This window comes from Streptomyces physcomitrii, from assembly GCF_012273655.1.
Lineage (GTDB): Bacteria > Actinomycetota > Actinomycetes > Streptomycetales > Streptomycetaceae > Streptomyces > Streptomyces physcomitrii.
Map to the genome: position 1 here is coordinate 168,223 of NZ_JAAWWP010000004.1, position 57,671 is coordinate 225,893.

Here is a 57,671-nt window from a genome sequence, read left to right on the forward strand (position 1 = left end):
ACGTCGTTCCTCCACGAAGTCGCGTCACACGATGTCCCGTACGTCCGGCCGTGTCCCAACTCGGGGCGCCCGGGACGCTGTTGCGAGCAGTGTGCCACGGGCTCCACCAACAGCCCACACCACTCTGCAATTTTCAAAGTGCCACTTGCCAAGTGTCCGTGGCGCCGCGATAGTGGCAAGCGTGACTTTGTCCGCGCCGTTAGGAACAGACGCCACCGCCGCCCCCCACGGCGCCGCCGCTCCGGCGGACCGGACGGGGCCCGGCGCGCGCCGTTTCCGCTTCGAGCTGACCCCGCACCCGGGGTCGGCCGCGCATGCCCGGCAGGTGACCCGCGACCGCCTCGGCGGCTGGTCCGTCTGCCAGGACACCCGCGAGGCCGCGGAACTGGTCGTCTCCGAACTCGTCACCAACGCCGTGGTGCACACCGTCTCGCGCCGCATCGTCTGCGAACTGCACGACGACGCGGCGGGAGTGGTACGGATCGCGGTGCGCGACGAGGGCTGTCCCGACGGCGCTCCGCGCCCCTCCGCACAGCAGCCGGAAGAGGAGCACGGGAGGGGATTGCTCCTCGTCTCCGCGATGTGCAGTGCCTGGGGTACGCAGGACACCGGCCCGGGACTGCTCGTCTGGGCGGAACTGCCCCGGCAGTCGGGCGACCGGGACCGCGGCGCGCGGGCCGACGGTGCCGGGCAGGGTCGCGCCGGTACGCGCGATGCCGAGCCGGACCGGACGGGCGGAGGGGAGCGGGTATGGGTGTGAGCGCGGCCCCGATGCCGACGATGGACAGCCTGGTCCGCCTCTCCCGGGCGCGGCGCACCACCGCCCCGCCGCGGGTGCGGCTCGCCGTGCCGGGCTCGATGTCCACCCCGCTGGGCTGCGACGCCGTCGCCGTGCCCGCGGTCTACGGGCGGCTGCTGCTGGCCCGGCTGCCGCGCGCGGGCTGCGTCTACGAGGACGGCAGCCGCTGGTGGTGGATCGTCCCCTCGGACTCCGATGTGGCCCTGAAGTGGCCCGAGCCCGCGCACTACGCGGCCGGTGCCCTGGTGCCCGACGCGCCCGCCCGCCCGGGGCTGATCCATCTCCCGGAGGCGGAGGTTCCGTACACGCCGCCGATCCCGCTGTATCTGGCCCTGTGCCGCCTGACCGGTACGCCGCCCGCCTGGTCCCGGCCGGTGAGCGCCTGACCGGCCCGCAGTCCTTTTCTCGGTTCAGGTGCAGCTGAGCCCCGGCGCCCGCTCGTGGCACCGGGGCTCAGCTGTGTCCCGGGCACCGCCGGGCGGGAGGCTACTCGACGGGTTCGCGGGCGCGCACGATCACCAGGAAGGCGTCGCTCGCCAGGTCCATCACGACCTCGGCGCGCTCACCCTCCAGGCGGCGGGCCCGCGCGAACTCCTCCGCGGGCCACGACCCCCGCGGCCCCCCGGCGGGGAAACGCTCCAGAACCGTCCGCCCGGCCATCCGGCACCTCCGCTCGCGCGCCACGGCGGCGCCCCGCGGCCGGGGTCCCGGCCGGTGCACCTGCAACGACGCTCCACGCCGTCTTGTCACCCGACGGCTCGCAGATCATGACCGCGGATCGTCCCCTCCGGCTGTGCCCGCGCTCACAACGTGACCGGAAAGACATCGCGAAACCCCAGGCAGACGGCCCCCACCCCCGCGCACTGCCAGGCCTTGGCACGCGCCCCGCCCACCTCGATGCGCCCCTCCGCGCCCCACTGCACCGGGTCGACCGCGGCCCCTTCCGCCCCCTCGGCCCTCGTACGCGTCAGCCCTCGCGCTCGCCGCGGTGGCGCTCGCCCCCGCCCCGATGGTCCTCGCCCTCACCGCCCGCGGAGCCGCCGAAGCGCACCGTCCCGAGGATCCGCGCGCACCGCTCCCCCATGCTCGCGGCGCTCTCCTCGGGATGGCGGGCCCACCAGACGACGCTCTGGCCGACGAGGGTGTTCCACAGGCACTTGAGCAGGTCGGCGTCGAGCGGGTCCTCGATGTTTCCGGCGCGCAGGACGTCCTGGGCGCCGCCCGCGGCCAGTGCGTCGATCGCGTCCCGGTGGCGCCGCGCGGTCCCGTAGGGCGCGCTGCCGACGGGCAGGGACTGGTCGTACAGCAGGAACCAGGCGCCCGGGCGGCCCTCCAGGGTGGTGAACACCGCCCGCAGTACGGCGATCGGGGTGGCGGGCTCGGCCGCGGGGCGGTCCATCGCGGCCCGTACGGCGGCGGCGAGGGGTTCGCCGACCCGGTCCAGGCAGGTGGTGTAGAGGCCGTCCTTGGACCCGAAGTACTGGTAGAGCAGCGGCTTGGTGACGCCGATCCGCCGGGCGAGGGCGGCCATCGACACCCCGGTGTAGCCGTGCCTGCCGAACTCCTCGGTCGCCACGGCGAGGATCTGCTCCTCGCGGTCGCGGCGCGGGACGCCCTTGGTGCCCGCGCGGGCCGCCGCCGCTCTTGCCTTCTCCATGAACGGCATCTTACCTTACGGTAATATACCTCTGGGTAAGTTCGCTCCCGGAGCGCCCGCCACCGAGCCGCACGCCGCTCGGCATCCCGATCCGCATCCCGGCACCCCGATCCACGTGCCGAGCGGAACGCCGACCCGAACAAGCCGACCCGCACAAGGAGTTCGCCATGGACGAGGGGCACCCGAAGGAGCAGCCGGCCGAGCACCGCACCCGGTCGTGGTGGGGCTGGGGCTGGTGTGAGGAGGCGCTGCCGGACGCGGAGTGCGCGGCCCTCGGCGCCCTGCTGCCGGGGCTGCCCGCGGACCCGCTGCCGGTCCCCCGGGTCGCCGACCTCGACCTGCCCGTACCCGCCGTGACCGTGCCCGCCCCGCTCGCCCCGCTGGTGACCGCGGACCCGGCCGACCGTGCCGCGCACGCCCTCGGCAAGGCGTACCGCGATGTGGTCCGCGCCCTGCACCGCACCCCGGCCCGGGTGCCCGACCTGGTGGCACGGCCCCGTAGCGAACAGGACGTGGCCGACCTCCTGGACTGGGCGGGCCGCACCGGCACCGCCGTGATCCCCTACGGCGGCGGCTCCTCGGTCGTCGGCGGTGTCGAGTACCGGGGCGAGGCGCATCCGGCGGTGCTGAGCCTGGACCTGACGCGGATGGACCAGGTCCTGGAGGTGGACCGGGTCAGCCGCGCCGCCCGTGTCCAGGGCGGGGTGCTCGGCCCGCACCTGGAGCGGCAGTTGCGTCCGCACGGGCTGACCCTGCGCCACTTCCCGCAGAGCTTCGAGTTCTCCACCCTGGGCGGCTGGCTCGCCACCCGGGCCGGCGGCCACTACGCCACCCTGCACACCCATGTCGACGACTTCACCGAGTCCCTGCGCGTGGTCACCCCGATCGGCGTCAACTCCTCCTGGCGGCTGCCCGGTTCGGGCGCGGGCCCCTCCCCCGACCGGCTGTTCCTCGGTTCCGAGGGCACCCTGGGGGTGATCACCGAGGCCTGGATGCGGCTCCAGGACCGGCCCGTCCACAAGGCCTCCGCGGCCGTCCTCTTCCCCTCCTTCGAGGCCGCCGCCGAGGCCGTACGGGTACTGGCCCAGTCGGGGCTGCACCCCGCCAACTGCCGCCTGCTGGACCGGGGCGAGGCCGCGTTCTCCGGCGCCGCCGCGGACGGCTCGACGGTCCTCGTGCTCGGCTTCGAGTCCGCGCACACCCCGGTCGGCGGGAGCCTCGCGGCCGCCGTCTCGCTCGCCCGCGACCACGGCGGGCGGCCCGCGCCCGAGCCCGCCGGGGCGCGGGGCGCGGTCGACTCCTGGCGGGCGGCCTTCCTGCGGATGCCCTACCAGCGCGATGCCCTGGCCCGGATGAGCGGCATCGTGGAGACCTTCGAGACGGCCTGCACCTGGGACCGGCTGCCCGCCCTCTACGAGGCGGTACGCGCCGAGACCGCCGCCGCGGTCAAGGAGGTCACCGGCGCCGAGGGCCTGGTCAACTGCCGCCTCACACACGTCTATCCGGACGGCGCCGCCCCGTACTTCACGGTGATCGCGGCGGGGCGGCGCGGTGCGGAGCTGCGGATGTGGGACGAGGTCAAGGCGGCCGCCATGGAGGTGCTCGGGCGCCACCGGGCGACCGTCACCCACCACCACGCCGTCGGCCGAGACCACCGCCCCGGCTATGACCGGCAGCGCCCCGAGCCCTTCGCCCGGGCCCTCGGCGCGGTGAAGTCGGCCCTCGACCCGCAGGGCGTGCTCAACCCGGGGGTACTCCTCGGCTGAGGCACCGGAGGGGCAGACGCGCGGCCGGACGGTCCGGGGCGGGGGCAGGGCACACGGTCACCCAGCCATCCGCTCACCCGGCCGGGCGGGCCCCACCGTCGCCCACCCGCCCGGCCGCGCTCGCTCAACTCCCGTCGCCCCGCGGCAGCACGGAGGACACGACGCCCGGCAGCGGATACCAGTCCGACGAGGCGATGGTGGCCTGGTGGGCGGCGAGCAGCGCCACCCGTTCGCGGGCCTGGGCCTCGGTGGGGCGGGTGCCGTCGATGGCCGGGGGCACGTTGTGGGCGTCGGTCATGATCAGGAGGTAGTTGCCGCGCCCGTACCAGTCGGTGTCGATGGAGCCGCCCAGATAGGTGGCGGCGTCCCCGTCGAAGACCACGAACCAGGGGCGCAGCGAGGCGTCGGTGTAGCGGGTGCGGGGGTCGCCCGCGGCGGCCTTGTGCACGGCCGGGAAGGCGGCGGCCCGGTCGAGTTGGCCCGCTGCGGCCAGGTCGCGCAGGTGGATGGCGTACTCGCGGTCGGTCCACAGGGTGTCCAGCGGGTTGGACTCCTCCACGGTGCCGGGGATCAGCTCGACGAGGAACTTGCCGGCGAGGTCCGCGCGGCGGGGCCAGGCTCCGGCGCGGGAGGCCTCGTCCAGGTCCGCGTGGCCCGCGGCGAGGTCACCGGGGCGGAAGAGCGCGTCGCCGAGCTTCTCGCCGAGGAGGGTGTCGAGTGCGGCGGGTCCGCGGCCGCGGTTGGCGAGGAAGCCGTCCTTGAGTTCGAGCTTGAGGACGACGGGGCGGTGGCCGGGGTGCGCCTCGTGCCAGGCGCGGATGTCGGACAGGCAGCCGCCGAGGTCGTGGCTGGTGGGTCCGGTGCGCAGGTCCTCGGGGCGCTGGGCGTTCTCGCAGTTGTTGTCGTTGCCGAGGGGGTTGCTGTGCGAGACCCGCCAGGAGCTGCCGAGGGCGTTGGCCCACACATCGAGTTCGAGCATGCCCGCGCCCGAGTCGAGCGCGTCCGCGAAGTACGGGTACGTGGACTTCTCGTAGGCGTTGTGCACACCGACACCGGTGGTGGACGCGTACGGCAGCTGTGCCGGATCCGCCGCGCCCGCCGGGCCGCTGCCCAGCACCAACACCCCCGCCGCCACCAGTGTCGCCACGGCACCCGTACGTCTGACCATCTCCCGGCTCCCTTCGAGACCCCGCAGGATTTCCTGCAAATCGCCTGCACGGTAAGGGAGTTGTATGACCGGGCGGAAGACGGCGGCTTGCCGGGGCGGGTCCGCGCACGGACCCCGGGCAGGCTTCGGACCGTTCCCGGACAGACCGTGGACAGGCCTCGGACCGGCCGCGGACCGGCCTTGGGCGGACCTCCGACCGGCCCCGAAAGGGGTGCTTCTTGGCCGTTTCTTTGCCAAAAAGACCTGGGCCAGGGGCCGTTCACCAGCGGTGCGCCCTTGTCCGTCACGTACCGGGCACCCCACAATGCCCTAGCCAAATCCGATAAACCGAAGAACTCCGGCCCAAAGGACCGAAGCGCTCCGGTCGATTCGAAGAGGAACCCCCCACATGAAGAAGCCTCTTGTCGGCGCACTGTTCGCCGCCGTCGCCCTCGTCGGCGCGGGTGCGGTCCCGGCCGCCTCGGCCACGGCCCAGGACGCCGCGCCCGCCAAGCAGTCGAAGGCCAAGGCCGTCGACTTCGCCGGAACGGTGGCGCTCAGCAACTGTTCCGGTTCGCTCATCCGCATGCCGGACTCGCAGCCCGGCGACCCGGCGCTCGTCATGTCCAACGGCCACTGCCTGGAGAGCGGCTTCCCCGGCCCCGGCGAGGTCGTCGTCGACCAGCCCTCCAGCCGCACCTTCACCCTGCTGAACGCCGACGCCTCCGACGCCGCGACGCTGAAGGCCACCAAGGTCGCCTACGGCACGATGACCGACACCGACGTCTCCGTCTACGAACTGGACAGCACCTACCAGGAGATCGAGGACGAGTCCGGCATCAAGGCGCTCGAACTCGCCGACCAGCACCCCGAGCAGGGCAAGGCCATCACCGTGGTCTCGGGCTACTGGAAGAAGACCTACAGCTGCAGCGTGGACGGCTTCGTGCACGAGCTGCGCGAGGGCGACTGGACCTGGAAGGACTCGGTCCGCTACACCCCCGAGTGCCAGACCATCGGCGGCACCTCGGGCTCGCCCGTGGTGGACGACGAGAGCGGCAAGGTCGTCGCCGTGAACAACACGGGCAACGAGGACGGCGAGGAGTGCACGGACAACAACCCGTGCGAGGTGGACGAGAACGGCAACGTCACCGTCCACAAGGGCACCAACTACGCCCAGGAGACCTACAACATCCCCGCCTGCTTCGGTGAGGGCAACAAGCTCGACCTCGCCGCGGAGGGCTGCACCCTGCCCAAGCCCACCCGCCGCTGAGCCCACGTATTCCGGCCGACAGCTCACGACGCACGACTCACAGCCGAGCTGACAGCTGAAACGGCTGAACCAGCCGGAACAGCCAAGACGGCTGAGACGGCTGAGACGGCTGACGGTACGCACGGTGGCCCCGGCCCGCACCACGGGCCGGGGCCGCCTGGCGTCCGCGACCCCGGCGACCTCCCGCGCCCGCGCGGCGGCGACAATCACCCTGACCGGCGGCCCGGAGCGTCCGGCTGCCGCCAGCCAAGGAGCCCAAGACCATGCCTACGGCGATCCGGCCCGCCCGAGGCCGCCCGTGCACGCTCGTGGTGTGCCGCGGCTGCTGCTGCGGCCAGCCGCTCAAGTACCCGGGCTGGGACCACGCGGCACAGCTGCGCCGGTTCAGCGCGGCCGCCACCGCTTCCGAGGGCCGGTTCGCGGTCCGGGTGACCGACTGCCTCGGCCCCTGCGACCAGGCGAACATCGTCGTACTGCGCCCCTCCCCCGAAGGACGGCGGCGCGGCGGCCGCCCGGCCTGGATCGGCTGGTCCATGGGCGCGGACTGCACCGAGGAGATCATCCGCTGGGCCCACTCCGGCGGCCCGGGCCTCGCCCCCGCCCCGCTCACCCTGGAGCTCCAGTTCGTCGAGTCCCCCGCGGAACGCCGCCGCCGACAGGACCAGAACCGCCCGGCCTGAACGGGGCGTACGCCTTCGTCCGTACGAACACCCTCCGGCGGTACGGGTGTTACTGATGTTGCGAGTGATACGCGTATCGGCTGAGGCATCCGGCGGCGCGGGGCTGCGGAGGTGCGGGCGTGCAGGCGTGCAGGCGTGCAGGCGCACGAGCATGCGGGCGTGCGGGCGCCGCGAAATCCAGGAGTCCTGCCGATGCCCAGCGGTTAGGGTCGCCCCATGACGCCGCATCCGTCGCAGAACACCCCGGAGCCCGAGCCGACCGACCCGGCCCCGGTCGAGGCCGAGTCCCGGACGGAAGACCGGGCAGGGGAACGGTCCGAGGGCTGGACCGAGGGCCAAGCCCAAGCTGCGGAGCCCTCAGGCGACGGCCGGGCCCAAGCCACAGAGCCCGCGGACGGCGGCCGGGACCAGGGTTCCGGCGCCGGTGGCAGCGGGGCCGGGGACAGGACCAACAGCGGTGCCGGGCACGGCGGTTCGGTACGCGTGGACAGCTGGATCTGGTCCGTACGCCTGGTCAAGAGCAGGTCGCTGGCCGCGACCGCCTGCCGTGGCGGCCATGTCCGGGTCAACGGCGACCGGGTCAAGCCCTCCCAGGCCGTACGGGTGGGCGACGAGGTCCGGCTGCGCCACGCGGGCCGGGAGCGGATCGTCGTGGTCAGGCAGCTGCTGCGCAAGCGGGTCGGGGCTCCCGAGGCGGTGAAGTGCTATGTCGACAACAGCCCGCCGCCTCCCCCGCGCGAGGCCGTCGCCCCGGCCGGGATCCGGGACCGCGGCACCGGCCGCCCCACCAAGCGGGACCGCCGCGAAATGGAACGCCTGCGCGGAGCAGGCGGCTTCGCCGCACCGCCCTCCCCCGTACCCCCCGGATTCCAGGGCCCGAACCCCCTCGGCGGCGGCGCCGGAACCCGCTCGGCCGACGAGGCCACCGCCGACGAGCAGCAAGCCGCGCCCCACGACAGCCCGGGCAGCGGGGCCGCCCACCCGGACCGCACGGACGCACGCGAGAACCGAGCCGGACGCAAGAGCCGGGACGGGCGCGACACCGGAGGCGGACAGGGCGACAGAAGCGGACGGAACAGCAGACGCGGACGGGACAGCGGAGACGGGCACGGCAGCAGAGGCGACCGCGACAGCGGAGACGGCCGCGGCAACAGAAGCGGACGTGAGAGCAAGCGCGCCGGTGGCCGGAGCGGCGAACCCGAGCGCTCGCACCGCAGGCGCGGAGGCGGGCGTCCGGAGGCCTGACGTACGGCGCCGTCCTGCGTGAACCGGGCGGCCGGAATCCGAACCCCGGGGTCGACGAAACCGACCCCGCGACGGATGGAAACCGAAACCAGGGCGGACGGAACCGACCTCAGGACACCGCCAGGACACCGCCGGGTCAGCGCCCCCGCAACACGACAACCACCCGACCCCGGCGCACGCCCCGCCGACCCCCGCTCCGCTCCTCGGTCCGGTGCTCCGCTCTCCCTCCCCCGCTCCCTCTCCCCCGCTCTCAGTCCGCCGCGACCACCCGTACCCAGATCCGGTCCTCGGTGAGGTACCGGTCGACGGCCAGCCCCTCCTCGGCGAGCGCCGACTCGAACTGCTCCCTGGTCAGCGGCCGGGCGCGGAAGGTCTGGCTCCAGGTGGCGTCCGGGAACTCGTACTCCGCGCGCACCGAGTGCACCCCGTCGCCGACCGGCTCCGAGGAGAGGATCCGTAGGGTGAAGCCGCCCGGGTCGACGCGTTCGCGCGGCAGGCGGGTGTGGTAGTCCTCGCCCTCCCGCTGGATCACCAGGACCCCGCCCTTCGCGAGATGGCGGCGGCAGGTGGCGAGCAGGGCGCGCCGCACCGCGGCGTCCCCGGCGTGCACCAGGAAGGAGGCGAGCAGCACGGCGGCGAAGGTCTCGCCGAGGTCGAGCGACTCGATGGGGCTGCACACCGTCCGCGCGCCGGTGACGCGGTCCAGCATCTGCTGCGACTCGTCGACGGCGGTGACGCGGAAGCCGCGGTCCAGGAGCGGGTGCGTGATCCGGCCCACCCCGCTGCCGAGTTCGAGGAGGTGCGCCCCGGCGGGTATCGCGGCGGCGACGATCTCGGGCTCCTCGCCCACGGGCAGGCGGGCGTACAGCTCGACCGCGCAGCCGTCCGGGGTGATCGCGCCGGGGCCGGTGCCCTGATGTCCCTCTCTCATCCGTACGTCCATGCCTTCTCCAACGCCCGGCCGCCACCGAGCGTTCCCACCCGCACACACTTGGCGACCATCCGGTCTCGCCGGGGCCAGGCCCGGATGTCTCCTCCCGCGCCCGGCGGTCGCACACTGGGAGAAGAGACGGGGGAAGGGACCGAGGAAAGGACGGGGAAAGGGCAGGTCGGCCGCCGGAGCAGAGAGGCAGGCGAGGCGCAGGATGCGTACCGGAAACGAGCCCCTCACCGCGCGCAGCCCGTTGCGGATGCGGTTCTGGCTCAGTCTGTGGGGCCTGCTGTGGGCGGTCGGCGGCACGCTCGCCTTCGCCTTCGCCGGGCGGGTCGGCTGGGCGGTGGCCTGCGGGGTCTTCGGGATCGTCGTGGTGACCGATCTGATCATCGTGATCCGGCATATCCGCCAGGGCCCGCACTTCCAGCCGGGCCGCGACGTCCCCCCGTACGAACCGCCCCGCCACCACTGACCCCGCACCGGCCGCACCCTGGCCGCTCAGGGCCCGCACCCGCTGACCGGGGAGAACTCAGGAGTCGAAGCGCGCGGCCTTCAGATACTGCGGACGCGGGTCGAGCGCCGCCGCCAGCCGGAAGTGCCGCAGGGCCTGCTCGGGCCGCCCGGCGCGCTCATAGGTGCGGGCGAGGGCGAAGTGCGCGAAGGCGTTGTCCGGCTCCCGCTCCAGGACGATGGTGAACTCCAGCTCGGCGGGGCGCAGTTGGGCCGCCGCGAAGAAGGCGCGGGCGCGCAGCAGCCGGGCGGCGGTGTTCTCCGGGTGGGCGGCGATCACCGGGTCGAGGAGTTTCACCGCGCCCCGGGGATCGCGCGCGGCGAGCAACTGCTCGGCGGCGCGGAAGTCGATGACATGCGTCTCCGGCGTACGTCCTGCGGATCCACTGCTCTCGGGCACGGCGGAATTCCTTCCCTCGTCGGGGAGGTTAAACGCACGCGGCCGGGGAGGGTATTCCTGCCCGGGGGACTTGGCCGGACGAGTCCCCCGGGCAGGAGGACTCGACCCGGTCGAGTCCGGGAGACCCGGCCGATCACCGCGACGGCGGGCCGCACCCCTCAGACGTACAGTCCCCGGACCTCAAGCCTCAGAAGTACAGTCCCCGGACCTCAGGCCTCGGACGTACGGCCCTCGAGGACCTCGGGCACCCGGACCCGCGCCCCAGGCGGCGTACGACCCCCGCGCCCAGGTGTCCAGCCCCCGAGCCTCAGGCCTCCGGACCCGCGGTGCTCTGCTCGTGGGCCCGCTTCGCCAGTTCGGCCCAGACCTCCTCGACCCGGGCACGCAGTGCGGGCAGTTCGCCGTCGTTGTCGACGACGAGGTCGGCGATCTCGCGCCGCTGCTCCCGGGTGGCCTGCGCGGCCATCCGCGCGCGGGCGTCCTCCTCGCTCATGCCCCGCAGCGCCACCAGGCGTTCGAGCTGGGTCTCGGGCGAGGCGTCCACCACGACGACCAGGTCGTAGAGGGGGGCGAGGCCGTTCTCGGTGAGGAGCGGGACGTCGTGCACCACCACGGCGTCCGCGCCGGCGGCGCGCTGCAGCTCCGCGGAGCGGGCGCCCACCAGCGGGTGCACGATCGCGTTGAGGGCGGCGAGCTTCTCCGGGTCGGCGAAGACGATGCCGCCGAGTCTGGCGCGGTCCAGGCTGCCGTCGGCGGCGAGCACCTCCGTGCCGAAGGCCTCGGTCACGGCGGCGAGGCCGGGAGTGCCGGGCGCCACGACCTCGCGCGCGATCCGGTCCGAGTCGATCAGCACCGCACCGTGCCCGACGAGCAGCCGGGACACCTCGCTCTTGCCGGCGCCGATACCACCGGTCAGGCCCACTTTCAGCATGGACGCCAGCGTAGTACGGGCGGCCCCGAGCGCTCGGCGGGGCCCGCGCTCAGCGGCTCGCGGTGTGTGCGTCGAGCAGCAACGCGGCCTGGGCGGCGGCGAGTTCGAGCGCGCCGGGGAAGACCTCCAGGCCGTGGGTGGCGAGGGCGCCCTCGTGCAGGAGCATGAGTGAGCGGGCCAGTCGCTCGGCGTCCGGCGCCCCGAGTCCCTCGCCGAGGCGGCGGAAGCAGTCGAGCATCCACTGCTTCTGACCGGCGATGACGGCGTGTGCCGGATGCGCCGGATCGCCGACCTCCACATGGGCGTTGACCATGCTGCACCCCCGGCCGCTGTGTTCTCCGGCCCACCGCGCGGAGGCCGCGAAGACGGCCAGGACGCGCGCCCGGGGGTCGGGGCCCGCGTCCGCCAGCCGCTCGGCGAGGAAGGCGCGCCAGCGTTCGTCGCGGTCGGCGAGGTACTCCACGACGAGCTGGTCCTTGGAGCCGAACCTGTCGTAGATCGTCTTCTTGGTGACCCCGGCCTCGGCGGCGATGAGGTCCACCCCGACCGCGTGGATGCCGCGGGCGTAGAAGAGCCGGGCGGCGGCGTCCCGGACCCGTCTCGCCGCGGGGGTCATGGCGATGCGGTGCGGTGAGCGTCCTTCGCTGTCCATGGCCCCATGGTATACCGATCTGTATAGTGGGCGAGGTATACCGATCTGTTTACTCCACGAACGGCACCGCCCCCGCGAGGTGGCCCCCGCATGAAGCCGCTGATCTCGGCCGCGTTCGTCCTGTGCTGGAGCTCGGGCTTCATCGGCGCGAAGCTCGGCGCGGGCAGCGCGGCGACCCCCACCCTCCTGATGTGGCGCTTCCTGCCGCTGGCCCTGCTGCTGCTCGCCGCCGCGGCACTGCTCCGGGCGGCCCGGCGGCGCACCGCCGCCCGCGCGCTCGCGCGTCCGCCTCGGGCCGCGCGGCCCTGGTCGCCAGGGAGCCTCGCCCGGCAGACGCTGATCGGGCTGCTCTCCCAGAGCGGCTATCTGCTGAGCGTCTACTACGCGATCCAGCTGGGCGTCTCCAGCGGCACCACCGCCCTGATCGACGGCACCCAGCCCCTGGTCGCGGGCGCCCTCGCCGGCCCGCTGCTCGGCCAGTACGTCACCCGGCGCCAGTGGCTCGGCCTCGGGCTCGGGGTGAGCGGGGTCCTGGTCGTCACCCTGGCGGACGCGGCGGGCAGCCAGGGCGTGGACCGGTGGACCTACCTCGTCCCCTTCGCCGGGATGCTGGCCCTGGTGGCGGCGACCTTCCTGCAGGGCAGCCGCGCCGCCCGGGCGCCCTCCCCGGTCGCGGCCCTGACCGTGCACGTCACCACCAGCGCCGTCGTCTTCAGCACCCTCGCCCTCGCCACCGGCACCGCGGTCCCGCCCGCCGAGCCCCGGTTCTGGTGGGCCGTCGCCTGGCTGGTGGTCCTCTCGACCTTCGGCGGCTACGGCCTCTACTGGCTGATCCTGCGGCGCTCGGGCGTCACCCGGGTCAACACCCTGATGTTCCTGATGGCCCCGGTGACCGCGCTGTGGGGAGCCCTGATGTTCGGCGAGCCCTTCGGCCCGGGGACCGTACTGGGCCTCGCGCTCGCCCTCGCCGCGGTCCGCGTGGTGCACCGCGGTGCGGCCGGCCCCCTGAGCGCCCCGGCGGCAGCGGAAACCCCGGCGGGCCGTGGGCGCACCGGGGTTCCGGACGAGACGTACGCGGGGCGGGCCGCCCGGCCGGGGAGCCGGACCCGCTGAGCCCCTAGCTGTCGCCCTCGCGCTCGGCGAGGAAGCGCTCGAAGTCGCGGCCGATCTCGTCGGCGGAGGGGATATCGGCGGGCTCGGCGAGCATATTGCCCCGGGTCTGGGAACCGGCCGCCGCGTCGTACTGGTGCTCAAGTCCCTCGACCAGAGCGACCAGTTCACTGTCGCCCTGCTGGATCTGGCGGTCGATCTCCGTCTGGGTGCGATGGGCCTCGGTACGCAGGCTGTGCGCGACCCCCGGCAGCACCAGACCGGTCGCCGCGGTGATCGATTCGAGCACGGTCAGGGCGGCGTCCGGATACGGGGAGCGGGCGATGTAGTGCGGGACGTGCGCGGCGACCCCGAGGACATCGTGCCCGGCGTTCATCAGGCGGTACTCGACGAGCGCCTCCGCGCTGCCCGGCACCTGCGCCTCCTCGAAGGGGCTGCGGTGGCCGGGGACGAGGTCGGTCCGGCTGCCGTGCGGGGTCAGGCCGACCGGCCGGGTGTGCGGCACCCCCATGGGAATGCCGTGGTAGTTGACGCTCAGGCGGACACCCAGGCGCTCCACGACCTGCTGCACGGCGGCGGCGAACCGCTCCCACTCGACGTCCGGTTCGGGACCGGAGAGCAGCAGGAAGGGGGCGCCGGTGGCGTCCTGGAGCAGGCGGACGTCCAGGGTGGGTTCCTCGTAGGAGCCCCAGCGGTCCCGCTTGAAGGTCAGCAGCGGGCGGCGGGCGCGGTAGTCCACCAGCCGGTCGTGGTCGAAGCGGGCGACGACCTGCTGCGGCAGGGTGTCGAGGAGGTGCCCGTTGAGCTGCTCCCCCGTCTCACCGGCGTCGATGTAGCCGTCGAAGTGATAGAGCATGACCAGGCCCGCCGACTCCTGGGCGAGAGCCACGTCGACGACCGACAGGCCCTTGGGCTCCCATGCGAACAAACCCTGTGGATCAAGCACAGTGACCGCTCCTCCTCGTGTCTTCGTGGAGAACGCGGCCCGTGGGGCGATCATTCCCGGCCCCGCCGAATCCCGGCCCCGGGCGCACCTATTCGGCCACCGCGCACACCCGCCCGGGCCGCACACGCACCGCGGCCCGCACCCCCGGAAGGGTGCGGGCCGCGGTGACGGCTCGGATCAGCCGCCGTGGGCGATCAGCTCTGGCCGCCGGCCAGCTTCTCGCGCAGGGCCGCCAGGGCCTCGTCCGACGCCAGGGCGCCGGAGTTGTCCGCGGGCTCCGAGGAGTACGAACCGCCGCCGCCACCGGAGGCAGCCGGAGCCGCCGCGGTGTCGCCGCCCTCGGCGGCCGCCTGGGCGTCCGCCTCGCGGGACTTGATGACCTGCGCCTGGTGCTGCTCGAAGCGCTGCTGCGCCTCGGCGTACTGGCGCTCCCACTCCTCGCGCTGCTTCTCGTACCCCTCGAGCCAGTCGTTGGTCTCGGGGTCGAAGCCCTCGGGGTAGATGTAGTTGCCCTGGTCGTCGTACGAGGCGGCCATGCCGTACAGGGTCGGGTCGAACTCGACCACGGACGGGTCGGCACCGAAGGACTCGTTGGCCTGCTTCAGCGAGAGGCTGATGCGACGGCGCTCGAGGTCGATGTCGATGACCTTGACGAAGATCTCGTCGTTGACCTGGACGACCTGCTCCGGGATCTCCACGTGGCGCTCGGCCAGCTCGGAGATGTGGACCAGGCCCTCGATGCCCTCGTCGACGCGGACGAACGCACCGAACGGAACCAGCTTGGTGACCTTGCCGGGAACGACCTGGCCGATCTGGTGGGTCCGGGCGAACTGCTGCCACGGGTCTTCCTGCGTCGCCTTGAGCGAGAGGGAGACGCGCTCGCGGTCCATGTCGACGTCGAGGACCTCGACCGTGACCTCCTGGCCGACCTCGACGACCTCGGAGGGGTGGTCGATGTGCTTCCAGGACAGCTCGGAGACGTGGACCAGTCCGTCGACGCCACCGAGGTCCACGAACGCACCGAAGTTGACGATCGAGGAGACGACGCCGGAGCGGACCTGGCCCTTCTGCAGGGTGGTGAGGAAGGTCTGGCGCACCTCGGACTGGGTCTGCTCCAGCCAGGCGCGGCGGGACAGGACCACGTTGTTGCGGTTCTTGTCCAGCTCGATGATCTTCGCCTCGAGCTCCTTGCCCACGTAGGGCTGGAGGTCGCGGACACGGCGCATCTCCACGAGGGAGGCCGGCAGGAAGCCGCGGAGGCCGATGTCGAGGATGAGACCACCCTTGACGACCTCGATGACGGTACCGGTGACGATGCCGTCCTCTTCCTTGATCTTCTCGATGGTGCCCCAGGCACGCTCGTACTGGGCGCGCTTCTTCGAGAGGATCAGGCGGCCTTCCTTGTCCTCCTTCTGGAGAACAAGGGCCTCGATCTCGTCACCGACGGCGACGACCTCGTTGGGGTCGACGTCGTGCTTGATCGAGAGCTCTCGGCTCGGGATGACACCTTCGGTCTTGTAACCGATGTCGAGCAGGACCTCGTCCCGGTCGACCTTCACGATGACGCCGTCGACGATGTCGCCGTCGTTGAAGTACTTGATCGTCTCGTCGATCGCGGCGAGGAAGGCTTCCTCGTTACCGATGTCGTTGACCGCTACCTGCGGGGTGGTGGCGGTGGTCTCGGTGCTGCTCGTCATGTGGGAAAGGGCTCCGGTACGGACATTGAAGTCGTAGGTACTGCTACGCCGGGAGCCCGTATCGCCCTGAAGAAGCCGGACAGCCTGGGAAGCGCGGTTTCCGGACCCTCCGGAACTCCGGAGAGGGGAAAGCGCCTCGACAACCGAGAGACATACAACAGAGGCGAGCGCAGCCTGCTCGGTCCGAGGAGCGCAGGCTCGCAGCGCAACTTGTAGCATACGGGGGCAGCCGGGCAGGGTCAACGCACGAAGACGGACACCCGGGGCGGATCGCCGCATACCCGGCACAATTCCTGTTCGCCGTGGCCACGCACGCCCGGCGCGCGTCTCCGCCACCGGTTCCGGCAGGGGACCCGCGGCGGATCACCGGAGAATACGACGAGGGAGCCGATCATCCAAGAGCCCGGAACACCCCAGGAGCCGGAGGCGACCCGGCGCACGGCGGGGGTCACGGAGAGCAGCCGCGCCAACCGCGGCTGGTGGGACCGCAACGCCGACGAGTACCAGCGCGAGCACGGCACCTTCCTCGGCGACGACCGCTTCGTCTGGGGCCCCGAGGGCCTGGACGAGGTGGAGGCCGAACTCCTCGGCCCCGTCGAGGAGCTCAAGGACGCCCGGGTCCTGGAGATCGGCGCGGGCGCCGCCCAGTGCTCCCGCTGGCTGCGCGCCCAGGGCGCCCGCCCCGTCGCCCTGGACCTCTCGCACCGCCAGCTCCAGCACGCGCTGCGCATCGGCCGCGAGGACATCGGCCTGGTCCAGGCCGACGCGGGCGCGCTGCCCTTCGCCGACGCCTCCTTCGACCTGGCCTGCTCCGCCTACGGGGCGCTGCCCTTCGTCGCCGAACCGGTGCGGGTGCTGCGCGAGGTGCGCCGGGTGCTGCGCCCGGGCGGCCGGTTCGTCTTCTCGGCGACCCACCCGGTGCGCTGGGCCTTCCCCGACGAGCCGGGCCCCGAGGGCCTGACCGTCTCCGCCTCCTACTTCGACCGCACCCCGTACGTGGAACAGGACGAGGAGGGCCGCGCCGTGTACGTCGAGCACCACCGCACCCTCGGCGACCGGGTCCGCGACGTGGTCGGCGCCGGACTGCGCCTGGTGGACGTCGTCGAGCCGGAGTGGCCGCGCTGGAACACCCAGGAGTGGGGCGGCTGGTCCCCGCTGCGCGGCGCCCTGCTCCCGGGCACGGCGATCTTCGTCTGCGTACGGGACCCGGAGCGGGGCTGAGCTGACCGGAGCGGGCCTGAGCTGACCGGAGCGGGGCCGGGCTGAGGGGCGGGGCGGGCCGCGCGGGCCGTATGCCGAGCCGAGGGCGAGGGGCCGCGCGGGAGACCCGCGCCCGTCCCGGAGGGGCGAGCGCGCCGTCCGGGAGACTGGGCGGGTGATCCGCACCGATGACCTCGCCCGACTGCCCGTCGCCTCGGCCGTGCCCGCGCTGCGCGAGGCCCTGGAGGACCACGGCAGCGCGGTGCTCTGCGCACCGCCCGGCACCGGCAAGACCACGCTCGTACCGCTGGAGTTGGCCGGTCTGCTCGGGGCCGGGCCCGCGCGCCGGGTGCTGGTCGCCGAGCCGCGCCGGATCGCCGCCCGGGCCGCCGCCCGCCGGATGGCCTGGCTGCTCGGCGAACCGGTGGGCGGCCGGGTCGGCTACACGGTGCGCGGCGAGCGCAGAGTGGGGCCGGACACCGTGGTCGAGGTGGTGACCACCGGGGTGCTGCTCCAACGCCTGCAGCGGGACCAGGAGTTGGCGGGTGCCGAGGTGGTCGTCCTCGACGAGTGCCACGAACGCCATCTGGACGCCGATACCGTCGCCGCCTTCCTGCTCGACGTCCAGGCGGCGCTGCGGCCCGAGTTGCGGCTGCTCGCGGCCTCCGCGACCACCGACGCGGCGGGCTGGGCGCGGCTGCTCGGCGACGCCCCCGTGGTCGAGGCGGCGGGCACGGCCCACCCGGTGGAGGTGGTGTGGGCTCCCCCGGCCCGCCCGGTCCGGCCGCCGCACGGGATGCGGGTCGATCCGGCGCTGCTCGCCCAGGTGGCCTCGGTCGTCCGGCGGGCGCTGCGCGAACGCCCCGGCGATCTGCTCTGCTTCCTGCCCGGGGTGGGCGAGATCGCCCGGGTGGCCGGGCAGTTGGGGGATCTCGGCGGGGTGGAGGTGCTCCAGGTGCACGGCCGGGCCCCGGCGGCCGTGCAGGACGCGGTGCTCGCGCCGGGTGGGGGCAGGCGGGTGGTGCTCGCCACGGCGGTCGCGGAGTCCAGCCTGACGGTGCCCGGGGTACGGATCGTGGTCGACTCCGGGCTGGCCCGGGAGCCGCGGGTCGACCACGCGCGCGGGCTGAGCGCGCTCACCACGGTGCGTGCCTCGCAGGCGGCGGGGCGCCAGCGGGCGGGCCGCGCCGGGCGGCAGGGGCCGGGCTGGGTCTACCGCTGCTGGTCCAAGGCCGAGGACGCGCGGCTGCCGCGCTTCCCGGCGCCGGAGATCCGGCTCGCCGACCTCACCGCCTTCGCCCTCCAGGCCGCCTGCTGGGGCGACCCCACCGCCGGGGGCCTTGCCCTGCTCGACGCCCCGCCGCCGGGGGCGATGGCGGCGGCCCGCGAGGTGCTCACCGCGATCGGCGCGGTGGACCCGGACACCGGCCGGGCCACCGGGCGCGGGGCGCGGATGGCACGCCTCGGCCTGCACCCCCGGCTCGCCCGCGCCCTCCTGGACGCCGCCGGGCAGACCGGCACCCGGCGCGCGGCGGAGGTGGTGGCCCTGCTCAGTGAGGAGCCGCCGCGGGAGTACGGCGACGACCTCGCGGCGGCCTGGCGCACCGCACGACGCGGCAGGGACGCCTACGCCGGCCGCTGGGAGACCGAGGCCCGGCGGCTCACCTCGGCACTGTCCTCGTCCGGCGGCGCCTCCGGTCCGGGCCCCTCCGCTGACCGCTCCACGGGCACGCGCCGCGAACGGGAGAGCGGTGCGGGTGGTCCGGACGCGCACGGGGGTGGCACGTACGAGGGTGGTCCGCGGGCGGGCGGAGGCGGTGCGGGTGGTCCGGGCGCGCACCGGAGCGGCACGTACGAGGGTGGTCCGCGGGCGGGCGGAGGCGGTGCGGGTGGCGGCAAGTCCCGTACCGGTCAAGGAGGTTCGGGCGGGGCTGTGGCCGGGGGCGAGCGGGTGGCGGACGGCGACGAGCAGGTGGCGGGGCTGGTCGCCGCGCTGGCCTTTCCGGAGCGGCTCGCGCGGGAGCGGGGCGGCGGCACGTACCAGATGGTGTCGGGGACCCGGGCCGAGACCGCCGAGGGTTCGCCGCTGCGCGGTGCCCGGTGGCTGGCGGTCGCGGTGGCCGACCGGCCGGTGGGTGCGGGGCAGGCCCGGGTGCGGCTCGCCGCCGCGGTGGACGAGGAGGTGGCACTGCGGGCGGCGGCCCCGCTGCGTACCGAGTCGGCGGAGGTGGTGTGGGAGGACGGGGAGGTGGCGGCCCGGGAGACGAGCCGGCTCGGCGCGGTGACGCTGAGGCAGCGTCCCTCGGCGCCGGGCCGGGTGGATCCGGAGCGGGTGCGCGCGGCGCTGCTGGAGGGGCTGCGGACCGAGGGGCTCGGCCTGCTGCACTGGACGCGGGAGTCGCGGCAGCTGCGCGAGCGGCTGGCCTTTCTGCACCGCAGGCGGGGCGCGCCCTGGCCCGAGGTCGGCGACGCCGTCCTCCTGGACCGGGCCGGTGACTGGCTGGAGCCGGAGTTGGGCCGGGCGCGCAGGGCCGCCGACCTCGGCCGGATCGACGCCGGTCAGGCCCTGCAGCGGCTGCTCCCGTGGGCGGGCGGTGAGGCCGCCCGGCTCGGCGAACTGGCGCCCGAGCGCTTTCAGGTGCCGAGCGGCTCCCGGATCCGTATCGACTACACGGATCCCGAACGCCCGATGCTCGCGGTGAAGTTGCAGGAGATGTTCGGCCTCGCGGTCACGCCCGCGGTGGACGGGGTGCCGCTGGTGGTGGAGCTGCTCTCCCCGGCGGGCCGCCCGGCCGCGGTCACCGCCGACCTCGCCTCCTTCTGGCGGGAGGGCTATCAGGCGGTACGCGCCGAACTCCGCGGCCGCTACCCCCGCCACCCCTGGCCCGAGGACCCGTCGAGCGCGCCCGCGACCCGGCGCGCCAATCCGCGGCGCTGAGCGGGCCGGGCGGCGGAGCGGGCCGGGCCGCCAAGGGCGTTGCGCTGTAAGGGAGTTGCCCTGCAAGGCGGGTTGCCTCGCAAGGGCGTTGCCCCGCAGGGGAGTTGGGGGCGTATACGACCGCCGCCCCGGGCCCGGTGGTACGTCCGGGCGCGGGGCGGCGGTGGTGCGGTGCGCGGGTCAGGCGGCGGGTGCCTGCACGGTGAGCTTGACGGTCAGGGTGGCGCCGCCCTCGGTGGTGAGGCGGAGCAGGAAGTCGCCGGTGCTCTGGTCGCTGTAGAGCGGGTCCAGCGTCAGGAGGCCCTTGTCGTCGGTCTTGAGGTTCTTCAGGGTGCGGACCGGCTTGCCGTCGGCGTCCTTGAAGAAGGGGCCCTTGTCGTTCTCCTTCGGGTCGTTCTCCGCCTTGATCAGGGTGGCGGTGGTGGCGACGCCGGGTGCCGCGGCGCCCTTGAGGGTGGCCTTCAGCTTCACGCGCTGGGCGAAGGCGGCGTTCGGGGCGCAGGTCAGCGGGGCGTCGTCGGTGCGGACCAGGGCGTCGGCGGCGGGCGGCGGGGGCGCGGTGACGGTCGCGGTGTGGTCGACGGGGGCGAGGTCGCGGCCCTCGACGGTGGCGCGGACCGTGAAGGTGCCGTCCTTCTTCCCGGCGCGCAGCGCGGGCGCGAGGGCCTTGCCGTCGGCCCCGGTGGGGACGGTGACGCGCTTCTGGCCGTCGGGGAAGCGGCTGTCGGTCTCCCCGACGATCTCGAAGCGGATCTTCGCCTTGGCGATCGGCTTGCCGTTCTTGCCCTCGGCGCGCACGGTGACCTGTTCGGCGAAGAGTTCGCCGGTCGCGGAGGTGAGGGTGCCGGTCCCGGCGTCCTCCAGGCGGAAGACGTTCTCGCTCGGGGTGGGCGTCTCCTCGCCGGGCTCCTCCGGGTCGCCGGGCTTGCCGGGCTCCTCGGGCTTTCCGGGCTTGTCCGGCTTGGCGGGGCCGGGGTTCGGGGTGGAGCCGCCGGGCTTGGCGGGGCCGGGCTTCGGCTTCGGGGTGTACGGCGGGGTGCTGGGCAGGCCGCCGGTGCCGTCGGGGATCTCGTGGATGCCCTTGCGGTAGAACTCCAGCCAGGACAGGACGGTGCGCAGGTACTCCTCGGAGCGGTTGTAGCCGAGGATCGCCGCGTGCAGGTCCTTCTCGTCGGCGAGGTCGCGGCCGCCCGCGCAGAGGTAACTGCCCGCCGCCAGGGCCGCGTCGTAGATGTTGTTGGGGTCCTTGCGTCCGTCGCCGTTGGCGTCCGCGCCCCAGTTCTCCCAGGTGGAGGGGATGAACTGCATGGGTCCGACGGCGCGGTCGTGGACCGTGTCGCCGTCGTAGAGGCCGCCGTCGGTGTCGGTGATCCGGGCGAAGCCGTTGCCGTCGAGGACGGGGCCGAGGATCGGGGTGAGCGTGGTGCCGGCGGCGTCGACGCGTCCGCCGCGGGCCTGCCCGGACTCCACCTTGCCGATGGCGGCGAGCAGTTGCCAGGGCAGGTTGCAGCCGGGGCGGCTGCGGGCGAGGGCCGACTCGGCCTTCTTGTAGGCGTCGAGCACGGTGGCGGGGATGCCGGACTCGGTGGGCCGGGAGCCCTCGGGGTCCTTGGCGCCGGGCACCGGGGCCGGGCTCTCCAGGGGCGGAAGGTCGGTGTAGTAGGGCGAGTTGCCGCTGACCGAGGTGTCCTCGCCGGGCGGCGGGGTGTCCTCGGCGCCCGCGTGCCGGTCGCGCTCGGGCGCGCTGCTCAGGCCGGGGGCCTGGGAGGCGGAGAGGGCGGCGACGACGACCGCGGCCACTGCCGCGGTACCCGCACCTCTGCGAAGCCTTGACCCGAAGAACGCCGACATCCTGCTCCCCTCCCGTGGACCTGCCTCACACCTGTGCTCCCCCGCACGGCGTCCACCCGACACTACGCAACTTCGCCCGATCGGGCACCCATGGGCCGGGGTTTTCCTCCCCCTGGGGGGCCTCGGCCTTCCCGACGTCCGGTCAAGGGCGCAGGTCGGTTCGTTCTCCGGGGCCGAACAGGGGTACCGCGCGGGGCACTTTACGCGAGGCGGCGCCCCGCGGAATCCGTCCGCGGGGTGCGCATGCCCCGTCGTACGGACGCGGCGGGAGCCGGAGCGGTTCCACGGGCCGGGGAGGAATCCGGCCGGGCGGGGATCAGCTGGGGTGCGGTTCGCCGAGGGCGAGGCGGACGCTGCCGCCGGGGAGCCGGACGGTGACGGTCAGCACCCCCGCCTCACGGCCGCCGAGCCGGCGGCGCAGGCTCTCGGCGCGGCGCATGACGGTGTCGACGAGCAGGGTGCGCAGGCCGAGGCCCGAGTCGCAGCGGATCTTGCCGGCGGTGGGGCAGACCGTCCGGCCGCGGCCCCGCCGCAGCGCCCGGCGTCCGAGGTCCCGGCTTCGGGAGGGCAGCGTCCGCAGGTCGCGGGAGATCCGCGCGGCCGGTTGCGGATCGCGGGCCTCCTCGGTCGCGGTGCGCCGTTCGGCGCGGGTGTCGGCGGCGACCGCGGCGATCGGCACGAGCAGCGCCGAGAGCGCGACGGCAACGAAGGAGCGGCGCGTACGCCGGGTACAGGGACCCATGCCGCCCATCGTGGCCCCGGCCTCGCGGCACGGGCCCCCGCTCGTGGCCCGTCCGGGTGAGCGCCGGTGGTGACCGCCCGCTCACCCGAGGATGAAACCGCTGGTCACAGCCGCGTACGGCGCCTCTGACCGAGTCCGGCGGAGGCCGGCGGGCGGCCCGGTGGAGAGGTGCGGCCGGGGGCTGATGTCCGGGCTAGTGCGCGGCCGACTCCCAGTCCGGGCCGACACCCACCGAGACGTCGAGCGGGGCGCGCAGCCGGACGGCTCCGGCCATCTCCCGGCGCATGATCTCCTCGGCCTTCGCGCGCTCGCCGGGGGCGATCTCCAGCACGATCTCGTCGTGGACCTGGAGCAGCATCCGCGAGCTGAGCTGGGCCTCGGTCAGCGCCCGGTCGACGTTGTGCATGGCGATCTTGACGATGTCGGCGGCGGTGCCCTGGATCGGGGCGTTCAGCGCCATCCGCTCGGCGGCCTCCCGGCGCTGCCGGTTGTCGCTGTTGAGGTCCGGGAGATAGCGGCGGCGCCCGAAGAGGGTCTCCGTGTAGCCGGTGGCCCTGGCCTCGTCGACGACCCGGCGCAGGTAGTCGCGCACCCCGCCGAAGCGCTCGAAGTACGTCTCCATCAGTGCCCGCGCCTCGGCGGCCTCGATGTTCAGCTGCTGGGAGAGGCCGAAGGCGGAGAGTCCGTAGGCGAGTCCGTACGACATGGCCTTGATCTTGCGCCGCATCTCGGCGTCGACCGCGGAGCCCGCCACCGAGAACACCTGGGAGGCGACGGTGGTGTGCAGGTCCTCGCCGGAGGTGAAGGCCTCCAGCAGGCCCTCGTCCTCGGAGAGATGGGCCATGACGCGCAGCTCGATCTGGCTGTAGTCCGCGGTCATCAGGGCCTCGTACCCCTCGCCGACGACGAAGCCGCGGCGGATGGCGCGGCCCTCGTCGGTGCGCACCGGGATGTTCTGCAGATTGGGCTCGGTGGAGGAGAGGCGGCCGGTGGCGGCGACGGTCTGGTTGAAGGTGGTGTGGATCCGGGTGTCGGGGGCGATCGACTTGATCAGGCCCTCGACGGTGACGCGGAGCTTGGCCTGCTCGCGGTGGCGCAGCATGAGCACCGGCAGTTCGTGCTCGGTCTGGGCGGCGAGCCAGGCCAGCGCGTCCGCGTCGGTGGTGTAGCCGGTCTTGGTCTTCTTCGTCTTGGGCAGGGCGAGTTCGCCGAAGAGGACTTCCTGGAGCTGCTTGGGCGAGCCGAGGTTGAACTCGTGGCCGACGGAGGCGTGCGCCTCCTTCACGGCCTGCTGGACGGCGCCCGCGAACATCTCCTCCATCGCTTCGAGATGGGTGCGGTCGGCGGCGATGCCGTGCCGCTCCATGCGGGCCAGGAGCAGGGAGGTGGGGAGTTCGATGTCGCGCAGCAGATCGGCGGCGCCGACCTCCTGGAGCTTCTCGCCGAAGACCACGGAGAGGTCGAGCACCGCGCGGGCCTGCCACATCAGGGCGTCGGCCTGGGCCTGGTCCTCGGCCCCGAAGGCGAGCTGCCCGTCGGCGGCGGAGGCGGGCGCCAGCTCCCGGTGGAGGTACTCCATGGAGAGCGCGTCCAGGGCGAAGGAGCGGCGGCCCGGCTTGACGAGGTAGGCGGCGAGGGCGGTGTCGGTGGTGATGCCCTCGATGCCCCAGCCGTGCTCGGCGAAGACCCGCAGCGCGCCCTTGGCGTTGTGCAGCACCTTCGGCTTGGCGGGGTCGGCGAGCCAGTCGGCGAAGGCGCTCTCGTCGGCGGCGTCCAGCTCGGCGGGGTCGAACCAGGCGGCCGCTCCCCCGGCGGCGGCGAGGGCGACCTCGGCGACGTTCCCGCTGCCGAGCGCCCAGCTGTCGACGCTGGCGAGGCCGAGGACGGCCTTGCCGTGCTCGGCGAGCCAGGGGGCCAGCTCACCCGCGGCGAGCACCGTGCCGTCGATCTCGACGCCCTCGGCCAGCTCCTCCTGCTCGCTCTCCTCGGCGCCCGGGTCGACGGCGAGCAGCCGCTCGCGCAGCGAGGGGTTGCGGATCTCCAGGGTGTCCAGGACCAGCGCCACCGCCTTGCGGTCGTAGGGCAGGCGCTCCAGGTCGGCGACGGTCTTCGGCAGCTCCACGTCCCGCACCATCTCGGTCAGGCGGCGGTTGAGCTTGACCGACTCCAGGTGGTCGCGGAAGTTCTGCCCGGCCTTGCCCTTGACCTCCTCGGCGCGCTCCACCAGCTCGGCGAAGGAGCCGAACTGCTTGATCCACTTCGCGGCGGTCTTCTCGCCGACGCCGGGGATGCCGGGCAGGTTGTCCGAGGGGTCGCCGCGCAGCGCGGCGAAGTCGGGGTACTGCTGCGGGGTGAGGCCGTACCGCTCCTCGACCTGGGCGGGGGTGTACCGGGTGAGCTCGGAGACGCCCTTGGTGGGGTAGAGCACCGTGACGTGCTCGCTGACCAGCTGGAAGGAGTCCCGGTCGCCGGTGACGATGAGGACCTCGTACCCGGCGGCCTCGGCCTGGGTGGCGAGGGTGGCGATGACGTCGTCGGCCTCGAAGCCGTCGACGGCGAAGCGCTCGGCGTGCATCGCGTCGAGCAGTTCGCCGATCAGCTCGACCTGGCCCTTGAACTCGTCCGGGGTGGTGGAGCGGTTGGCCTTGTACTCGCTGAACTCCGCGGACCGCCAGGTCTTGCGCGAGACGTCGAAGGCGACGGCGAAGTGCGTGGGCGTCTCGTCGCGCAGCGTGTTCGCGAGCATCGACGCGAAGCCGTAGATCGCGTTCGTCGGCTGCCCGGTCTGGGTGGTGAAGTTCTCCGCGGGCAGCGCGAAGAACGCCCGGTACGCCAGCGAATGCCCGTCCATGAGCATCAGCCTCGGCCGGGCCTGGGCGCCCTGGTTCTCGGTCTGCTCGGTCTTCTTCGATGCTGTCTTGGCCACGCTCCGATCCTGCCACGCCCCACTGACAGCCGGTGCCACCCGCGGTGCCGGACCCCTGGCGCTGTCAGAGGCGCGTGGGAGGATTTGTGCGACAGCGAGGTCAGTCAGTACGGGTGCCGGGCGCGCCCGCGGCAGAAGGGGAGGCCGACGATGGCCGCCAAGGCACCCAAGGGCGATCCGGTCCAGGACGCGCCGCAGGTCAGCGGCCCCCGGCACGCCGCGGCGGGGCTGCCCGCGGTCGGGCACTCGCTGAAGATGGCCCAGCAGCAGATGGGCACCCGCCGGGCCGCGCTGACCCTGCTGAGCGTCAACCAGAAGAAGGGCTTCGACTGCCCGGGCTGCGCCTGGCCCGAGCCGGAGAAGCGGCACACCGCCGAGTTCTGCGAGAACGGCGCGAAGGCGGTCGCCGAGGAGGCCACCCTGCGGCGGGTCACCCCGGCGTTCTTCGCCGAGCACCCGGTGAGCGAGCTGGCCGGGCGCAGCGGGTACTGGCTCGGCCAGCAGGGCCGCCTCACCCACCCGATGTTCCTCGCGGAGGGCTCCGACACCTACGAACCGGTCTCCTGGACCCGCGCCTTCGACCTGATCGCCGAGGAGCTGGCCGCGCTCGGCTCGCCCGACGAGGCCGTCTTCTACACCTCGGGCCGCACCAGCAACGAGGCGGCCTTCCTCTACCAGCTCTTCGCCCGCGAGTTCGGCACCAACAACCTCCCCGACTGCTCCAACATGTGCCATGAGTCCTCCGGTTCGGCGCTCACCGAGACGCTCGGCGTCGGCAAGGGCAGCGTCCTCCTGGAGGATCTCTACGAGGCCGATCTGATCGTCGTCGCCGGGCAGAACCCGGGCACCAACCACCCGCGGATGCTCTCCGCCCTGGAGCGCGCGAAGGCGGGCGGCGCGAAGATCATCACGGTCAACCCGCTGCCCGAGGCGGGCATGGAGCGGTTCAAGAACCCGCAGACCGCCAAGGGCATGCTCACCGGGGCGCCGCTGACCGACCTGTTCCTGCAGATCCGCCTCGGCGGCGACCAGGCCCTCTTCCGCCTCCTCAACAAGCTGATCCTGGAGACCGAGGGCGCCGTCGACGAGCTCTTCGTACGCGAACACACCCACGGATTCGCCGAGTTCGCCGCGGCCGCCCGGGAGGCCGACTGGGCGCAGACGCTGCGGGCCACCGGCCTGGAGCGCGCCGAGGTGGAGAAGGCCCTCGCGCTGGTGCTCGCCTCCCGGCGCACCGTCGTCTGCTGGGCGATGGGCCTGACCCAGCACAAGCACGCGGTGCCCACCATCCGCGAGGTCGTCAACTTCCTGCTGCTGCGCGGGAACATCGGCCGCCGGGGCGCCGGGGTCTGCCCGGTGCGCGGCCACTCCAACGTGCAGGGCGACCGCACCATGGGCATCTTCGAGCGCCCGGCGCCCGCCTTCCTGGACGCCCTGGAGAAGGAGTTCGGCTTCGCCCCGCCGCGCGCCCACGGCCTGGACGTCGTCCGCTCCATCGAGGCGCTGCGCGACGGGAGGGCCGGGGTCTTCTTCGCCATGGGCGGGAACTTCGTGGCCGCGAGCCCCGACACCGAGGTCACCGAGGCGGCGATGCGCCGGGCCCGGCTGACCGTGCACGTCTCGACCAAGCTCAACCGCTCGCATGTGGTCACCGGCGCCCGGGCGCTGATCCTGCCGACCCTCGGCCGCACCGAGCGCGATGTGCAGGCGGGCGGCGAGCAGTTCGTCACCGTCGAGGACTCGATGGGCATGGTGCACGCCTCCCGCGGCGGGCTGAAGCCCGCGAGTTCCACCCTGCTCTCCGAGCCCGCGATCGTGTGCCGCCTGGCCCGCCGCGTGCTCGGCGAAGCCAGCCGCACCCCCTGGGAGGAGTTCGAGGGCGACTACGCGCGGGTGCGCGACCGGATCTCCCGGGTGGTGCCCGGCTTCGAGGACTTCGACGCCCGGGTGCGCGAGCCCGGCGGCTTCACGCTGCCGCACGCCCCGCGCGACGAGCGCCGCTTCCCCACCGCCACCGGCAAGGCCAACTTCACCTCGGCGCCGGTGACCTGGCCCCGGGTGCCCGAGGGGCGGCTGTTGCTGCAGACCCTGCGCTCGCACGACCAGTACAACACCACGATCTACGGGCTCGACGACCGCTACCGCGGCATCAGGAACGGCCGCCGCGTCGTCCTCGTCCACCCCGAGGACGCCCGCGCGCTCGGCCTCGCCGACGGCTGCTACGCCGACCTGGTCAGCGAGTGGGAGGACGGCACCGAGCGCCGCGCCGACGGCTTCCGGGTGGTGCACTACCCGACGGCCCGCGGCTGCGCCGCCGCCTACTACCCGGAGACCAACGTCCTGGTGCCGCTGGGCGCCACCGCCGACACCAGCAACACCCCCGCGAGCAAGTCGGTGATCGTACGGCTGGAAGAATCGCCAGCGCACTAAGCGTTCGCTTAGAGTCAGCGGAAGCATTCCCGTACGAAGGAGCCGGCGCCATGGGCGAGCAGAAGCATGTGAAGTTCCCGCAGGAGGTCGTCGAGGAGTACGCCTCCTTCGGGGTGGACCTGCCGGCCCTCTTCTCCGCCGGGCACCTCGGTACCCGGATGGGCATCGAGATCGTCGAGGCCTCCGCCGAGCGCGTGATGGGCACCATGCCCGTCGAGGGCAACACCCAGCCCTACGGACTTCTGCACGGCGGCGCCTCCGCGGTGCTCGCCGAGACCCTCGGCTCCATCGCCTCGATGCTGCACGGCGGCATCCGCAAGCTCGCCGTCGGCGTCGACCTCAACTGCACCCACCACCGCTCCGCCCGCAGCGGCCTGGTCACCGGCACCGCCACCCCGCTGCACCGGGGCCGCACCACCGCCACGTACGAGATCGCCATCGAGGACGAGCAGGGCAAGCGGGTCTGCAGCGCGCGCCTGACCTGTCTGCTGCGCGACCTCGAACCGTCGGAGCCGGAGGCCTGACCGCTGCGGCCGGGCGGCCCGGCGGGCGACGGAACAAAACAGCAGAAAGGCATGGCAACAAGGCGCGGACCGCTTCGGCTCGCGCCTTCGTCATTTCCCGGATCACCGCATCATCTCGGCACAATCGAAGCCGGATCGAGGCTTTCACACCCAGTTTCACAGGGTGATTGCCACACTCGGCACCTGGCCGGAAATGGATGCCCCATACCGCGACCGACGGCTCGCGCGCGCGGAATTCGCACAAGTCCGCACGCCATCGATCGCGGAATGTCGTCCAGAGACCCCCTGTCGTAACACTGGGTAACACGGGGGCAATACGCGGCCGTTCGCCCCAACCGCACCACCGGCCCCGGAAGCCGCCTCCCACCAGCGACGGAAGCCGGAAGCACCGGCCGGCGACGCCACGCATGACCGGAAGTGCACATTCTCAAAATGCGGACGACTGGCAAATTCCGGCAAACCGGCCAAGAATCCCCCGGCCAGAAGCGCTCAATACGGCGCGGCATAACAAGAAAGTCACAGCATGCCCTCGGCCACTGCCCCCACCCCTGATGGAGGCTTAGAGTCACGGCCAGTCACCGCTCCATGTGGGAGTTCGGTACCAACGCGGCACAAAACTGTCGAATCAAAGACGAGTGTGCCCGCGGAAAGGACTGATTGTGCGCCAGCGTTCCTTGCTGATCCTTACCTCCGTTCTCACCACCGGAGCCCTGAGCCTTACCGCATGCGGTTCGCGTGACGACGACGGCGGCGACAACTCCGGCGACGGCGAGAGCACCACGCTCACCATCGGCGTCGACGCCCCGCTGTCCGGCGAGAACTCCGCCACCGGTCTCGGCATCCAGTACGGCTCCCAGATCGCCGTCGACGACGCCAACAAGAAGAACCTCGTCCCCGGCGTCACGTTCAAGCTGAAGGCCCTGGACGACAAGGCCCAGCCCGCCACCGGCCAGCAGAACGCCTCCGCGCTCGTCGGCGACAAGACCGTCGTCGGCGCCGTCGGCCCGCTGAACTCCGGCGTCGCCCAGTCGATGCAGCAGGTCTTCAACGCCGCCAACCTGGTCCAGATCTCGCCGTCCAACACGGCGCCCGAGCTGACCCAGGGCAAGAACTGGCAGAGCGGCGACAAGAAGCGGCCGTACGCCTCGTACTTCCGCACCGCCACCACCGACGCCAACCAGGGCGGCTTCGCCGCGGCCTACGCCGTCAAGGACCTGAAGAAGAAGCGCGTCTTCGTCGTCGACGACAAGCAGGCCTACGGCGCCGGCCTCGCCAAGATCTTCAAGGAGCAGTTCGTCAAGCTCGGCGGCAAGGCGGCCGGCACCGACCACGTGAACACCGGCGACAAGGACTTCGGCTCCCTCGTCACCAAGATCAAGAACTCCAAGGCCGACATGGTCTACTACGGCGGCCAGTACGACGAGTCGCAGCTGATCACCAAGCAGCTCAAGGAAGCCGGGGCCAAGATCCCGCTCATGGGCGGCGACGGCATGTTCACGCCGACCTACATCAAGACCGCCGGCAAGGTCTCCGAGGGCGACCTCGCCACCTCGGTCGGCGTGCCCGCCGACACCCTGCCCAGCGCCCAGGACTTCATCAAGACCTACAAGGCCAAGAAGTACAAGGGCGACTACGGCACCTACGGCGGCTACTCCTACGACGGCGCCACCGCCATCATCAAGGCCGTCGGCGCGGTCAAGGACGCCAACGGCGGCAAGCTGCCCACCGGTGACGAGCTGCGCAAGAAGGTCCTCGAGGCCGTCGGCAAGTCCAACTTCGACGGCATCACCGGCACCGTCGCCTTCGACAAGTACGGCGACACCACCAACAAGCAGCTGACCGTCTACCAGGTCACCAAGGGTGAGTGGAAGGCCGTCAAGACCGACGAGTACACGGGCGAGGCCAACTGACGCCCCCAGCACCAACGGCACCACCGACGGGCCGCGCGGAAGGCAGACCCCACCGCGCGGCCCGACCCATAGGGAGCACAACCCGGTAATCGGACCGAGGTCCGACCTGACCGGACAACTCCCGGAAAACCACCCCTGCACACTTCCAGCGACAATGGAGGCCATGCGGTGAACACCCTGCCGCAGCAGCTGGCCAACGGGCTGCTCCTCGGCTCGATGTACGGGCTCATCGCCATCGGCTACACGATGGTGTACGGCATCGTCCAGCTCATCAACTTCGCCCACGGCGAGATCTTCATGACCGGCGGCTTCGGCGCGCTCAGCGTTTACCTCATCCTCCCCGACAGCATCAACATCTGGGTCGCCCTGCCCCTGATGCTGATAGGCGGCGGCCTGGTGGCCGTCCTCATCGCCGTCGGCGCGGAACGCTTCGCCTACCGACCACTACGAGGGGCGCCACGCCTCGCCCCTCTGATCACCGCCATCGGCCTCTCCCTGGCGCTCCAGGAGGCCATCCGCAACTTCTACCCGCAGGCCGACAAGCCGCGTGTCTTCCCCGAACTCGGCGAGGGCAGCTACGAGATCGGCAGCATCACCTTCAAGAACGCCGACCTCTTCCTCATCGTCGCCGCCGTCGTCTGCATGACCGGACTCGCGTTCTTCGTCCGCCGCAGCCGCACCGGACGCGCCATGCAGGCCACCGCGCAGGACCCCGACACCGCGCAGCTCATGGGCATCGACACCAACCGCATCATCGTCATCGCCTTCGCCATCGGCGGCTTCTTCGCCGCCGTCGCCTCCGTCGCGTACGGCGCCAAGTACGGCCACGTCGAATACCGCATGGGCTTCCTGATGGGCCTCAAGGCCTTCACCGCGGCCGTCCTCGGCGGCATCGGCAACATCTACGGCGCCATGGTCGGCGGACTCGTCCTCGGCATCGCCGAGGTCACCGCCAGCGCCTACATCGACGGCATCCCCGGCATGGGCGAGTTCGGCGGCTCCAGCTGGGCCAACGTCTGGGCGTTCTGCCTCCTCATCCTCGTACTCCTGGTACGGCCGCAAGGCCTGCTCGGCGAACGCGTCGCGGACAGGGCGTGATCCACATGACCACCGAAACCACCACCACGCCCGCCACGGCCACCAAGAGCGCGGCGTCCACGATCGTCCCGCTGCCCCTCGCGGCGGCCCGGGCCCTCACCCTCCTCGGCGGCATCGCCACCCTCGTCTCCACCTTCCTCGCCTGGACGTGGACCGACGAGTTCCCCGGCGACCTGACGGTCTACGCCTACCCCGGCGGCCTCCAGTGGATGACCTTCATCGCCGGAGCCCTCGTCACCCTCTATGCCCTGGAGTCCTACGGCGTCCCCGGGCTGAAGTGGCTCAACCCCGGCCGCAGCAACGCCCCGCTCACGCTCACCGCGCTGGGCGCCTTCGGCGTCACCTGGTTCACCGTCCTCGCCATCGCCATCACCCTCAACGGCCTGGTGAACCTCGAACCCGGCGCGTACGTCGCCGCGGTGGCCTCCGCGCTGCCGCTGCTCGGCGTGCTCGCCCTCCCGCAGGACCGCAGCGAAGGCCAGACCGACAAGGAAGCCTTCCTCGCCCGCATCGGCAAGCCCGACCGGATCGCCCCGGCCGCCCCGCTGAACGGCTGGCTGGAGCGCGGCGTCATCACCCTCGCCGCCGTCGCCGGGCTGTTCATCTTCACGTACGGCATCGACACCCCTTCCGACGAGGGCGAGACCTTCATCGGCTACCTGATCGTCGTCGTCTTCGCCGCCTGGGCCCTGCACAGCGCGGGCCTCCTCGACCGGCTCAGCAGGCTCGCCGCCGACAACCGGGCCTTCACCCTGGCCATGGGCTTCGTCGCCGCCATCGCCTTCCCCTTCACCCAGAGCGACGACCACTACGCCAACCTCGGCGTCAACATCCTGATCTTCGGAACCGTCGCCCTCGGCCTCAACATCGTCGTCGGCCTCGCCGGACTCCTCGACCTCGGCTACGTCGCCTTCCTCGGCGTCGGCGCCTACACCGCGGCCCTCGTCTCCGGCTCCGAGTTCAGCCGCTTCTCCGGCGTGCAGTTCCCCTTCTGGGCCGCCGCCCTCACCGGCGCCGCCGCCAGCCTCGTCTTCGGCGTCCTCATCGGCGCCCCCACCCTGCGGCTGCGCGGCGACTACCTCGCCATCGTCACCCTCGGCTTCGGAGAGATCTTCCGTATCGCCGTCAACAACATGGACGGCGTCTCCGGACCCAACATCACCGGCGGGCCCAACGGCATCTCCTCCATCCCCGACCTCAGCTTCTTCGGATTCAACTTCGGAGAGAGCCACGACATCGTCGGGTTCACGCTGGGCCGCTTCGCCAACTACTACCTGCTGATGGTCTTCATCATGGCCATCGTCGTCCTCGTCTACACCCGCGCCAGCGACAGCCGCATCGGCCGCAGCTGGATCGCCATCCGCGAGGACGAGACCGCCGCCACCGCCATGGGCATCAACGGCTTCCGGGTCAAGCTCATCGCCTTCGCCCTCGGCGCCAGCCTCGCCGGACTCGCCGGCACCGTCAGCGCCCACGTCACCTACAGCGTGGTCCCGACGCCGTACCAGTTCGCCGGATCCACGCCGCCCAACTCCGCCTTCCTGCTCGCCGCCGTCGTCCTCGGCGGCATGGGCACCGTCAGCGGACCCATCCTCGGCGCGGCCCTGCTCTACCTCATCCCCGAGAAGCTGACCTTCCTGCAGAACAAGAGCCTGCTCGTCTTCGGCATCGCCCTCGTCCTGCTCATGCGCTTCCGGCCGGAGGGCATCATCGCCAACCGCAGGCAGCAGCTCGAATTCCACGAGACCGGCCAACTCGACGTACCCACCACCGAACTCGGCACCGATACCTCCCTCAGCAAGGCGGGGGCGTAACCCTCATGACCACAGCTCCCACCAAGACCGCGACCACCACGGTCCTCCAGGCCAGCGGCGTCACCATGCGCTTCGGCGGACTCACCGCCGTCAAGGGCGTCGACCTCACCGTCAACAGCGGCGAGATCGTCGGCCTGATCGGCCCCAACGGCGCCGGCAAGACCACCTTCTTCAACTGCCTCACCGGCCTGTACGTGCCCACCGAGGGCACCGTCGCCTACAAGGGCACCGTCCTGCCGCCCAAGCCCCACCTCGTCACCAAGGCCGGCATCGCCCGCACCTTCCAGAACATCCGGCTCTTCGCCAACATGACCGTCCTGGAGAACGTGCTCGTCGGCCGCCACACCCGTACCAAGGAAGGCCTCTGGTCGGCCCTGCTGCGCGGCCCCGGCTTCAAGAAGGCCGAACGCGCCAGCGAGGAACGCGCCATGGAACTCCTGGAGTTCATCGGCCTCGACCACAAGCGCGACCACCTCGCCCGCAACCTGCCCTACGGCGAACAGCGCAAGCTGGAGATCGCCCGCGCCCTCGCCAGCGAACCCGGACTCCTCCTGCTCGACGAGCCCACCGCGGGCATGAACCCGCAGGAGACCCGCGCCACCGAGGAACTCGTCTTCGCCATCCGGGACAAGGGCACCGCCGTCCTCGTCATCGAGCACGACATGCGGTTCATCTTCAACCTCTGCGACCGCGTCGCCGTCCTCGTCCAGGGCGAGAAGCTCGTCGAAGGCACCAGCGACGTCGTCCAGAGCGACGAACGCGTCGTCGCCGCCTACCTCGGCACCCCCTACGAGGGCGCCCCCGAGGACGAGGCCCTGGGCGACGTCCAGTCCGCCGAGGCAGCCGCGGCCGCCCCGCGCACCGGCAAGACCGCCGAACCCCGCGCCGCAGGCGGGACCGGCACCGAAGGAGACGACAAGTGACCGCACTTCTCGAGGTCCAGGACCTCAAGGTCGCCTACGGCAAGATCGAGGCCGTCAAGGGCATCTCCTTCAGCGTCGAAGCGGGCCAGGTCGTCACCCTCATCGGCACCAACGGCGCCGGCAAGACCACCACCCTGCGCACCCTCTCCGGGCTCCTCAAGCCCTCCGGCGGCCGGATCCTCTTCGACGGCAAGCCGCTCAACGGCACCCCCGCGCACAAGATCGTCGCCCTCGGACTCGCCCACTCCCCCGAGGGCCGGCACATCTTCCCGCGCCTGAGCATCACCGAGAACCTGCAACTCGGCGCCTTCCTCCGCAAGGACGTCGAGGGCATCCAGAAGGACATCCAGCGCGCCTACGAGCTCTTCCCCATCCTCGGAGAACGCCGCAAGCAGGCCGCGGGCACCCTCTCCGGCGGCGAACAGCAGATGCTCGCCATGGGGCGCGCCCTGATGTCCCAGCCCAAGCTGCTCATGCTCGACGAACCCTCCATGGGCCTCTCGCCGATCATGATGCAGAAGATCATGGCGACCATCGCCGAACTCAAGGCGCAGGGCACCACCATCCTGCTCGTCGAGCAGAACGCGCAGGCCGCGCTCTCCCTCGCCGACCAGGGCCATGTCATGGAGGTCGGCAAGATCGTCGTCTCCGGCACCGGCTCCGACCTGCTCACCGACGAGTCCGTCCGCAAGGCCTACCTCGGCGAGGACTGACACCGGCACCCGCAAGCAGCGGCGAGGCCCGCTCCCCTGGCCGGGGGGCGGGCCTCGCTGCTGTTGCTCGCGGTCTCCGCGGTGCTGCCGCGGCCTCCGTGGTGCTGTCGGCCCCGATGCCCGGCGCCGGGCCGGGCGGGCGGCTACTGGCCGCCGCCCTTCGCCTTCTTCTCCTCGGAGTCCTGGATCACGGCCTCCGCCACCTGCTGCATCGAAAGGCGCCGGTCCATCGACGTCTTCTGGATCCACCGGAAGGCCGCCGGCTCGGTGAGCCCGTACTCCGTCTGCAGAATCGACTTCGCCCGGTCCACCAGCTTGCGGGTCTCCAGCCGCTGCGTCAGGTCCGCGACCTCCGCCTCCAGCGTCTTCAGCTCGGTGAACCGCGAGACGGCCATCTCGATCGCCGGCACCACGTCCGACTTGCTGAACGGCTTCACCAGATACGCCATCGCGCCCGCGTCCCGCGCCCGCTCCACCAGGTCGCGCTGCGAGAACGCGGTCAGCATGAGCACCGGCGCGATCGACTCCTCGGCGATCTTCTCGGCCGCCGAAATCCCGTCCAGGATCGGCATCTTGACATCGAGGATCACCAGGTCGGGCCGGTGCTCCCGGGCGAGCTCGACCGCCTTGGCCCCGTCCCCGGCCTCTCCGACGACGGTGTAGCCCTCCTCCTCGAGCATCTCCTTGAGGTCGAGACGGATGAGCGCCTCGTCCTCGGCGATGACGACACGCGTGGTGAGCGGAGGCACATGCGACTTGTCGTCGTCATTGACGGGCTGGGGCGGCTCGGGGGCGGTCACGGGAGCTCCTCGGTGCTGGCAGATACTGCTGCCATGAGGGTACCCAGCTGCGGTATGGTGATCGGGCAACGGGTACCCGTTGAACTTCGTTTCACAGGATGCCCCGGTAGTCCAGCGGTAGAGACACGGTGCTCAAACCACCGACAGCGTGGGTTCGAATCCCACCCGGGGCACTTTTTCCTTGAATTCCAAGGTCACAACATCAACGGATGTTGATCACTCGTTCGTGTTAATCGACTGAGATCAGCCGGGCACGTCGGTAATCCTTTCCCGCACAGTCGCCCATATCTACGACCTGGAAACCCGGCGTCGCGCCCTGGCACTCACAGGCCAGGGCCAGAGCCTCAATTCGGTGAGCGGGCAGACGGGAATTTCCCGCTCGGCTCCGCGCGCCTGGACCGTGCGCGCCGAGCCTCCGCAGCCCTCATGGACCGGCACCCCGGCCCCAAGTGCTGAGCCCTGACGGCGCATTGCGGCCCGTCTACTTCGGGCTGTCGTCCTCGCCGACATGGTGGACGCGGACCAGGTTGGTCGAGCCGGAGACGCCGGGGGGTGAGCCCGCGGTGATGACGACGATGTCGCCGCGCTTGCACAGGCCGAGGCGGAGGAGGTGTTCGTCGACCTGGTCGACCATGGCGTCGGTGGAGTCGACCTGGGGGCCGAGCAGGGTCTGCACGCCCCAGCTGAGGCCGAGTTGGGCGCGGGTGGCGGCGTCGGGGGTGAAGGCGAGCAGCGGGATCGGCGAGCGGTAGCGGGACAGGCGCCGGACGGTGTCGCCGGACCGGGTGAAGGCGACGAGGTAGCGGGCGCCGAGGAAGTCCCCGATCTCGGCGGCGGCGCGGGCCACGGCGCCGCCCTGGGTGCGGGGCTTGCTGCCGGCGGTGAGCGGCGGGAGGCCCTTGGCGAGGAGGTCTTCCTCGGCGGAGGCGACGATGCGGGACATGGTCTTGACGGTCTGGGCGGGGAAGCGCCCGATGCTGGTCTCGCCGGAGAGCATGACGGCGTCGGTGCCGTCGATGATGGCGTTGGCGACGTCGCTGGCCTCGGCGCGGGTGGGGCGCGGGTTGTCGATCATCGAGTCGAGCATCTGGGTGGCGACGATGACGGGTTTGGCGTTGCGCTGGGCGAGCTTGATGGCGCGCTTCTGCACCAGCGGGACCTGCTCCAGGGGCATCTCGACGCCGAGGTCGCCGCGGGCGATGAGGAGTCCGTCGAAGGCGGCCACGATGTCGTCGAGGTGCTCGACGGCCTGGGGCTTCTCCAGTTTGGCGAGGACGGGCAGGGTGCGTCCTTCCTCGCGCATGAGGCGGTGGACCTCGTCGATGTCCTCGCCGGTGCGGACGAAGGAGAGGGCGATGAGGTCGCAGCCGGTGCGCAGGGCCCAGCGCAGGTCGGTGCGGTCCTTGGCGGAGAGGGCGGGGACGGTGACGGCGGTGCCGGGGAGGTTGAGGCCCTTGTGGTCGGAGAGCAGGCCGCCGTCGGTGCACAGGGTGCGGATGCGGGGGCCGTCGATCTCGGTGACCTGGAGGGTGACCTTGCCGTCGTCGATGAGGATGTGGTCGCCGTGGTGCAGGTCGTTGGCGAGGTGGGGGTGGGTGGTGGCGCACTGGTGGTGGTCGCCGGGGGTGTGGGGGTCGGTGCTGAGGGTGAAGGTGTCGCCGGGTTCGAGGAGTACGGGGCCTTCGGTGAAGGTGCCGAGGCGGATCTTCGGGCCTTGAAGGTCGGCGAGGACGCCGATGCTGCGGCCGGTCTCCTCGGCGGCTTTGCGCACGTGGTGGTAGCGCTGTTCGTGGTCGTGGAGGGTGCCGTGGCTGAGGTTGAGCCGGGCGATGTCCATTCCGGCTTCGGCGAGGGCTTTGATCTGCTCGTATGTATCGGTGGCAGGGCCCAGGGTGCAGACGATTTTTGCTCGGCGCATGGTCCGAGCCTAGGCCTTACTTGTGGGTAGACATTCTTTTCCGCGTGACCGCCGAACGGCCTTTGCCCGAAGGGCTGTTGACAAGAGTTGAATATGTGAGGGGTGCCGCTCTTCTGAGCGGCCGATCTCCGCCGCCGGGGGTTCTCGTCGCGGTTTCCTGACCGTTTGCCGGAAGGAATGGCCGGGCGGTGCCGGATTCTCGGCGTACCGCGCTCGTCTGTGCTTTATGCGGCTCGTTTGCCGAGTTCATTACTTTCTCCGGCCCGGCGCGGGCGGGGCTCGATGCGCGGCCGGGTTCCAGCTCTCGCGGTCCTCCCGGGGCCTCGGGTCACAAGCGGGGCGGGTGGAGGGTGAAGCGGGCGTTGACCTGGGCGTGGACGGTCTGGCGCTGCGGTTCCAGGTCGAGCGGGGCGGGCTCCTCCTCCGCGTTGCCGCCGAGGGCGCGGCGGGCACCGCGGCCGGCGCGGCCGAAACCGGGCTGGGGCGCGGGGCTTTCGGCGCCGATGTCGGCGAGTTCGAGCAGGGAGTCGAGAGTGGTGCCGAGGGCCTCGGCGTATTCGCGGGCGCGCTGGACGGCCTCGCGGACGGCCAGCTGGCGGGCCTCGCGGTGGGCGGGCGAGTCGGGGTGGAGGTCCCACCAGGGTCCGCCGAGGCGGGTGAGTTCGTTCCCGGCGAGGCGGGTGGTGAGTTCGCCGAGGGCGGTGAAGTCGGTGAGGTGGGCGGTGAGATGGACGCGGCCGTGGTAGGCGCGGACGCGTTCGGTGCGGCCGTGGCGGCCGAGTTCGGGGGTGAGGGAGAAGGCGCCGGTCTCCAGTTTGTGGACGGCGTCCGCATAGCTCCGGACGAGTTCGAGGGTGGCGTTGTTGCGGCGGGTCAGCTGGGCGAGGGCGTCGTGCCGGTCGGTGCCGCGGGCGCTGACGGTGATGTCGAGGCGGGCGACCTCGGGGTCGACTTCGAGCCGCGCCTCACCGCGGACGGCGAGACGGGGTGCTTCGGGTGTGCCGTGCGGGGGGTGGGTCATGGCGGGCCCTTCTGCCGGTGAGGAGTTGGCGGTCACAGGTGGTGGCGGGGTGGGTCCACTGTGCATCGGCGGGGCGGCGAGGGAGGTGCCGGGCCGGGGATGGTTGCCTGTTCGGTATCGGGAGGGGGTGTTGCGGCGGGTGGGATTGCGCCAGAATCTACGCGCGTTGTGTCCGCGGTGGACGCGGCTGCGTGGTCCGTCGGTACGACTGGGAGTGGAAATGGCGCTCGGCAGAAGGAAGTTCCTGGGCAGTTCGGTCGCGGCAGGCGCGGGGGCGGGCCTGGTGGCCGCCGGCGCCCCGGCGGCGGAGGCGGCAGCGGGGAGCGCGGCGGGCCGCCACGGGCGCGAGCGGCGCTACTCCTTCACCGTGATGGGCACCACGGACCTGCACGGAAACGCCCTGAACTGGGACTACTTCACCGACAAGGAGTACGACGACAAGGACCACAACGACGTGGGCCTGGCGAAGATCTCCACGCTGGTCTCGCAGGTGCGCCGTGAGAAGGGCGCCCGCAACACCCTCCTCATCGACGCGGGCGACACCATCCAGGGCACCCAGCTCTCGTACTACTACGCGCGGGTCGACCCGATCACCGCGCAGCACGGCCCGGTGCATCCGATGGCCAAGGCGATGAACGCGATCGGCTATGACGCGGCGGCGCTCGGCAACCACGAGTTCAACTACGGGATCCCGGTGCTGCGGAAGTTCGAGGAGCAGTGCGATTTCCCGCTGCTCGGCGCCAACGCGCTGGACGCGCGGACCGAGCGGCCCGCTTTCCGGCCGTATGTGATGAAGCGGCTGCGGACGCCCTGCGGCCGGGATGTGCGGGTGGCGGTGCTCGGTCTGACGAATCCGGGGATCGCGATCTGGGACAAGGCCAATGTGCAGGGCAAGATGACCTTTCCCGGTCTGGAGGAGCAGGCGGCGAAGTGGGTGCCGAGGCTGCGTTCGATGGGCGCGGATGTGGTGATCGTCTCGGCGCATTCGGGGGCGAGCGGGACCTCTTCGTGGGGTGACCAACTGCCGTATGTGGAGAACGCGGCGGGTCTGGTGGCCGAGCAGGTGCCGGGGATCGACGCGATTCTGGTGGGGCACGCGCATCTCGAGGTACCCGAGTATTTCGTGACGAACAAGGAGACCGGGAAGCAGGTCGTCCTCTCGGAGCCCGCGAAGTGGGGGCAGCGGCTGACGCTCTTCGATTTCGAGGTGGTGTGGTCGCGGGGCCGCTGGGTCGTTCAGAGCGCGGGCGCGAAGGTCCTGAACTCCAATACGGTGCCCGAGGACAAGCGGATCTCCGGAATGCTCACGAAGGAGCACAAGAAGGTCGTCGCCTATGTGAACCAGGTGATCGGCACGAACAAGACGGAGATGTCCTCGGCCGAGGCCCCGTACAAGGATGTGCCGATCATCGATCTGATCAACCACATCCAGGCGGCCACGGTGAAGGAGGCGCTGGCCGGTACGGAGTACGCCGAGCTTCCGGTGCTCTCGCAGGCGGCGTGCTTCTCGCGGGCGGCGGTGATTCCGGGCGGCGAGGTGACGATCCGGGACGTGGCCGGTCTCTACACCTTCGAGAACACCCTGGAGGCGCGGCTGATGACGGGCGCGCAGCTCCGCGCCTATCTGGAGTTCTCCGCGAACTATTTCGTGCAGACCGCCGCCGACGCCCCGGTGGACCCGGCGAAGCTGACGAACGCCGACAACATCCCGGACTACAACTACGACGTGGTGGGCGGCCTTTCGTACGAGATCGACGTGGCGAAGGCCGCGGGGTCGCGGGTGGCGGAGCTGATGTTCGACGGGAAGCCGCTGGACGACAAGGCGGAGTTCGTGCTCGCGGTGAACAACTACCGGGCGAGCGGGGGCGGGAACTTCCCGGGTGTGGCCGGCGCGAAGCAGCTGTGGGCCAATTCGGAGGAGATCCGCAACACGATGATCACCTGGGTGAAGGAGAAGGGCGAGATCGACCCCGCGGAGTTCGCCGCGGTGGAGTGGAAGCTGACCCGGGACGGAACTCCGGTGTTCTGAGCGGGGATCACGGAATGCGGGGTCGCTGACTTTCGCGCTCGCCGACTTGGCGATCGCCGGGTTTCGGGGGCGGTGGCTTTCGGGGGCGGCTTTCGGGAAGCGGTGGCTTTCCCGGGCGGCTGCTCTTCGAGGTCGCCGGCTCGCGAGGGCCGGTTGGCTCTCGGAGGTCTTCGGATCCCCGGTTTCGTGTTCCTTCGGATCGCGCGGATTTCCGGGCGTCCGGTGCTTTGGGTTCTCTCCGGCTCGCGTCCGGCGCGGCAGGCCTTCGGGGCTTGCGGCGCGGGTGCTGAGGCGGGGTGGTGCGGCCGCGGCCGGCAGTTGGGTGGACTGCCGGTCGCGGTCTTTTGTATGCCCGGACGGAGGCCGGTCGGGGCACGGGCCAGGAGCCGGTGCCGAGGTGCCCGAGAGGGAGTTGTCCACAGGTGGGTGGGAGGGCGCCGGAGGCAGGTATAGGCTTGGCAAAGGCCGGGTAATGACGGCCTCTGTTCGCCTCTTCGGTGGCCGGGGGCCGTGCCTGTGGCACCGGTCCGGTCCGGGCGGGGGCCGGTAGGGGGTCACGACCGGGTGCAGGGGCGGGTGCGGTGCAGCGGTTGCCGCTGCCCCGGCGGGAACCATCGGAAGGGTACGACGAGCCGTATGACCGAGCAGAGCAGTCTGACGGGTCCCCAGCCGGGGGGCGGTGAGCAGATCGGCCGACAGGTCGACGAGGCCGAGGAGGTCGCGCTGGCCGTGACCGCGGTCTCCCGCCTCTTCGTGGAGATATCGGCTCGTTCGCTGGCCTCGGTCGACGGAACCCTGACCCTGCCGCAGCTGCGCGCGCTGGTGGTCCTGGAGCGCTGCGGACCCGTGAAGCTGGCGGCGCTGGCCTCGGTCCTCGGGGTCAATCCCTCGACGGCGCTCAGGATGGTGGAGCGGCTGGAGGCCCAGGACCTCGCGCACCGGGCGCCCAATCCGGGCAACCGCCGCGAGGTGGTGCTGCGGATGAGCGCCAAGGGCCAGTCCCTGGTCGACCGGGTGCTGCGGCACCGGCAGCGGGAGATACGCGCCCTGGTGGACCGGCTCCCGGCCGGGGACCGCCCCCAGTTGCTCGCCTCGCTGCATGTGCTGGCGCGGGCGGCGGGCGGGCAGGTGGACGAGGACCCGCTGGACGAGGTGCGCCGGGTCGCCGGTCTCGTCGACGATCCGCTCAATCCCTCACCGCGGGCGGGGGGCCGGCTGCGTCCCGCGGAGTCCTGAGCGCGGACCCCGCCGAGTCGGGCGGGGGGACGGTGATGCCCGGCGGGGCGGTGGGGCTCCCGGCGGGGGCGGACTCAACCGCGGGTACGGGCGCGGGTGCCGGTACGGATCCAAGCGCGCGTACGGACCCGGGTGCGGACCCCTTTCCGGTCCCGGAAGCGGATGCGGTCCCCGGTGGCGTCCCAGGTGTCCCGGATGTCCTGGGCATCCCGAGTGTCCCTGCCGTCCCGGGTGCGGATGCCGTCGGCTGGTGCAGGCCGAAGCGGGTGAAGGCGGTGCGCTGCGGCAGCGGGTAGGCGGTGGTGCCGGTGAGGGCGTTGAGGATGGTGGCGCTGCGCCAGGCGGCGAGCCCGAGGTCGGGTGCGCCGACGCCGTGGGTGTGCCGTTCGGCGTTCTGTACGTAGATGTTGCTGCCGCCGCGGGTGAGCGCGGGGTCGAGGGCGAGCCGGTAGTGCGCGTCCACGGCGAGGCGCCCCGAGCTGTCGCGCCGCAGGTGGGGTTCGAGGGCGCCGAGGAGCTGGTCGAGGGGGCGTTCGCGGTAGCCGGTGGCGAGGACGACGGCGTCGGTGGTGTGGCGGGTGCGGGTGCCCTGGCGGCCGTGTTCCAGGTGGAGTTCGATGCGGCCGTCGCCGACGCGGCCCGCGGTGCGGACGGTGACGCCGGGGGTGAGGGTGGCGTCCGGCCAGTGGCCGTTGAGGGTGCGCCGGTACAGCTCGTCGTGGATGGCGCCGAGGGTGCCGCTGTCGATGCCCTTGTGGAGTTGCCACTGCCGGGGCAGCAGGCTGTCGCGGGCGCTCTCGGGCAGCTGGTGGAAGTAGCGGGTGTAGTCGGGCGTGAAGTGTTCGAGCCCGAGCTTGGAGTACTCCATGGGCGCGAAGGCCTCGGTGCGGGCCAGCCAGTGGAGTCGTTCGCCGCCGGTGGGCCTGCGTCTGAGGAGGTCGAGGAAGACCTCGGCGCCGGACTGCCCGGAACCGATGACGGTGACATGGCCCGCGGCGAGGAGCCGGTCGCGGTGGCGGAGGTAGTCCGCGGAGTGCAGCACCAGGGTGCCCGGGGAGTCGGCGAGGGGCCGCAGGGCGCCGGGCAGATGGGGCGCGGTGCCGATGCCGAGGGCGAGGTTCCTGGCGTGGGTACGGCCGAGGGACTCGGTCTCGCCGTCGGCGCCGAGGCGGGAGTAGTCGACCTCGAAGTGGGCGTGGGCGCTGTCCCAGCGGACGGCCTCGACGCGGTGGCCGAAGTGCAGCGCGGGCAGGTGCTCGCTGACCCAGCGGCAGTAGGCGGCGTATTCGGCGCGGTCGATGTGGAAGCGCTCGGCGAAGTAGAAGGGGAACAGCCGCTCGCGGTGGCGCAGATGGCTGAGGAAGCTCCACCGGCTGGCGGGGTCGGCGAGGGTCACCAGGTCGGCGAGGAAGGGGACTTGGAGGGTGGTGCCCTCGATGAGCAGCCCGGGGTGCCAGGCGAAGGCCGGGTTCTGGTCGTAGAAGGCGGTGCCGAGGGTGGTGAGGGGCTGGGCGAGGGCGGCCAGGGAGAGGTTGAAGGGGCCGATGCCGATGCCGACCAGGTCGTGGGGGGCGGTTTCGCTGGTGCTCGTCACGGGAGGTTTCCTTCCACCAGTTTGAGGAGTGCGGCGAGGTCGCCCGGCTGGGTGTGCGGGTTGAGGAGGGTGGCCTTGAGCCAGAGGCGGCCTCCGTGGCGGGCCCGGCCGAGGACGGCGTGCCCCGCGCCGAGCAGGTCCCTGCGGACGGCGGCGAGGGTGCGGTCCTCGATGCCGGTCGGGCGGAACAGGACGGTGCTGAGGGCGGGCTCCGCGCAGAGGGTGAAGCGGGGGTGGGCGGCCACCAGGCGGGCCAGTTCGCGGGCCTGGGCGCAGACATGGTCGGTGAGGGCGCCGAGTCCTTCGCGGCCGAGTGCGCGCAGGGTGACGGCGATCTTGAGGATGTCGGGGCGGCGGGTGGTGCGCAGTGAGCGCCCGAGGATGTCGGGCAGCCCGGCCTCGGTGTCGTCGTCGGCGTTGAGGTAGTCGGCGCGGTGGTCGAGGGCGGCGAGCTCGGAAGGGTCGCGGCTGGTGAAGAGTCCGGCGGCGACCGGCTGCCAGCCGAGTTTGTGCAGGTCGAGTGCGGTGGTGTGGGCGCGGTCGAGGCCGGTGAGGAGTCCGCGGTGGCGGGCGCTGAACAGGAGGGCGCCGCCGTAGGCCGCGTCGATGTGCAGGCGGGCGCCGTGCCGGGCGGCGGTGTCGGCGAGCGCGTCGAGGGGGTCGATGAGCCCGGCGTCGGTGGTGCCCGCGGTGGCGGCGGCGAGCAGGTTCGGGTGGCCGTCGAGTCCGGCGAGCGCGGCGCCGAGGGCTTCGGGGCGCAGGGTGCCGTCCGGGGTGGGGACGGTCAGCGGCGGGGGCTGGCCGAGGAGCCAGGCGGCGCGGTGCAGCGAGTGGTGGGCGTTGGCGCCGCAGACCACCTGGACGGGGCCGGGGCGAAGCTCCCGGGCGAGCAGTACGGCGAGTTGGTTGGCCTCGGTGGCGCCGGTGGTGACCAGGGCGTCGGCGGCGGGGTGGACCTCGGCGGCGAGGGCCCGGGTGACGAGGGCTTCGAGCGCGGAGGCGGCGGGGGCCTGGTCCCAGGAGTCCATCGAGGGGTTGAGCGCCGAGGCGGCCAGGTCGGCGGCGGTGGCCACGGCGAGCGGGGGGCAGTGCAGATGGGCGGCGCACAGCGGGTCGGCGGGGTCGGCGGCGCCCTCGGCGACGGCGGTGACGAGGCTGTGCAGGGCGGGGTGGGCGCCGATGCCCTGCTCGGGCAGGGCGGTGCCGAGGGCCCGGCGGACGCGGGCGGCCACCGCCTCGGGTCCGCCCGCGGGCAGCGGGCCCTGTCGCCGCAGGGCGCCTTCCTGGAGGGCGGCGAGGACGGTGTCGAGCATCGGGCGCAGGGCGGTCGGGCCTGCGGCCCCTCCGGCGAGAGGCGGCGGGGTGCTCAATGGCGGTCCTTCAGGTGGGATGCGGGCAGCGGCGCACCAAGCCTGTAGGACCGCCTCGCGGCGCAGGCGCCAAGCAGCGCCGATGCGACCCGAAAGAGGGAAGCGGGGCGGGAGTTGGGGGCGCGGGGGCGGCCGGGCTGCGAGGAGCGCGGTCCGCTCGCGGCACGTGCGACGGCACCCGGCGGCGGGCCCGGACGCGATGCCGGGGCCAGAACCGGCCGTACATCCGAGACGGACCCAGGCCGGAACCCGCACATCCCGACCGCAGAACCAGCCGTACACCCAAGACAGACCCGGACCGCAGCCCGCACATCCCGACCGCAGCTTCCTCTCACCCCAGGTCGGCTGCCCGAGGCCTGCGCTGCCAGCTCGCCCCGGCGCCTCCAGCCGCGGACCGCGCCCGCACCCGCGCCCATGCCCGGGCCCCGGACGCCGGACGCCGGACGCCGGAGTCGGCGGCCTGCCCGCCGCTCCCCCGCCCGCCCCGGGTGTCCGGGGTGGCCCGGGGCTACGTCCCCGGCCCGGGCCCGTGCCGCCGGCCGGAATCGGTGGCTGCCGTCAGTGCGCGGCCCCGCTCTCCTCCTCGCCCGCCTGCACCCGCAGCGCGCGGTGGAGGTCGTCGAGGCGGTCGGCCAGTTCGCGGCGGAGGGCGGGCAGCAGGTCGTCCGCGCGCAGGCACTGCTCGGCGAGTTCGGCGGTGCGGGGGTCGGTGCGGTGGCCGGGGAAGCCGTGGCGGCCCGCGGCGGAGGCGATGGCCGCGCCGCGGCGGGCGGCGAGGGCGGGTACCTCGGTGAAGTAGCGGGGGACGAAGTCGCGTACCAGATCGGCCTGTTCGGGCTGCCAGAAGCCCTGGGCGGTGGCGGTGAAGAGGTAGTTGGAGAGGGTGTCGTCCTCGAACAGGGCCCGCCAGGCCTCCTGTTTGGCGACCGGGTCGGGCAGTGCGGCGCGGCAGCGGGCGGCGCCCTCCTGGCCGGTGGCGCTCGGGTCCTGGACGAGTTCGGCCTCGACGACGGCGTCGTCCACGGCGCCGAGGACGCACAGGCGGCCGAGGATGCGCCAGCGCAGTTCGGGGTCGAGTTCGGGGCCGCCGGGGACGCTGCCGGAGTCGTACCAGTCGCGGATCACATCGGGCTGGGTGGCGGAGTCGATGGCGTGCCGCACGGCGAGCAGGCGCAGCCCGGGGTGGTCGCCGGTCTCGGTGCGGCGCAGCAGGTCGCGGCAGAGTTCGCCGAGGGTGGCGAGGGCCGCGGGGCGGCGTTCGGCGGGCAGGTAGCGGTCGGCGACCAGGCGGCTGAAGGTGAGGACGCCGCTGACGACGGCGAGGTCGCGCTCGTGCGGGAGGTGGGTGCGGGCGGCGTCGAGGTAGGCGGCGGGCGGGAGTTCGCCGTCGCGGACGGCCTCGCGCAGCGCGTTCCACACCACGGCGCGGGTGAGCGGATCGGGCACTCCGGCCAGCGCGTCGAGGGCGGTGCGGGCGGAGGCCGGGTCGAAGCGGATCTTGGCGTAGCCGTAGTCCTGGTCGTTGAGGACGAGGAGGGCGGGCGGGGCGCCGAGGTCGCGGGGGGCGCCGGGGATGTCGCTGTCGAAGCGTTCGCGGAGCACCAGGCGGCTGCCGTCGCCGGGGTCGCGGTCGTAGACGCCGACGGCGATGCGGTGCGGGCGGCTGCCCTCGCGGCTGACGGTGAGGGTGGTGCTGCGGGCGTCGACGGGGGTCAGTTCGGGGGTGAGGGTGTCGACGCCGGTGGTGCGCAGCCACTGGGCGGCCCAGCCGTGGATGTCGCGGTCGGTGTGGCCGGCGAGGGAGTCGAGGAAGTCGGCGAGCGAGGCGTTGGCGAACTTGTGCCGGGCGAAGTGGGTGTTGATCCCGGCGAGGAAGTCCTTCTCGCCCATCCAGTGGACGAGTTGGCGCAGGGCGCTGGCGCCCTTGGCGTAGGAGATGCCGTCGAAGTTGAGCAGGGCGGCGGCGGTGTCGTCGACGGCCTCGGGGGCGACGGGGTGGGTGGAGGGGCGCTGGTCGGCGTCGTAGCCCCAGCCCTTGCGGGCGATGGCGAAGTCGGTCCAGGTGCCGGTGTGGCGGGTGGCCTCGCTGAGGACCTGGTAGCCCATGTACTCGGCGAAGGACTCGTTCAGCCAGATGTCGTCCCACCAGGTGAGGGTGACGAGGTCGCCGAACCACATATGGGCCATCTCGTGGGCGATGACCATGCCGCGGGTCTGGCGTTCGGTGTCGGTGACGGCGGAGCGGTAGAGGAACTCGTCGCGGAAGGTGACGAGTCCGGGGTTCTCCATGGCGCCCGCGTTGAACTCGGGGACGAAGGCCTGGTCGTAGGAGTCGAAGGGGTAGGGCTCCTCGAACTTCTCGTGGTAGCGGTCGAAGCAGGCGCGGGTGATGTCGAGGAGTTCACCGGTGTCGGCGTCGAGGGCGGGGGCCAGGGAGCGGCGGCAGTGCAGTCCGAAGGGGATGCCGCGGTGCTCGGTGCGCACCGAGTACCAGGGGCCGGCGGCGACGGCGACGAGGTAGCAGGAGAGCGGCAGGGTGGGGGCGGCCTGCCAGCGGCCCTGTGCGTCGCGGGTGGTGAGGGTGTTGCCGAGGACGGTCCAGCTCTCGGGGGCGTTGACCCGCAGCTCGAAGACGGATTTCAGGTCGGGCTGGTCGAAGGCGGCGAAGACGCGCTGTACGTCGTCGAGGAAGAGCTGGCTGTAGACGTAGGTCTCGCCGTCGGCGGGGTCGGTGAAGCGGTGCAGTCCCTCGCCGGTGCGGGAGTAGCGCATCTCGGCGTCGACGGTGAGTTCGTGGGGGCCCGCGGTGAGGCTCAGCGGGAGGCGGTTGCCGTCGAGGGCGGCGGGGTCGAGGGGCTGTCCGTCGAGGGTGGCGGCGCGCAGGGTGACGGGCTTCAGCTCGACGAACGTGTCCGCGTCCGATTGTGCGGTGAAGCGGATGACGGTGCGGGAGTCGAAGGTCTCCTCGCCGCGGTCGAGGTCGAGGTCGACCGTGTACCGGTGGACTTCGAGGAGTTGTGCTCGGGTCTGCGCTTCGTCGCGCGTCAGTACGGACATGGTGGCCATGCTGCCTGATGGTCCCGGCGGGGGAACAGGGGGTTTCACCCGGCGTGCGCGGCGGTGAAGGGACGGGGCCGGGCCGCGGCGGCGGCGCGCGGGGTCAGACGCCGCCAAGGGCTTCGGATCCGGCGGCCCGGCCCGGCCGGGCGGGTGACTCGCGCTGGACGGGGACGCGGGTGTCGGGCCCGGTGGCGGGTTGACCGCGGCGGCGGCGCGGCGGGGCGGTGGGCCGGGTCTCGGGATCGGCGCGCAGTTCGCGCAGTTCCGCTTCGAGGGCACGGGTGCGCTGGTGGGCCTCGTAGAGGTAGCGGACCTTGGTGCGCAGGGCGAGCGGGTCGATCGGCTTGAGGACGAGGTCGGCGACGCCGAGTTCGTAGGCGTCGGCGGTGAGCGCGGCGTCGGCGCCGAATCCGGTGAGCAGCAGGACGGGGATGTGCTGGGTCTGCTCCAGGCGCCGCAGGTAGCGGACCACGTCGACTCCGCTGACGCCGGGCATGCGGACGTCGAGGACGAGGAGGCCGATGCTGCCGCGCAGGACGTCCTTGAGGGCGGCGTCGCCGCTGGTGGCGCTCCGCACCGGATAGCCGAGCGGGGCGAGGGCGCATTCGAGCGCGTACAGCGTGTCCTCGTGGTCGTCGACGATCAGGATGCTCGCTTGTGTCGGCAAGGCCCGCGTCCCCTCGCTTGGGTGTCCGGCGCCCGGCCGGACGGACGGTGAGTGGGAGAGCACTCAGCGTAGGATGCCCTATTTCCCGGCGTACGCCGAGGGGGTACGGAGGTGAAGGTGCGCGGCCCGGCGCGACGCGCGCCGCGTGCGCCCCTTCTCAACGGGGCCTGGATGGCGGGCGGTTGGCGCCCCGACCTGCGGGCGAGGGCCTGAGCGGGGACCTCGGGGCGGGCCCGCGCGCGGGGCGCACGCCGGGTCCGGGCTCCCCCGGATCCCGGCCCGGTCCGGGTCCTGAACCCAGGGGACCGGGGGCCGGGTGCGCCGAGGGACCGGAGGCGCGGGTCCGGTCAGTCCGCGGTGGCGGCCGTACGGGAGGCCCCGTTGCCGCGGGCGGGCTCCGCCGACTCGGCGTCCGCGATCTGCTCGTGGTGGCGGATGACCTCGGCGACGATGAAGCCGAGGAGCTTCTCGGCGAAGGAGGGATCGAGCTTCGCGGTCTCGGCGAGCTGGCGCAGGCGCTCGATCTGGCGGGCCTCGCGGGCCGGGTCGGCGGGCGGCAGCCGGTGCAGGGCCTTGAGGCGACCGACCTGCTGGGTGCATTTGAAGCGCTCGGCCAGTATGTGGACGACCGCCGCGTCGATGTTGTCGATGCTGTCGCGCAGCCGGGTCAGCTCGGCGCGCACCGAGGCGTCGGCCTCGGCCACCGTGTCGAGGGCCCCGGCGCTTTCGGCCTGCTGCGGGTCACGGGAGGTCATGGCCCGACACCCTACGTCGCCCCGGGCGCGGCGTCCGGGGCGTCCGGCTGCTGGACCAGCGGCGGATCGTCCGGGTCGGGAACGGCGTTGCTCCAGCCGCCGGGGACGCTGCGGCCCTGCTGGGCGCGGAAGCGGACCGGGGCCATGCCGACGCGGCGGGTGAAGAGCCGGGAGAAGTAGGCGGGGTCGTCGTAGCCGACGCGGCGGGCGACCGCGGCGACCGGCAGATCGGTGACGGCGAGGAGTTCCTTGGCGCGGCCGAGGCGGATGCCGAGCAGGTAGTCCTTGGGGCTGCACCCGGCGCCGCGCCGTACCGCGGTGCGTAGCTCGGCGGGGGTCATGCCGTGCCGGGCGGCGTGCTCGGCGACCGACAGCGGCTGGAAGGCGTCCGCGGCGAGGGCGGCGAGCACCGGGTCCCCGTCCGGGCCGAGGTCGGCGCGGGCCCGGCGCAGCGCGACCAGGAGTTCGTGCACGGCGGCCGCGGTCTCCACCTCCAGGAGCGGGTTGTCGCGGCGGGCGGCCCGGGTCATCCGGCCGACGACGGCGCGGGCGGCGGCCGGGTCGGAGAGGGGGACCACGGGCCGCTCGGGCTCGATGTAGCCGAGTTCGGTGTACGTGGCGGTGGCGGGCCCGGTGAAGTCGACGAAGCACTCGTCCCAGCCGGTGCCGGAGTCCGGGGCGTAGTGGTGGCGGACGCCGGGGGTGAGCCAGAGCAGGGCGGGGGCCCGGACCGGGACGCGGCGGCCGTCGGCGCCCGCGAACCAGCCGCGGCCGGAGCTGAGGACGACGGCGACATGGTGGTCGAGGGTGCGCGGGCCCACCGTGGGCAGGGTGCCGTGCTGGAGGCCGACGCCGAGGCAGACGAGCCCGAGCCGGTAGTGGGCCGGGCTCGGAGTGAAATACCGCATCCAGGTGTGGTACATCCCGTTTCCTCCCTCTTCGGTGCGCGGCTCGCCGGGTCCATTCTCGCGTGGTGCCCGCTCCGGTGGATGGCCGGATTCCGCCGGGGGTTCGCCCGCACGGGCGGCGAACCGGGCCCGGGACCGGAGAACGGGCGCGGAAGCGGGCGGAAGGGCGGGCACCGGCCCGGGTGTCCGCGCGCCTCGCCACGGCCCCTCCGCGGAATCCATGTCCCGCCGATCTTTGTCCATGGACCGGGTCGCCGCCAGGGGTGAGGGTGTCCGGTGCGGGACTGCGAGCGAAAGGCGCCAGATGCACGAGTTCAGGGTGGGCGAGGACGACTTCGAGCTGGACGGCCGCCCGCTGCGGCTGCTCTCCGGCGCCCTCCACTACTTCCGGGTCCACGAGAGCCAGTGGGGGCACCGCCTCGCGATGCTGCGGGCCATGGGCCTCAACTGCGTCGAGACCTATGTGCCGTGGAACCTGCACGAGCCGCGCCCGGGCGAGTACCGCGACCTGGACGCGCTCGGCCGCTTCCTGGACGCCGCCCACGAGGCGGGCCTGTGGGCGATCGTGCGCCCCGGCCCGTACATCTGCGCCGAGTGGGAGAACGGCGGGCTGCCGCACTGGATCACCGGCCCGCTCGGCCCGCGCGCCCGCACCCGGGACGCCGTCTACGGGGCGGCGGTGGCCCGCTGGTTCGCCGCGCTGCTCCCCCAGGTCGTCGCCCGGCAGGTGGACCGCGGCGGCCCGGTCCTGATGGTCCAGGTCGAGAACGAGTACGGCTCCTACGGCTCGGACGCCCGCTACCTGGCGCAGCTGCGGGACCTGCTCCTGGACCTCGGGGTGAGCGTGCCGCTGTTCACCTCCGACGGCCCCGAGGACCACATGCTCACCGGGGGCGGCGTCCCCGGGGTGCTGGCCACCGCGAACTTCGGCTCCGGGGCGCGGGCCGCCTTCGCGACCCTGCGCGGGCACCGGCCGAAGGGCCCGCTGATGTGCATGGAGTTCTGGTGCGGCTGGTTCGACCACTGGGGCGCCGGACATGCCGTACGCGAACCCGGGGACGCGGCGGAGGCGCTGCGGGAGATCCTGGAGTGCGGCGCCTCGGTGAACCTGTACATGGCGCACGGCGGCACCAGCTTCGGCGGCTGGGCCGGCGCCAACCGGGCGGGCGAGCTGCACGACGGCCGCCTGCTCCCGGACGTCACCTCCTACGACTACGACGCGCCGATCGACGAGTACGGCCGCCCCACCCCGAAGTTCTTCGCCTTCCGCGAGGTGCTCGCCGCGTACGCCGAGGAGCCGCCGCCCGGGCTGCCCCCGGCTCCCCCGTCCCTCGGCGCCCCGGTCTTCGCCCCGGTCCGGGACCGGGTGCCGCTCGCCGAGGTGCTTGCCGCGCTCGGCGGCCCCGAGACCGAGGGCCCGCTCCCGCCGAGCTTCGAGGAGCTGGACGTGGACCGCGGTCTGGTCCGCTACACGGTACGGGTGCCGGGTCCGCGGCAGCCGTACCCGCTGAGCGCGCCCGGGCTGCGGGACCGCGCGGTGGTGTACGTGGACGGGCGGCGCGCCGGGGTGCTGACCGAGGAGCAGCCGGTGCTGCCGGAGCCGGTCGCGGGCCCCGCCGAGGTGGAGCTGTGGACCGAGTCGCTCGGCCGGGTCGGCTACGGCCCGCGCACCGGCGAGCCCAAGGGCGCCACCGGCGGCCTGCGGCACGAGCGCCAGTTCCTGCACGGGGTGCGGGCCCGCGGGCTGCGCCTGGACGCCTTCGACGCCGCCGAGCGGGTGCGCGCCCTGCCCTTCACGGCGGCCCCCGGGGACGGCGCCGCGGGCCTGTACCGGGCGAGCGCCGAGATCCGCGGCGCGGGCGACGCGCGCCTGCGGCTGCCCGGCTGGACCCGCGGCTTCGTCTGGGTCAACGGCTTCTGCCTGGGCCGCTACTGGTCCCTCGGCCCGCAGGACTCCCTGTACGTACCCGGCCCGGTGCTGCGCGAGGGCGCCTGCGAGGTCTGGGTCCTGGAACTGGAGGAGGCGGGCACGGCAGTGGAGTTGAGCGGGGTGAGCGGCCCCGGGAGTTGACCGGGGTCCTCGACACGACGAGCAACGGGGTCCTCGACACGGCGAGTTGGGCGGCGAAGCCGGATCGGCGCGTGGGCATCGGCACGTGAACAGGGGCGCCCGCTCGGCGAGTTGAGGAGGGCACGTGAACAGGGCCGCCCGCTCGGCGAGTTGAGGAAGGCGCGTGAACAGGGCCGCCCGGTCGGCGAGTTGAGGAGGGCGCGGGGCCCGGGAAGGTGAACGGGGCTGCCGGCAGGGCGAGTTGGTCGGGCCGCGGGCCGCTCCGCTCACCCGCGGGCCACGCCCGGAGCGCGGTCCCGCTCCACGCACGGGGCCCGGTTCCGACGTACGGAACCGGGCCCTGCCGTGCCCTGTGCGGACCGCCCGCGCCGGGTGGTCGGGCCCGGCGCGAGCGGTTTCCCCCGGCGCCCCGGTGGGGCGCCCGATCGGGGGACCGGCCGGGGCGCGGGGCCCCGGCCGGTCCGGGGGCTGAGAGTGCCCGAGGAGGTGGGCGCTCTCCGCGGGGGGACCGCCGCCGCGGTCCCTCGCGCGGGGCGGGCGGTTGCGGGTCCGCCCGCCCCCTGCCGAAGGGTCAGACCTCCCGGACCTCGAAGGCGTCCAGGACGAACTCGGCCGTGCCGTCCTTGCCGGTCTTGCGCAGCCCGACCCAGGCCTCGCCCTTCTCGGGGGCGGTGAACTCGTAGCTCAGCGCGGCCGGTTCGGTGGCCACCGGCAGCTTCCTGCGGTCGAGTTCGCGGGCGCCGGGCTCGTCGACGCCGGTGATCCAGGCGTACTGGTCCGCCTTCTCGTTCTCGTACAGGAAGGAGACCCGGTACCTCCTGCCCGGCTCGAAGCGGACGGTGCCCGGCACCGTGCGGTAGACGAGTCCCTCGTTCTCGCCCCGGGACTTCAGGGACTCGCCGCCCTCGATGACGTCGTCGATCGCCTTCCCGTTCCAGCCGCGCTGGGTGTACGGGGCGTGCTTCTGCGCGATATGGGTGCGCGGGTCGGTGCTGTCCCCGGCGTCGCCCTTGACGAAGGGGCCCCAGCCCTGCGGCACGTGCTCGAAGTCCTCGAAGACCAGGGCGCCCTCCTTGGCGGACCGCCGCCCGGGCACCACCCGTACCGCGTCGAAGCGGACCCGGGCCGTGCCTTCCCCGGCGGTCAGGGCGAGTTCGACGGGCCCGCCGCCCTCGGGGACGGTGAACCAGGTGAACAGGCGCTGGAAGCGGGTCTTCTGCTTGCGGTCGGAGGCGACGTAGTTCCCGGCCGTGGAGGTCTCGGTGAAGTTGACCGCACGCTCGCCGTCCGCGGTGCGCACCTCCAGGGCCGCCCGGCGCCGCTCCCCCGCCTTCTCGCCGACCTCGACCTGCACCGAGGCCGCGTAGGTCCCCGGGGCGAGGCGGCCGAGGGTCTGCGAGACGGCCGCCGCGCCGCCCGCGCCGATCACGAGTTCGTGGTCGCCGCGCTCGCTGCGCACCACCTTCGCCGGGCCCTTCGCGCGCCAGCCGGACAGATCACCGGAGTGGAAGCCCGGGTTGCGCACCGGCGTGTGCTGGCCCCAGTCGGCCTCGGCGCCCTCGCGGACCCGGCGCGGATGCACCACGTAGGGCTGCTTCGCCTCGGCGTCCAGGGTGACCTTCCCGCCGCGCACCCGGGCGTCGGTGACATGGACGCGGCCCTGGTCGGTCAGCCGGTAGACGCTGACGGTGGAGCGGTGCGCCCAGCCGCGGGGCAGCTGCCAGGTGCTGCGGCCGCCCTTCGGGTGGTAGTGGTACAGCTTCTCCGGGTCGGTGGCCCGGCGCGGCTGCCAGGGCAGCAGATAGCTGCCGCCGTCGTAGACGAGGCGGCCGTCGGTGGTGATCTGCCGGGTGCCGTCCGCGTCGGAGACGACGGTGCGGGTGGCGCCGAAGAAGGTGACCTCGTGCGCGCTCCACTTCTTGATCGGCTGGGCCTGGAGGTACTTGGCCGGGAGGGCGTCGGTCCAGATGATCTCGTAGAACTCCGCCCAGTCGGTCTTGCCGACCCAGCCCTCGTAGTTGCCCATCCGGCCGTGGCCGAGCAGCGTCGGCCACTTGTCGGCGAAGACGTCCTTCTGGTGGTGGCGTACGAAGCGGATCAGCTGCGAGTTGAGGCCGCGAGAGGTGTCGGCGCCGTAGTCGGGCTCATTGGCCCAGTGCGACCAGACCGAGGAGCGCTCCAGGCCGTGGCCCCACTCGGTGGTGACGATCCAGCCCTGCTCGGCGAGGGCCCGCTGGAGCCGGTCGGAGTTCCAGCCGGACTCGCGGAAGACGTCGATGTAGAGGGTGTTGAGCGCCGGGTCGGTCTGGGCGCGCAGGTCGGCGAAGCGCTTGACGATGTCGCCGGAGACCAGATCGCGGCGGGGGTCGATCCGGTAGGACTGGTCCAGCCAGTCCCACTGCTTGTCCTCCTTGTCGACCAGGGTCTCCGAGAAGGACTCGGCCACCGGGTACGACTCGGTGGCGTTGACGTGCACCGAGAAGTCGCTGTTCCACCTGCGGCCCTCGCGGACCAGGGCGTTCAGCTCGTCGAGCCCGCCCGCGCGCTTGTTGTAGTTGCCCGCGTAGTCGGGGTGCGCCGAGTCGTGGCCCTCGGAGGCGTACCCCTTGATCAGGGTGTACTGCCGCAGCCCGTCGGTGGCCAGGCTGATCCGCTTGACCTCGTCGAGGGTGGCGAGGAAGGGGTTGGTGGCCTGGGAGGCGAAGTTGAAGGGGATGTGGGCGACGACGCGCAGATGCTGGTCCTCGGCGCCGCGCGGGGTGACCATCACGTCCCGGAAGGCGATCGCGGCGTCCTGCCAGTCGACCTCGCCGTCGTCGTTGCGGTCCCCGGTGACGATCACCGTGGCGTAGGGCAGCGGCTCGGTGGCGTCCACCGGTGAGGTGGCCGCGCGGTGCGTCCACTGGCCGGGGGCGAGCTGGGCCTTCACATAGCCCTCGGCGCGGACCGTGCTGTGCCACAGCCGCCCGTTCTCCCAGCTGGTCTTCTCGTCGGTCCGGTCCCAGACGGTGTTGGTCTCGAAGGCGCCGCCGAGCCGGTCGTGGGCGAGGACCGCGTAGGCGCACCCGGCGGGCGCCGCGGCCGGGGTGTCCTTACCGGGCCGTACGAAGGTGTCGCCGCTCTTGGCCTTGTCCAGCTGCACCTTGGCCGCGAGGAGGGTCGCCCCGGGCTGGTCGCTGCGGACGGAGAGCAGGGCGAGACCGGGGATCTGGAGGGTGCCCACCCGCAGGGCCCCGGTGTCGGCGATCCGGGTCACCCGCCAGTCGACGCGGCGGCCCTCGACCGAGATGCGGACCTCGATCCGGGTGCCGCCCTCGAAGTCGAGGCGGTAGTCGGCGTGGTCGCCGCGCAGCCGGGAGCCGACCTTCGGGGTGTGCTCCGCGCCGTCGATCAGGACGGTGGTGACCTCGTCCTCCTGGCCGTGCAGCACGGCGCGGTCCGCGCGGTCGGTGTAGCTGATGACGCGGGGGAAGCCGGTGGCCACCCGCACCTCCAGCTCCCGGGAGCGGATGACACCGTCCGCGGGCGCCGCGGCGGCGGTGCCCCCGAGGCCCCCGAGGGCTACTCCGGCTCCGGCCAGGGCTCCCGCCGCGACCACGGTCCTTCTCCTCGGCGCAAACGTGTCTGACTGCAAGGCACACCCTCCTGAGGATCAACTTCCGTGGCCGTAACCATGCTGCTGACCGGCCGGTCAGGCCCATGGACAAAGGAGGCGCAGGTCTTGGACTAACGTCCGCACCCGCGCGGCGGACCCCGCGGTGAACGGGCGGGGAACGGCACGCGGGCCGGACACGGAACAGGACCCGGAGCGGCACAGCGGCTCCGGGTCCTGCTCGTCGTACGGGTACTGCGGTGCACCAGTGCTGCGGTGGTGCGTCAGTGCTGCGCGTCCGGTCGAGCGGGTGCTCGGTTCAGCGCGGGCGCCCGCCGGTGGGGGGACGGTGGTGCTGCCGGGTCACAGACCCTGGGCGGCCTCAGCGATGTCCGCGGCGAAGGTCGAGACCTCGGTGTAGACGCCGGGGTAGCCGGGCTGGGCGCAGCCCTGGCCCCAGGAGACGATGCCGACCTGGATGAAGGCGCCGGAGTCGTCCTTGCGGAACATGGGACCGCCGGAGTCGCCCTGGCAGGTGTCGACGCCGCCCTCCTCGATGAGGCCGGCGCAGATCTCCTCGTCCGGGGTCAGGTCGTCGCCGTAGGCGTTGCCGCAGGCGGCGTCGTCCACGAAGGGGACCTCGGCCTTGAGCAGGTAGCGCTGCTGGTCGCCACCCTCCTTGTCGGCACCCCAGCCGGCGATGGTGAAGTCACCCTCGTTGTAGCTGGCGTCGGTGGCGATCTTCAGGGTGGGCTGGTCGATCGGCTTGTCCAGCTTGATCAGGGCCCAGTCCTTGCCCTTGCCGTTGTAGCCGGGGGCCTGCAGGACCTCGGTGGACTGCGCGGTGATCGCGTCGCTGCTCTCCAGGTCCACGACACCACCGGTGGCGGTGATGCTGGTGTCCGGGCCGGAGCCGTCGACACAGTGGGCCGCGGTCAGGACGATGTCCTGCTCGTAGAGTGCGCCACCACAGCCCATCGACAGCCGGACCATGAAGGGGAATTCGCCCTGCTCGGCCTGGGTTCCGCCGACGACGGGCGCCGGGGCGGCCTGGGCGGCGGGCTGAAGGGAGAAGGCGGCGAGCGTGACGGCGCCGGCGGCGAGAAGTCTCTTCGTCGTGGTGATCTTCGTAGAGCGCTTCAACGTTCTTCCTTTCGTGGGGGGTTGAACGCGCCAACAGGCCACGGGCCGCCCGCCGTGTGCGTGGGGGTGGCATGGGCCCGTCAAAGCGTTGTTGGATTATGGGGATGCGCGTCACCAAACGACAAGAGGGCAAAAACCAGCCAGCGGCCGGAAAGCGCTCTCGGATACCGTCCGAAAACGGGACGGCTTCGACTCCTGACCGGGGGTGTGTGCATGGCGGACAGCGGACCGGTGACTCGCGGTTTTCCGCATCTGGACACCGTCCACGCGGCACTGACCGCGCTGTATCGGCGACTTTCGGCCAGCGGGGTCCAGGCTTTCGGCCTGAGCGTCCCGCCCTCGGACGTGGCCTTCGACGAGGAGGAGGACCTGCACCACGGCGCGCAGCGGATCGCGGGCGCGCTGGTGCGGCACTACCGGCTGCCGGACGCCCGCGCCGTGGTGAGCTTCCGGGAGATGACCCACGCCGCCACCGTCGAACCGACCGCGGGGCCCGAGTACTTCATCGAGCTGAACAACCGCTTCCGCGGCCACCGCAGGGACATCGGCGCCGCCCTCGCGCACGAGATCGCGCATGTCCTGCTGCACCGCCTGGACCTGTCCTTCCCCGGCACCCGGGACAACGAGATCCTCACCGACACCGTGACCGCCTACCTCGGCGCGGGCTGGCTGCTGCTCGACGCCTTCCGCGCGG

The 57,671-nt window shown here is 72.7% G+C and carries 45 protein-coding genes and 1 tRNA gene (2 of these 46 only partly in view); 22 read left to right on the top strand and 24 right to left on the bottom strand.

All coding sequences use genetic code 11. From position 1 onward, the window contains the following. Nucleotides 1-2, bottom strand: a 2-nt sliver of a protein-coding gene (locus HFV08_RS08595) for a Sco1979 family transcriptional regulator (protein WP_168537514.1). Its footprint begins 862 nt before the window's first position; only 2 of the gene's 864 nt are visible here; its start codon straddles the left edge of the window (only 2 of its three bases are visible, at nt 1-2); the stop codon falls past the left edge of the window. A gap of 323 nt (nt 3-325) precedes the next feature. Between HFV08_RS08595 and HFV08_RS08600 the strand changes: the two genes are divergently transcribed. After that, entirely contained in the window at nt 326-760 is a 435-nt protein-coding gene (locus tag HFV08_RS08600; RefSeq protein WP_376770584.1) for an ATP-binding protein, read from the top strand. Then, complete coding sequence (locus tag HFV08_RS08605; protein ID WP_168537518.1) at nt 751-1,185, top strand: hypothetical protein; 435 nt, start codon at nt 751-753, stop codon at nt 1,183-1,185. The genes HFV08_RS08600 and HFV08_RS08605 overlap by 10 nt, the downstream gene beginning before the upstream one ends. A 100-nt stretch (nt 1,186-1,285) precedes the next feature. Here the strand turns inward: HFV08_RS08605 and HFV08_RS08610 are convergent, their stop codons facing one another. Together HFV08_RS08610 and HFV08_RS08615 are read right to left on the bottom strand one after the other, a co-directional pair. After that, nucleotides 1,286-1,459: a DUF8839 family protein gene (locus HFV08_RS08610; protein WP_168537520.1), complete on the bottom strand. Its 174-nt coding sequence runs from the start codon at nt 1,457-1,459 to the stop codon at nt 1,286-1,288. A gap of 307 nt (nt 1,460-1,766) precedes the next feature. After that, complete coding sequence (locus tag HFV08_RS08615) at nt 1,767-2,456, bottom strand: TetR/AcrR family transcriptional regulator (RefSeq protein WP_168537522.1); 690 nt, start codon at nt 2,454-2,456, stop codon at nt 1,767-1,769. Between the two features lie 167 nt (nt 2,457-2,623). Here HFV08_RS08615 and HFV08_RS08620 point away from each other — a divergent pair, with 167 nt between their 5' ends. Further along, entirely contained in the window at nt 2,624-4,222 is a 1,599-nt protein-coding gene (locus HFV08_RS08620; RefSeq protein WP_168537524.1) for an FAD-binding oxidoreductase, read from the top strand. Nucleotides 4,223-4,346: 124 nt separating this feature from the next. Here the strand turns inward: HFV08_RS08620 and HFV08_RS08625 are convergent, their stop codons facing one another. Next, a complete protein-coding gene (locus HFV08_RS08625; protein WP_168537526.1) occupies nt 4,347-5,390 on the bottom strand; it encodes a phosphatidylinositol-specific phospholipase C domain-containing protein in 1,044 nt (347 codons plus the stop codon). A gap of 388 nt (nt 5,391-5,778) precedes the next feature. On the opposite strand from HFV08_RS08625, the gene HFV08_RS08630 reads away from it, so the two are divergent. From HFV08_RS08630 to HFV08_RS32495, 3 genes are all read left to right on the top strand, one after another. After that, a complete protein-coding gene (locus HFV08_RS08630) occupies nt 5,779-6,639 on the top strand; it encodes a S1 family peptidase (RefSeq protein WP_168537528.1) in 861 nt (286 codons plus the stop codon). A 263-nt stretch (nt 6,640-6,902) separates the two neighbouring features. Continuing rightward, complete coding sequence (locus HFV08_RS08635) at nt 6,903-7,319, top strand: (2Fe-2S) ferredoxin domain-containing protein (RefSeq protein WP_168537530.1); 417 nt, start codon at nt 6,903-6,905, stop codon at nt 7,317-7,319. A 216-nt stretch (nt 7,320-7,535) separates the two neighbouring features. After that, nucleotides 7,536-8,564, top strand: a complete 1,029-nt coding sequence (locus tag HFV08_RS32495; RefSeq protein ID WP_376770585.1) for an Hsp15 family ribosome-associated heat shock protein — start codon at nt 7,536-7,538, stop codon at nt 8,562-8,564. Nucleotides 8,565-8,814: 250 nt separating this feature from the next. Here the strand turns inward: HFV08_RS32495 and HFV08_RS08645 are convergent, their stop codons facing one another. Further along, nucleotides 8,815-9,495, bottom strand: a complete 681-nt coding sequence (locus HFV08_RS08645) for a class I SAM-dependent methyltransferase (protein WP_168537532.1) — start codon at nt 9,493-9,495, stop codon at nt 8,815-8,817. A 214-nt stretch (nt 9,496-9,709) separates the two neighbouring features. Between HFV08_RS08645 and HFV08_RS08650 the strand changes: the two genes are divergently transcribed. Then, the gene (locus HFV08_RS08650) at nt 9,710-9,970 is read left to right on the top strand and encodes a DUF6343 family protein (protein WP_168537534.1); all 261 of its coding nucleotides are present in this window, start codon (nt 9,710-9,712) and stop codon (nt 9,968-9,970) included. Nucleotides 9,971-10,027: 57 nt separating this feature from the next. Here HFV08_RS08650 and HFV08_RS08655 read toward each other — a convergent pair whose 3' ends face one another. From HFV08_RS08655 to HFV08_RS08665, 3 genes are all read right to left on the bottom strand, one after another. Next, nucleotides 10,028-10,408 (bottom strand): tetratricopeptide repeat protein, encoded by a 381-nt coding sequence (locus HFV08_RS08655; protein ID WP_040254545.1) that lies wholly within the window; start codon nt 10,406-10,408, stop codon nt 10,028-10,030. A gap of 307 nt (nt 10,409-10,715) precedes the next feature. Then, complete coding sequence (coaE, locus tag HFV08_RS08660; RefSeq protein WP_168537536.1) at nt 10,716-11,339, bottom strand: dephospho-CoA kinase; 624 nt, start codon at nt 11,337-11,339, stop codon at nt 10,716-10,718. 49 nt (nt 11,340-11,388) lie between these two features. Then, on the bottom strand, nt 11,389-11,991 hold the full coding sequence (locus HFV08_RS08665) for a TetR/AcrR family transcriptional regulator (RefSeq protein ID WP_168537538.1): 603 nt from the start codon (nt 11,989-11,991) through the stop codon (nt 11,389-11,391). Nucleotides 11,992-12,081: 90 nt separating this feature from the next. Between HFV08_RS08665 and HFV08_RS08670 the strand changes: the two genes are divergently transcribed. After that, nucleotides 12,082-13,104 (top strand): DMT family transporter, encoded by a 1,023-nt coding sequence (locus HFV08_RS08670; RefSeq protein WP_168537540.1) that lies wholly within the window; start codon nt 12,082-12,084, stop codon nt 13,102-13,104. A gap of 4 nt (nt 13,105-13,108) precedes the next feature. Here HFV08_RS08670 and HFV08_RS08675 read toward each other — a convergent pair whose 3' ends face one another. Continuing rightward, complete coding sequence (locus HFV08_RS08675) at nt 13,109-14,047, bottom strand: proteasome assembly chaperone family protein (RefSeq protein ID WP_168537542.1); 939 nt, start codon at nt 14,045-14,047, stop codon at nt 13,109-13,111. Between the two features lie 194 nt (nt 14,048-14,241). Continuing rightward, entirely contained in the window at nt 14,242-15,744 is a 1,503-nt protein-coding gene (gene rpsA / locus HFV08_RS08680; protein ID WP_168537544.1) for a 30S ribosomal protein S1, read from the bottom strand. Between the two features lie 390 nt (nt 15,745-16,134). Here rpsA and HFV08_RS08685 point away from each other — a divergent pair, with 390 nt between their 5' ends. Beyond that, a complete protein-coding gene (locus HFV08_RS08685; RefSeq protein WP_168537897.1) occupies nt 16,135-16,965 on the top strand; it encodes a class I SAM-dependent methyltransferase in 831 nt (276 codons plus the stop codon). Nucleotides 16,966-17,119: 154 nt separating this feature from the next. Continuing rightward, nucleotides 17,120-19,882, top strand: a complete 2,763-nt coding sequence (locus tag HFV08_RS08690) for an ATP-dependent RNA helicase (RefSeq protein WP_168537546.1) — start codon at nt 17,120-17,122, stop codon at nt 19,880-19,882. A gap of 180 nt (nt 19,883-20,062) precedes the next feature. On the opposite strand, the gene HFV08_RS08695 is transcribed toward HFV08_RS08690, so the two are convergent. The 3 genes from HFV08_RS08695 to polA form a co-directional block, all read right to left on the bottom strand. Next, nucleotides 20,063-21,733, bottom strand: a complete 1,671-nt coding sequence (locus tag HFV08_RS08695) for a lytic transglycosylase domain-containing protein (RefSeq protein WP_168537548.1) — start codon at nt 21,731-21,733, stop codon at nt 20,063-20,065. A 316-nt stretch (nt 21,734-22,049) separates the two neighbouring features. Next, a complete protein-coding gene (locus HFV08_RS08700) occupies nt 22,050-22,475 on the bottom strand; it encodes a hypothetical protein (protein WP_168537550.1) in 426 nt (141 codons plus the stop codon). 193 nt (nt 22,476-22,668) lie between these two features. Beyond that, on the bottom strand, nt 22,669-25,401 hold the full coding sequence (gene polA / locus HFV08_RS08705; protein WP_168537552.1) for a DNA polymerase I: 2,733 nt from the start codon (nt 25,399-25,401) through the stop codon (nt 22,669-22,671). Between the two features lie 150 nt (nt 25,402-25,551). Here polA and HFV08_RS08710 point away from each other — a divergent pair, with 150 nt between their 5' ends. From HFV08_RS08710 to HFV08_RS08740, 7 genes are all read left to right on the top strand, one after another. Then, complete coding sequence (locus HFV08_RS08710) at nt 25,552-27,831, top strand: FdhF/YdeP family oxidoreductase (RefSeq protein WP_168537554.1); 2,280 nt, start codon at nt 25,552-25,554, stop codon at nt 27,829-27,831. 50 nt (nt 27,832-27,881) lie between these two features. After that, a complete protein-coding gene (locus HFV08_RS08715; protein WP_168537556.1) occupies nt 27,882-28,355 on the top strand; it encodes a PaaI family thioesterase in 474 nt (157 codons plus the stop codon). A 674-nt stretch (nt 28,356-29,029) separates the two neighbouring features. After that, complete coding sequence (locus HFV08_RS08720; protein WP_168537899.1) at nt 29,030-30,265, top strand: branched-chain amino acid ABC transporter substrate-binding protein; 1,236 nt, start codon at nt 29,030-29,032, stop codon at nt 30,263-30,265. A gap of 168 nt (nt 30,266-30,433) precedes the next feature. Next, nucleotides 30,434-31,363 carry a branched-chain amino acid ABC transporter permease gene (locus HFV08_RS08725; RefSeq protein WP_168537558.1) on the top strand — a complete coding sequence of 310 codons (930 nt, stop codon included), beginning with the start codon at nt 30,434-30,436 and terminating at the stop codon, nt 31,361-31,363. A gap of 5 nt (nt 31,364-31,368) precedes the next feature. Then, nucleotides 31,369-33,177: a branched-chain amino acid ABC transporter permease gene (locus HFV08_RS08730; protein WP_168537560.1), complete on the top strand. Its 1,809-nt coding sequence runs from the start codon at nt 31,369-31,371 to the stop codon at nt 33,175-33,177. 5 nt (nt 33,178-33,182) lie between these two features. Continuing rightward, complete coding sequence (locus HFV08_RS08735; RefSeq protein WP_168537562.1) at nt 33,183-34,100, top strand: ABC transporter ATP-binding protein; 918 nt, start codon at nt 33,183-33,185, stop codon at nt 34,098-34,100. Next, nucleotides 34,097-34,813 (top strand): ABC transporter ATP-binding protein, encoded by a 717-nt coding sequence (locus HFV08_RS08740; protein WP_040254516.1) that lies wholly within the window; start codon nt 34,097-34,099, stop codon nt 34,811-34,813. The genes HFV08_RS08735 and HFV08_RS08740 overlap by 4 nt, the downstream gene beginning before the upstream one ends. Nucleotides 34,814-34,956: 143 nt before the next feature. Here the strand turns inward: HFV08_RS08740 and HFV08_RS08745 are convergent, their stop codons facing one another. Further along, on the bottom strand, nt 34,957-35,613 hold the full coding sequence (locus HFV08_RS08745; protein ID WP_168537564.1) for an ANTAR domain-containing response regulator: 657 nt from the start codon (nt 35,611-35,613) through the stop codon (nt 34,957-34,959). Nucleotides 35,614-35,713: 100 nt separating this feature from the next. Between HFV08_RS08745 and HFV08_RS08750 the strand changes: the two genes are divergently transcribed. Continuing rightward, nucleotides 35,714-35,786, top strand: a tRNA-Leu gene (locus tag HFV08_RS08750). A 308-nt stretch (nt 35,787-36,094) separates the two neighbouring features. Here HFV08_RS08750 and pyk read toward each other — a convergent pair. Further along, nucleotides 36,095-37,531, bottom strand: coding sequence for a pyruvate kinase (pyk, locus tag HFV08_RS08755; protein ID WP_168537566.1), 1,437 nt, complete (start codon nt 37,529-37,531; stop codon nt 36,095-36,097). Between the two features lie 328 nt (nt 37,532-37,859). Further along, nucleotides 37,860-38,552, bottom strand: a complete 693-nt coding sequence (locus HFV08_RS08760; RefSeq protein WP_168537568.1) for an SIMPL domain-containing protein — start codon at nt 38,550-38,552, stop codon at nt 37,860-37,862. Nucleotides 38,553-38,772: 220 nt separating this feature from the next. On the opposite strand from HFV08_RS08760, the gene HFV08_RS08765 reads away from it, so the two are divergent. Further along, the gene (locus tag HFV08_RS08765) at nt 38,773-40,581 is read left to right on the top strand and encodes a bifunctional metallophosphatase/5'-nucleotidase (RefSeq protein WP_168537570.1); all 1,809 of its coding nucleotides are present in this window, start codon (nt 38,773-38,775) and stop codon (nt 40,579-40,581) included. 636 nt (nt 40,582-41,217) lie between these two features. After that, on the top strand, nt 41,218-41,817 hold the full coding sequence (locus HFV08_RS08770) for a MarR family winged helix-turn-helix transcriptional regulator (RefSeq protein ID WP_168537572.1): 600 nt from the start codon (nt 41,218-41,220) through the stop codon (nt 41,815-41,817). Here the strand turns inward: HFV08_RS08770 and HFV08_RS08775 are convergent. The 6 genes from HFV08_RS08775 to HFV08_RS08800 all read right to left on the bottom strand — a co-directional run bounded on the left by HFV08_RS08775 (nt 41,768) and on the right by HFV08_RS08800 (nt 50,186). After that, the gene (locus HFV08_RS08775) at nt 41,768-43,411 is read right to left on the bottom strand and encodes a lysine N(6)-hydroxylase/L-ornithine N(5)-oxygenase family protein (protein WP_168537574.1); all 1,644 of its coding nucleotides are present in this window, start codon (nt 43,409-43,411) and stop codon (nt 41,768-41,770) included. The two genes, HFV08_RS08770 and HFV08_RS08775, sit on opposite strands and share 50 nt — an antisense overlap. Then, nucleotides 43,408-44,724, bottom strand: coding sequence for a pyridoxal phosphate-dependent decarboxylase family protein (locus HFV08_RS08780; protein WP_168537901.1), 1,317 nt, complete (start codon nt 44,722-44,724; stop codon nt 43,408-43,410). Before HFV08_RS08780 ends, HFV08_RS08775 begins: the two co-directional genes overlap by 4 nt. Nucleotides 44,725-45,339: 615 nt before the next feature. Further along, nucleotides 45,340-47,838, bottom strand: coding sequence for an aminopeptidase N (gene pepN, locus HFV08_RS08785; protein WP_168537576.1), 2,499 nt, complete (start codon nt 47,836-47,838; stop codon nt 45,340-45,342). 103 nt (nt 47,839-47,941) lie between these two features. Next, nucleotides 47,942-48,508, bottom strand: coding sequence for a response regulator (locus tag HFV08_RS08790; protein ID WP_168537578.1), 567 nt, complete (start codon nt 48,506-48,508; stop codon nt 47,942-47,944). Between the two features lie 347 nt (nt 48,509-48,855). Continuing rightward, a complete protein-coding gene (locus tag HFV08_RS08795) occupies nt 48,856-49,263 on the bottom strand; it encodes a chorismate mutase (RefSeq protein ID WP_168537580.1) in 408 nt (135 codons plus the stop codon). Between the two features lie 11 nt (nt 49,264-49,274). Continuing rightward, nucleotides 49,275-50,186: a helix-turn-helix domain-containing protein gene (locus HFV08_RS08800; protein WP_168537582.1), complete on the bottom strand. Its 912-nt coding sequence runs from the start codon at nt 50,184-50,186 to the stop codon at nt 49,275-49,277. Between the two features lie 289 nt (nt 50,187-50,475). On the opposite strand from HFV08_RS08800, the gene HFV08_RS08805 reads away from it, so the two are divergent. Beyond that, nucleotides 50,476-52,242 carry a glycoside hydrolase family 35 protein gene (locus HFV08_RS08805; RefSeq protein ID WP_168537584.1) on the top strand — a complete coding sequence of 589 codons (1,767 nt, stop codon included), beginning with the start codon at nt 50,476-50,478 and terminating at the stop codon, nt 52,240-52,242. A 571-nt stretch (nt 52,243-52,813) separates the two neighbouring features. On the opposite strand, the gene HFV08_RS08810 is transcribed toward HFV08_RS08805, so the two are convergent. Beyond that, nucleotides 52,814-55,840 (bottom strand): endo-alpha-N-acetylgalactosaminidase family protein, encoded by a 3,027-nt coding sequence (locus HFV08_RS08810; protein WP_312885475.1) that lies wholly within the window; start codon nt 55,838-55,840, stop codon nt 52,814-52,816. A gap of 357 nt (nt 55,841-56,197) precedes the next feature. Beyond that, the gene (locus HFV08_RS08815) at nt 56,198-56,977 is read right to left on the bottom strand and encodes a S1 family peptidase (RefSeq protein WP_210430032.1); all 780 of its coding nucleotides are present in this window, start codon (nt 56,975-56,977) and stop codon (nt 56,198-56,200) included. Between the two features lie 213 nt (nt 56,978-57,190). Here HFV08_RS08815 and HFV08_RS08820 point away from each other — a divergent pair, with 213 nt between their 5' ends. Continuing rightward, nucleotides 57,191-57,671: the 5' portion of a hypothetical protein gene (locus tag HFV08_RS08820; protein WP_168537588.1), read on the top strand. 401 nt of this gene lie beyond the right edge of the window; the window shows 481 of its 882 coding nt (coding positions 1-481); the start codon lies at nt 57,191-57,193; the stop codon falls past the right edge of the window.

What these genes read in the sequence shown, in the direction of transcription:
- HFV08_RS08605 (WP_168537518.1), top strand. Translation starts at nt 751, where the DNA reads ATGGGTGTGAGCGCGGCCCCGATGCCGACGATGGACAGCCTGGTCCGC.
- HFV08_RS08610 (WP_168537520.1), bottom strand. Translation starts at nt 1,459, where the DNA reads ATGGCCGGGCGGACGGTTCTGGAGCGTTTCCCCGCCGGGGGGCCGCGG.
- HFV08_RS08615 (WP_168537522.1), bottom strand. Translation starts at nt 2,456, where the DNA reads ATGGAGAAGGCAAGAGCGGCGGCGGCCCGCGCGGGCACCAAGGGCGTC.
- HFV08_RS08620 (WP_168537524.1), top strand. Translation starts at nt 2,624, where the DNA reads ATGGACGAGGGGCACCCGAAGGAGCAGCCGGCCGAGCACCGCACCCGG.
- HFV08_RS08625 (WP_168537526.1), bottom strand. Translation starts at nt 5,390, where the DNA reads ATGGTCAGACGTACGGGTGCCGTGGCGACACTGGTGGCGGCGGGGGTG.
- HFV08_RS08630 (WP_168537528.1), top strand. Translation starts at nt 5,779, where the DNA reads ATGAAGAAGCCTCTTGTCGGCGCACTGTTCGCCGCCGTCGCCCTCGTC.
- HFV08_RS08635 (WP_168537530.1), top strand. Translation starts at nt 6,903, where the DNA reads ATGCCTACGGCGATCCGGCCCGCCCGAGGCCGCCCGTGCACGCTCGTG.
- HFV08_RS32495 (WP_376770585.1), top strand. Translation starts at nt 7,536, where the DNA reads ATGACGCCGCATCCGTCGCAGAACACCCCGGAGCCCGAGCCGACCGAC.
- HFV08_RS08645 (WP_168537532.1), bottom strand. Translation starts at nt 9,495, where the DNA reads ATGAGAGAGGGACATCAGGGCACCGGCCCCGGCGCGATCACCCCGGAC.
- HFV08_RS08650 (WP_168537534.1), top strand. Translation starts at nt 9,710, where the DNA reads ATGCGTACCGGAAACGAGCCCCTCACCGCGCGCAGCCCGTTGCGGATG.
- coaE (WP_168537536.1), bottom strand. Translation starts at nt 11,339, where the DNA reads ATGCTGAAAGTGGGCCTGACCGGTGGTATCGGCGCCGGCAAGAGCGAG.
- HFV08_RS08665 (WP_168537538.1), bottom strand. Translation starts at nt 11,991, where the DNA reads ATGGACAGCGAAGGACGCTCACCGCACCGCATCGCCATGACCCCCGCG.
- HFV08_RS08670 (WP_168537540.1), top strand. Translation starts at nt 12,082, where the DNA reads ATGAAGCCGCTGATCTCGGCCGCGTTCGTCCTGTGCTGGAGCTCGGGC.
- rpsA (WP_168537544.1), bottom strand. Translation starts at nt 15,744, where the DNA reads ATGACGAGCAGCACCGAGACCACCGCCACCACCCCGCAGGTAGCGGTC.
- HFV08_RS08695 (WP_168537548.1), bottom strand. Translation starts at nt 21,733, where the DNA reads ATGTCGGCGTTCTTCGGGTCAAGGCTTCGCAGAGGTGCGGGTACCGCG.
- HFV08_RS08700 (WP_168537550.1), bottom strand. Translation starts at nt 22,475, where the DNA reads ATGGGTCCCTGTACCCGGCGTACGCGCCGCTCCTTCGTTGCCGTCGCG.
- HFV08_RS08710 (WP_168537554.1), top strand. Translation starts at nt 25,552, where the DNA reads ATGGCCGCCAAGGCACCCAAGGGCGATCCGGTCCAGGACGCGCCGCAG.
- HFV08_RS08715 (WP_168537556.1), top strand. Translation starts at nt 27,882, where the DNA reads ATGGGCGAGCAGAAGCATGTGAAGTTCCCGCAGGAGGTCGTCGAGGAG.
- HFV08_RS08730 (WP_168537560.1), top strand. Translation starts at nt 31,369, where the DNA reads ATGACCACCGAAACCACCACCACGCCCGCCACGGCCACCAAGAGCGCG.
- HFV08_RS08735 (WP_168537562.1), top strand. Translation starts at nt 33,183, where the DNA reads ATGACCACAGCTCCCACCAAGACCGCGACCACCACGGTCCTCCAGGCC.
- pyk (WP_168537566.1), bottom strand. Translation starts at nt 37,531, where the DNA reads ATGCGCCGAGCAAAAATCGTCTGCACCCTGGGCCCTGCCACCGATACA.
- HFV08_RS08760 (WP_168537568.1), bottom strand. Translation starts at nt 38,552, where the DNA reads ATGACCCACCCCCCGCACGGCACACCCGAAGCACCCCGTCTCGCCGTC.
- HFV08_RS08765 (WP_168537570.1), top strand. Translation starts at nt 38,773, where the DNA reads ATGGCGCTCGGCAGAAGGAAGTTCCTGGGCAGTTCGGTCGCGGCAGGC.
- HFV08_RS08770 (WP_168537572.1), top strand. Translation starts at nt 41,218, where the DNA reads ATGACCGAGCAGAGCAGTCTGACGGGTCCCCAGCCGGGGGGCGGTGAG.
- HFV08_RS08780 (WP_168537901.1), bottom strand. Translation starts at nt 44,724, where the DNA reads ATGCTCGACACCGTCCTCGCCGCCCTCCAGGAAGGCGCCCTGCGGCGA.
- pepN (WP_168537576.1), bottom strand. Translation starts at nt 47,838, where the DNA reads ATGTCCGTACTGACGCGCGACGAAGCGCAGACCCGAGCACAACTCCTC.
- HFV08_RS08795 (WP_168537580.1), bottom strand. Translation starts at nt 49,263, where the DNA reads ATGACCTCCCGTGACCCGCAGCAGGCCGAAAGCGCCGGGGCCCTCGAC.
- HFV08_RS08800 (WP_168537582.1), bottom strand. Translation starts at nt 50,186, where the DNA reads ATGTACCACACCTGGATGCGGTATTTCACTCCGAGCCCGGCCCACTAC.
- HFV08_RS08805 (WP_168537584.1), top strand. Translation starts at nt 50,476, where the DNA reads ATGCACGAGTTCAGGGTGGGCGAGGACGACTTCGAGCTGGACGGCCGC.